Annotated in this window: 44 protein-coding genes and 1 other RNA gene; 19 read left to right on the forward strand and 26 right to left on the reverse strand. The window is 41.2% G+C overall.

The window, feature by feature from the left end:
- Window positions 1-345: FtsX-like permease family protein (locus AAEZ02_RS03705; RefSeq protein WP_351122024.1), on the forward strand; the 345-nt coding region annotated here is incomplete at its 5' end.
- 319 nt (window positions 346-664) lie between these two features.
- On the opposite strand, the gene panP is transcribed toward AAEZ02_RS03705, so the two are convergent.
- The 8 genes from panP to AAEZ02_RS03745 form a co-directional block, all read right to left on the reverse strand.
- A complete protein-coding gene (panP, locus tag AAEZ02_RS03710) occupies window positions 665-2,305 on the reverse strand; it encodes a pyridoxal-dependent aspartate 1-decarboxylase PanP (RefSeq protein WP_101030276.1) in 1,641 nt (546 codons plus the stop codon).
- Window positions 2,306-2,666: 361 nt separating this feature from the next.
- Window positions 2,667-3,836: a glycerate kinase family protein gene (locus tag AAEZ02_RS03715; protein ID WP_124013408.1), complete on the reverse strand. Its 1,170-nt coding sequence runs from the start codon at window positions 3,834-3,836 to the stop codon at window positions 2,667-2,669.
- 20 nt (window positions 3,837-3,856) lie between these two features.
- Complete coding sequence (locus tag AAEZ02_RS03720; protein WP_101030278.1) at window positions 3,857-5,215, reverse strand: GntP family permease; 1,359 nt, start codon at window positions 5,213-5,215, stop codon at window positions 3,857-3,859.
- Window positions 5,216-5,345: 130 nt separating this feature from the next.
- Window positions 5,346-6,503, reverse strand: coding sequence for a sugar diacid recognition domain-containing protein (locus tag AAEZ02_RS03725; protein WP_101030279.1), 1,158 nt, complete (start codon window positions 6,501-6,503; stop codon window positions 5,346-5,348).
- 363 nt (window positions 6,504-6,866) lie between these two features.
- Entirely contained in the window at window positions 6,867-8,954 is a 2,088-nt protein-coding gene (locus AAEZ02_RS03730) for an MtrB/PioB family decaheme-associated outer membrane protein (protein WP_351122029.1), read from the reverse strand.
- A gap of 12 nt (window positions 8,955-8,966) precedes the next feature.
- On the reverse strand, window positions 8,967-9,953 hold the full coding sequence (locus AAEZ02_RS03735) for a DmsE family decaheme c-type cytochrome (protein ID WP_124013405.1): 987 nt from the start codon (window positions 9,951-9,953) through the stop codon (window positions 8,967-8,969).
- A 96-nt stretch (window positions 9,954-10,049) separates the two neighbouring features.
- Window positions 10,050-12,014: an OmcA/MtrC family decaheme c-type cytochrome gene (locus tag AAEZ02_RS03740; RefSeq protein WP_124013404.1), complete on the reverse strand. Its 1,965-nt coding sequence runs from the start codon at window positions 12,012-12,014 to the stop codon at window positions 10,050-10,052.
- 287 nt (window positions 12,015-12,301) lie between these two features.
- Window positions 12,302-14,476 carry an OmcA/MtrC family decaheme c-type cytochrome gene (locus AAEZ02_RS03745; RefSeq protein ID WP_351088642.1) on the reverse strand — a complete coding sequence of 725 codons (2,175 nt, stop codon included), beginning with the start codon at window positions 14,474-14,476 and terminating at the stop codon, window positions 12,302-12,304.
- Window positions 14,477-15,078: 602 nt separating this feature from the next.
- Here AAEZ02_RS03745 and ffs point away from each other — a divergent pair.
- Window positions 15,079-15,176, forward strand: an RNA gene (gene ffs, locus AAEZ02_RS03750) — signal recognition particle sRNA small type.
- Window positions 15,177-15,379: 203 nt separating this feature from the next.
- Here ffs and AAEZ02_RS03755 read toward each other — a convergent pair.
- The 6 genes from AAEZ02_RS03755 to dinG all read right to left on the reverse strand — a co-directional run bounded on the left by AAEZ02_RS03755 (window position 15,380) and on the right by dinG (window position 20,930).
- Entirely contained in the window at window positions 15,380-15,685 is a 306-nt protein-coding gene (locus AAEZ02_RS03755; RefSeq protein WP_124013402.1) for a late competence development ComFB family protein, read from the reverse strand.
- Between the two features lie 109 nt (window positions 15,686-15,794).
- Entirely contained in the window at window positions 15,795-16,703 is a 909-nt protein-coding gene (locus AAEZ02_RS03760; RefSeq protein ID WP_164839465.1) for a histone deacetylase family protein, read from the reverse strand.
- A 2-nt stretch (window positions 16,704-16,705) separates the two neighbouring features.
- Window positions 16,706-17,404: a DUF2057 domain-containing protein gene (locus tag AAEZ02_RS03765; protein ID WP_124013400.1), complete on the reverse strand. Its 699-nt coding sequence runs from the start codon at window positions 17,402-17,404 to the stop codon at window positions 16,706-16,708.
- A gap of 9 nt (window positions 17,405-17,413) precedes the next feature.
- The gene (locus tag AAEZ02_RS03770) at window positions 17,414-18,076 is read right to left on the reverse strand and encodes a primosomal replication protein (RefSeq protein WP_101030287.1); all 663 of its coding nucleotides are present in this window, start codon (window positions 18,074-18,076) and stop codon (window positions 17,414-17,416) included.
- Window positions 18,073-18,846, reverse strand: coding sequence for a TSUP family transporter (locus AAEZ02_RS03775; protein ID WP_124013399.1), 774 nt, complete (start codon window positions 18,844-18,846; stop codon window positions 18,073-18,075). Before AAEZ02_RS03775 ends, AAEZ02_RS03770 begins: the two co-directional genes overlap by 4 nt.
- Window positions 18,847-18,854: 8 nt before the next feature.
- The gene (gene dinG / locus AAEZ02_RS03780; protein ID WP_351122032.1) at window positions 18,855-20,930 is read right to left on the reverse strand and encodes an ATP-dependent DNA helicase DinG; all 2,076 of its coding nucleotides are present in this window, start codon (window positions 20,928-20,930) and stop codon (window positions 18,855-18,857) included.
- 153 nt (window positions 20,931-21,083) lie between these two features.
- On the opposite strand from dinG, the gene AAEZ02_RS03785 reads away from it, so the two are divergent.
- From AAEZ02_RS03785 to glnS, 15 genes are all read left to right on the forward strand, one after another.
- A complete protein-coding gene (locus AAEZ02_RS03785) occupies window positions 21,084-23,444 on the forward strand; it encodes a DNA polymerase II (protein ID WP_124013421.1) in 2,361 nt (786 codons plus the stop codon).
- A gap of 571 nt (window positions 23,445-24,015) precedes the next feature.
- Complete coding sequence (locus AAEZ02_RS03790; protein ID WP_101030289.1) at window positions 24,016-26,628, forward strand: TonB-dependent receptor domain-containing protein; 2,613 nt, start codon at window positions 24,016-24,018, stop codon at window positions 26,626-26,628.
- Between the two features lie 299 nt (window positions 26,629-26,927).
- Window positions 26,928-27,905, forward strand: coding sequence for a class I SAM-dependent methyltransferase (locus AAEZ02_RS03795; protein ID WP_124013398.1), 978 nt, complete (start codon window positions 26,928-26,930; stop codon window positions 27,903-27,905).
- Window positions 27,906-28,271: 366 nt separating this feature from the next.
- Window positions 28,272-29,054 carry a DUF3450 domain-containing protein gene (locus AAEZ02_RS03800; RefSeq protein ID WP_101030291.1) on the forward strand — a complete coding sequence of 261 codons (783 nt, stop codon included), beginning with the start codon at window positions 28,272-28,274 and terminating at the stop codon, window positions 29,052-29,054.
- Complete coding sequence (locus AAEZ02_RS03805) at window positions 29,054-30,409, forward strand: MotA/TolQ/ExbB proton channel family protein (protein WP_101030292.1); 1,356 nt, start codon at window positions 29,054-29,056, stop codon at window positions 30,407-30,409. The genes AAEZ02_RS03800 and AAEZ02_RS03805 overlap by 1 nt, the downstream gene beginning before the upstream one ends.
- The gene (locus AAEZ02_RS03810) at window positions 30,409-30,936 is read left to right on the forward strand and encodes a MotA/TolQ/ExbB proton channel family protein (RefSeq protein ID WP_101030293.1); all 528 of its coding nucleotides are present in this window, start codon (window positions 30,409-30,411) and stop codon (window positions 30,934-30,936) included. Before AAEZ02_RS03805 ends, AAEZ02_RS03810 begins: the two co-directional genes overlap by 1 nt.
- Window positions 30,937-30,949: 13 nt before the next feature.
- A complete protein-coding gene (locus AAEZ02_RS03815; RefSeq protein ID WP_101030294.1) occupies window positions 30,950-31,354 on the forward strand; it encodes an ExbD/TolR family protein in 405 nt (134 codons plus the stop codon).
- A gap of 1 nt (window position 31,355) precedes the next feature.
- On the forward strand, window positions 31,356-31,973 hold the full coding sequence (locus AAEZ02_RS03820) for an energy transducer TonB (RefSeq protein ID WP_101030295.1): 618 nt from the start codon (window positions 31,356-31,358) through the stop codon (window positions 31,971-31,973).
- A gap of 3 nt (window positions 31,974-31,976) precedes the next feature.
- Window positions 31,977-33,224, forward strand: a complete 1,248-nt coding sequence (locus AAEZ02_RS03825) for a tetratricopeptide repeat protein (RefSeq protein WP_101030296.1) — start codon at window positions 31,977-31,979, stop codon at window positions 33,222-33,224.
- Window positions 33,225-33,574: 350 nt separating this feature from the next.
- Window positions 33,575-35,404, forward strand: a complete 1,830-nt coding sequence (locus tag AAEZ02_RS03830) for a DUF885 domain-containing protein (protein ID WP_124013397.1) — start codon at window positions 33,575-33,577, stop codon at window positions 35,402-35,404.
- Window positions 35,405-35,497: 93 nt separating this feature from the next.
- Window positions 35,498-35,776 carry a peptidylprolyl isomerase gene (locus AAEZ02_RS03835; RefSeq protein ID WP_101030298.1) on the forward strand — a complete coding sequence of 93 codons (279 nt, stop codon included), beginning with the start codon at window positions 35,498-35,500 and terminating at the stop codon, window positions 35,774-35,776.
- 71 nt (window positions 35,777-35,847) lie between these two features.
- Window positions 35,848-36,384 carry a GNAT family N-acetyltransferase gene (locus tag AAEZ02_RS03840; RefSeq protein ID WP_101030299.1) on the forward strand — a complete coding sequence of 179 codons (537 nt, stop codon included), beginning with the start codon at window positions 35,848-35,850 and terminating at the stop codon, window positions 36,382-36,384.
- 198 nt (window positions 36,385-36,582) lie between these two features.
- Window positions 36,583-36,822, forward strand: coding sequence for a FeoA family protein (locus AAEZ02_RS03845; RefSeq protein ID WP_011638067.1), 240 nt, complete (start codon window positions 36,583-36,585; stop codon window positions 36,820-36,822).
- Window positions 36,815-39,127, forward strand: a complete 2,313-nt coding sequence (gene feoB / locus AAEZ02_RS03850; RefSeq protein ID WP_124013396.1) for a Fe(2+) transporter permease subunit FeoB — start codon at window positions 36,815-36,817, stop codon at window positions 39,125-39,127. Before AAEZ02_RS03845 ends, feoB begins: the two co-directional genes overlap by 8 nt.
- A gap of 159 nt (window positions 39,128-39,286) precedes the next feature.
- The gene (gene glnS, locus AAEZ02_RS03855) at window positions 39,287-40,957 is read left to right on the forward strand and encodes a glutamine--tRNA ligase (protein WP_124013395.1); all 1,671 of its coding nucleotides are present in this window, start codon (window positions 39,287-39,289) and stop codon (window positions 40,955-40,957) included.
- Between the two features lie 96 nt (window positions 40,958-41,053).
- Here the strand turns inward: glnS and AAEZ02_RS03860 are convergent, their stop codons facing one another.
- Window positions 41,054-41,650 carry a Yip1 family protein gene (locus AAEZ02_RS03860; protein ID WP_101030302.1) on the reverse strand — a complete coding sequence of 199 codons (597 nt, stop codon included), beginning with the start codon at window positions 41,648-41,650 and terminating at the stop codon, window positions 41,054-41,056.
- A 363-nt stretch (window positions 41,651-42,013) separates the two neighbouring features.
- Between AAEZ02_RS03860 and miaE the strand changes: the two genes are divergently transcribed.
- A complete protein-coding gene (miaE, locus tag AAEZ02_RS03865; protein ID WP_124013394.1) occupies window positions 42,014-42,781 on the forward strand; it encodes a tRNA isopentenyl-2-thiomethyl-A-37 hydroxylase MiaE in 768 nt (255 codons plus the stop codon).
- A 65-nt stretch (window positions 42,782-42,846) separates the two neighbouring features.
- Here the strand turns inward: miaE and AAEZ02_RS03870 are convergent, their stop codons facing one another.
- Window positions 42,847-43,572 (reverse strand): UDP-2,3-diacylglucosamine diphosphatase, encoded by a 726-nt coding sequence (locus AAEZ02_RS03870; protein ID WP_124013393.1) that lies wholly within the window; start codon window positions 43,570-43,572, stop codon window positions 42,847-42,849.
- A gap of 2 nt (window positions 43,573-43,574) precedes the next feature.
- Complete coding sequence (locus AAEZ02_RS03875) at window positions 43,575-44,069, reverse strand: peptidylprolyl isomerase (RefSeq protein WP_124013392.1); 495 nt, start codon at window positions 44,067-44,069, stop codon at window positions 43,575-43,577.
- Window positions 44,070-44,212: 143 nt separating this feature from the next.
- On the opposite strand from AAEZ02_RS03875, the gene cysS reads away from it, so the two are divergent.
- The gene (gene cysS / locus AAEZ02_RS03880) at window positions 44,213-45,592 is read left to right on the forward strand and encodes a cysteine--tRNA ligase (protein WP_124013391.1); all 1,380 of its coding nucleotides are present in this window, start codon (window positions 44,213-44,215) and stop codon (window positions 45,590-45,592) included.
- A 32-nt stretch (window positions 45,593-45,624) separates the two neighbouring features.
- On the opposite strand, the gene AAEZ02_RS03885 is transcribed toward cysS, so the two are convergent.
- From AAEZ02_RS03885 to AAEZ02_RS03925, 9 genes are all read right to left on the reverse strand, one after another.
- Window positions 45,625-46,884 (reverse strand): CDP-glycerol glycerophosphotransferase family protein, encoded by a 1,260-nt coding sequence (locus AAEZ02_RS03885; RefSeq protein WP_351122040.1) that lies wholly within the window; start codon window positions 46,882-46,884, stop codon window positions 45,625-45,627.
- Window positions 46,885-46,893: 9 nt separating this feature from the next.
- Window positions 46,894-47,328, reverse strand: a complete 435-nt coding sequence (locus AAEZ02_RS03890; protein WP_124013389.1) for an FAD synthase family protein — start codon at window positions 47,326-47,328, stop codon at window positions 46,894-46,896.
- Window positions 47,329-47,355: 27 nt separating this feature from the next.
- Window positions 47,356-48,729 (reverse strand): nucleotidyltransferase family protein, encoded by a 1,374-nt coding sequence (locus AAEZ02_RS03895; protein WP_124013388.1) that lies wholly within the window; start codon window positions 48,727-48,729, stop codon window positions 47,356-47,358.
- Window positions 48,730-48,739: 10 nt separating this feature from the next.
- Window positions 48,740-50,713 (reverse strand): WecB/TagA/CpsF family glycosyltransferase, encoded by a 1,974-nt coding sequence (locus tag AAEZ02_RS03900; RefSeq protein ID WP_351122045.1) that lies wholly within the window; start codon window positions 50,711-50,713, stop codon window positions 48,740-48,742.
- Window positions 50,714-50,912: 199 nt separating this feature from the next.
- Entirely contained in the window at window positions 50,913-51,953 is a 1,041-nt protein-coding gene (locus tag AAEZ02_RS03905) for a glycosyltransferase family 2 protein (RefSeq protein WP_124013386.1), read from the reverse strand.
- A complete protein-coding gene (locus AAEZ02_RS03910) occupies window positions 51,950-53,281 on the reverse strand; it encodes an oligosaccharide flippase family protein (protein ID WP_124013385.1) in 1,332 nt (443 codons plus the stop codon). Before AAEZ02_RS03910 ends, AAEZ02_RS03905 begins: the two co-directional genes overlap by 4 nt.
- A gap of 315 nt (window positions 53,282-53,596) precedes the next feature.
- Window positions 53,597-54,871 carry an O-antigen ligase family protein gene (locus AAEZ02_RS03915; protein WP_124013384.1) on the reverse strand — a complete coding sequence of 425 codons (1,275 nt, stop codon included), beginning with the start codon at window positions 54,869-54,871 and terminating at the stop codon, window positions 53,597-53,599.
- Window positions 54,811-56,334: a GumC domain-containing protein gene (locus tag AAEZ02_RS03920; protein ID WP_233768499.1), complete on the reverse strand. Its 1,524-nt coding sequence runs from the start codon at window positions 56,332-56,334 to the stop codon at window positions 54,811-54,813. The genes AAEZ02_RS03915 and AAEZ02_RS03920 overlap by 61 nt, the downstream gene beginning before the upstream one ends.
- A 10-nt stretch (window positions 56,335-56,344) precedes the next feature.
- Complete coding sequence (locus AAEZ02_RS03925; RefSeq protein WP_124013383.1) at window positions 56,345-57,628, reverse strand: polysaccharide biosynthesis/export family protein; 1,284 nt, start codon at window positions 57,626-57,628, stop codon at window positions 56,345-56,347.
- Window positions 57,629-57,671 lie beyond the last annotated feature (43 nt).

The raw sequence follows: 57,671 nt of genomic DNA on the forward strand, positions 1-57,671 counted from the left end.
GTTGGCGGGATTGGGGTAATGAATATCATGCTGGTATCGGTAACAGAGCGAACGCGCGAAATAGGCATTCGTATGGCAGTAGGCGCGAGACAAACCGATATTATGCGTCAGTTTTTGATTGAAGCTGTATTGGTGTGTTTTTGTGGTGGTGCATTGGGCATCGGACTTGCTTATTTTATCGGCATGGTATTTACCTACATAGGTAGCAGCTATCAGATGATTTATTCGAATACGTCAATTATTGCCGCTTTTGCTTGCTCGACGTTAATCGGGGTTGTGTTTGGTTATCTACCCGCCCGAAACGCAGCTAAATTGAATCCGGTTGATGCACTTTCAAGAGACTAACGCCAAGTCAATATGTTCCTCTGTTACTGGCACTTTGAGGACTAGCTCGTACAGTCTAGAATATGTACAAGATCAACGATAGTTAATCACAAATAGTCAAACACGGGGTTAACCCTAACCCCGTTATTCACTTATGTTGTTTGTGAGCAATATTCTGCATAGCGTTAGCCGTGATAAAGGCATTCTCTAATCTTTTTAGACTGGATTAAGTTAATGAACTAACTCATTTCTGTCGAAATATGAGCTAGTTCATTAACCTTTATCATGTTCTTAGCAGATAAACATAAAGTTAAATAGACGCTATATAGATAAGCCCGGTCTATAAGGCGAGTAGTTGCGGTAAATATTCGCTGTCTAAAGCTGCAATTTCGACTTGTTCCGTCAATACGTCGTGTAAAATTTGATGGCTGGTTAGCGGGTTGGCCAGTACCACTCTAAATACTGTCGTTTGTTGGCGGAAGTATTTTGCCGGTTTAATCCGCGTCCGTGACACAAATGATTTGCCTTGTTCGCGTTGATACTTTTGAATAAATTGGGTTAATCCATCCAGTAGCTCGTTAATTTTTAGCACCAATTCGGTGTCATTGTTCGATATTGCCTTTGTCAGTATTGCTTGTACTGATTTTGGAACATAACGATAGGTCAGCAAACATAACTCAGGCGCCGTGACTAACTCAAAATCGACATGACGGTCGATGATTGAGGCAAAATAACGGGCTTTTTCTAGGCTATTATTAATGAGGATCTCATAACCATCTCTACCAATAATCTGTAGGCATGCATGTACTAGCATTGCCATACCAGGACGTGAGCCTTCAAGCGTATGACTGCCTAAATCTTTTGAACCTACTCGTAAGATATATTCAGCATGATGGACAATGGCGTTGGCCAGTTCAGGGTCTTTAAATAACACCATACCCGCACCCATAGGGACGTACATTTGTTTATGGGCGTCGATAGTGACGGAGTCTGCTAACTCAATGCCGTTAAGCAGGTGACGATATTTGTTGGATAATAAACTGGCGCCGCCCCATGCTGCATCAACATGGAAGTGACAATTTAATTCGCGGGACAAAGCGGCCAATTCTGTTAAGGGATCCACATTACCGGTTTCGGTCGTGCCGGCTACGCCCACAATAGCCATCACTTTAATATTCTGCTGTGCCAGTTTAGCCGCGGTCTCACGCATCGCGACAACATCGACCTTATGATGTTCATCCGTTGCGATGCTAATGATATTATCTCGGCCAATACCTAATAAGTCTGCGCTCTTACCCAAAGAATAATGCCCCCGATCGGACACTAAAATGGCAAGGTCATCATAGCCATAAAAGCGAAGTGCTTTAGTCATTCCTTCACGAGTAATGCCTTTAAATTCGCCGCTAGGTTGTAATAAGCGGTTTCGGGCAATCCACAGTGCGGTAATGTTAGCAACGGTGCCCCCTGAGCAAAATGCCCCGAGCGAATGATTAGCGCTGTGCATCCATTGATGATAAAAATCATCTGATTGTTGATACACCAAATGATGCATCATGCCTAATACTTGGCGCTCTAACGGAGTAAAAGCTTTTGATGTCTCGATTTTAACCAGATTTTGGTTCAGTCCCACCATGATCTTCGACAGCGGCAACACAAAATAAGGTAATGCTGAGGTCATATGACCAATAAAACTGGGCGCCGCGGTATGGACTGAATGCGCGACTAAATTTTGCATGATTTCGTCTGCATAATCAGAGACAAATTTAGGCTCGGAGGGGATCTGATAAGCGTTAAAATCGGTTTCAATTTCTGAAAGAGGCTTTTCCAGTGCGGCGATGCTGTTGCCTAAAAAACCAGCAAGGTCTTGTGACAATTTCTGCTCAATAATGCTCAACGTCGAGGTTGAAGCTTCAGGCGCGGTAAAAATGCGCAGTAAACTGTCTTCTGAAGCGCTTGCTTTACGGGGGATTTTCGAAGTCATTTTGCTTGCCGTAATGATGAAAACTCCATCCTGTTAGCGTTGACTGATGCTTTACGATTAACGCCGCACCTTCAGGATGAAATGAGGGTGCTAACTTTACTGTATGGCTGGTTCCGCTTCAAGTATTTATCGTGTTATTGCTGATGATTAAGTTCAATAAATTCCCGCAGCGTCTTAATTTTTGTGGTCGAATTCGGTTCGTGGTATACGTGTTTAAATCGCTAGGTAATGTGTGCCCCTTTAGTGACGCTGCGTTAATACCTTGCAAAGCCGCCGCAAAATGGTCAGTAGTCCCTAGGGTACAGCATGTTAGCATTACATATACGGCACAAACACCTGTGGGTATTTGTGCCGTATATGATTACTTTTTAGTAAATGAAAGCGATAAAATAGCAGCAATATTGCGGGCAGTATTAGTGAGATTAACTTGTGCTTCAGATAATACTTGTTCTAATGGTTGTAGCGCAGGGATGATCGGGAAAATAGCATGCATGCCTTGGGCTAAAATAGCATCTGCATTTGGGCCAAGACATCCGGAAATACCAATAACGGGAACATTTTGTTGCTTAGCGACATTCAATACTCCCATTGGGGTTTTACCAAATACTGTTTGACCGTCAATGCGGCCTTCACCCGTAATGACTAAGTCGGCATTGTGACAATATTGTGCCAGTTTAACGCTCTTAGTGACGATATCGACCCCAGGTTTTAAGGTTGCGTTTAAGATTGTCATTACGCCAAACCCCATGCCTCCAGCGGCGCCGGCACCTGGATGTAAGCGACAATGAGCATCAATGGATTGGCTCAGCTGTTGGGTTATGGTGTGTGCAAAATGGCTTAGCGCTAGGTCGAGTTGCTCAATCATCTCTGTTGTCGCCCCTTTTTGAGGACCAAAAATCGCACTAGCACCTCGAGGTCCGCATAACGGGTTATCGACATCACACGCGACTTCGATAACACAATCCTTAATAGCAGGATGGAGCAATTGAACATCTACATGATGCAATGTGGTCAGCGCAGCGCCTCCAAAAGGTAATGGCGTCATAGCTATATCGCTTAGTTTTACGCCTAAGGCTTGCATCATTCCTGCGCCAGCATCATTAGTCGCGCTGCCGCCAAGGCCAAGGATAATGTGCCTAATCCCACGGTTTAATGCATCGGCAATTAACTCACCCGTACCAAAACTGGTGGTCAACAACGGATTACGTTGGCTTAACGGCACATGGTGTAAACCAGAGGCGGCGGCCATTTCGATAATAGCGGTTTGGTTTCCAGTCTCGTTAAGTTGTCCTAACACGCCATAAAATGCGTTAACAGGTGATCCTAAAGGGCCTGTTACTGTTAGGTTAATAATTTGCCCTTGTGTGGCATCGACCATAGCTTGTACCGTGCCTTCACCGCCATCGGCCATTGGCACTTTACAATACTGTGCATCAGGGAAGATAAGCTTAAAGCCTTGTTCGATGGCATTGGCCACTTCAAGCGCGCTTAAGCTTTCTTTAAATGAATCAGGTGCAATAACGATTTTCATAGAAGGCTCTATTTAGTAAGTTACAGTAAAAATAAGCTTAGCAGGTAAACAGTGATCATCGCCGTGATCCCTTGGACCAAGGTTGCCATTGTTTGGGCTCGGTAAGCTTGCTTGACACTCATATGACTAAACTGAGTAACAACCCAGAAGAAACTGTCATTAGCATGAGATACGGTCATTGCGCCTGCACCAATGGCCATTACCGTGAGTACGCGGCCCATTTCGGAGGCTAAACCAATATCGCCTAATAATGGTGCCACTAATGCAGATGTTGCAACTAATGCGACAGTGGATGAACCTTGCGCTGATTTGAGTGCGGCAGCAACGATAAAGGGCATAAAAATACCGACGCCCAAAGCCGATAAACTGCTGCCTAAAAAAGCACCAATTTCAGTGGCTTTTAATACTGCGCCAAATGCACCGCCAGCACCGGTGATCAATAAAATAGGCGCGGATACCACTAAGCCTTGGCTAATACGTTCGCTAAATTCTTTGATTTTCTGGTTACTCTTTAGCAGAGGTAAAGATAAAAATAAGCCAATCATTAAGGCGTTAACAGGTTGTCCTAAAAAGACTAATAAATTAAATAACCCCTGTTCATCAAGCGGTTTTGAAGGGAAGTTAGCCACTGTTCCTAAACAGATAAAAATAATAGGCACAAAAATAGGCGCAAATGCTTTGAGGGGGCTGGGTAATTCGCCGTATGTCTGCTTCAGATCGTCAAAGTCTGGTAGTTGTGCATTAAGTTCTTCAGCACCTTCGCCGTCAGGTTGTTCGTTGGCAAAACGGTTAGCCCATAGCATACCTGCAAAAGCGGCTATAGCAGCAACAAACACACCGACAGCAATGACCAGTCCTAGTTGTGACTCAAGCCCTAGATTGCCCGCCGCTGCGATAGGACCCGGGGTAGGTGGCACAAAGGTGTGAGTGGCATATAATCCCGTTGCTAGCGCGACACTCATGGCTACTTGCGACACTTTCATCCGGTTAGCCATCGATTGTTTCAATGAATTTAAAATAACAAAACCAGAATCACAGAAAACCGGGATCGACACCAAATAACCAATCATTGACATGGTTAGGGTTGGAAAGCGCTGGCCAAACAGTTTAATGACAACATCTGCCATGGTAATTGCCGCGCCGCTTTTTTCGAGAATAGTACCAATAATGGTACCTAATACAATAACTAATCCGATATAGCCTAAAATGCCACCAAAACCGCCAGTGATGGTTTTCGCTATTTCATTGCTGGGTAAGCCATAGGCAAACGCCGTTAAAAACGACGCTAAAATAAGGGTTAAAAAAGGGTGTAGTTTGAATGTAGAAGTGGCGATGACGATGAACGCAATCACGCCGAGTAAGATCAATATTAGTCCCATAGAATACTCGTTATTTATTTTTATTAGAATGGTTTAGTGACCCATCATAGTAGACTATTACCGATAAATTACTTTATTCATCCGCACTGATAAATGCATTATAAGAGACATTTTTTGTGCTAATGCACAGTTAAGTGTTGGGCTGATGGATGAGCTGACCTAAATAGAGACTCAGTAATCCATTAAAACTGTGTAAATCGATATTGGTGATGGTTTGAATTTTATCTAATCGATAACGTAATGTATTTCGATGTATAAACAAACTGTTAGCACAGGTTTGTATGTCACCCATATGTTCAAGATAAGCGGTGAGTGTTTTTTGTAATTGTTGATTCTTGTCCACTTCAATGAGTTTCAGGTAGGGTCCGGCAAGCGCATTACCTCGCCAGTGTTGACGTAAGCCTGATAAAAGCACCTGTAAGCTGTAATCCTGGTATAAATATTTACTTTTTGTTGGGTGTAATTTTTTGCCAATATCCATGGTTTCTTTGGCGGTGCGGTAAGAGTAACTGATGCCTAAATCACCATTGAAATAATGGCCCAATGAAATATGTAGGCTCAATTGCATGTTTGCTGGCAAGCGTTTGAGTAATTTGTTGATGCGTTGATTTTCAAGTTCAGGGTCAAATTGTTTACCGTCTAAAAACGCGGGTTTTAAAATAACTAATTGGGTTAACGAAGTCATCGCAATTAAATTATCTCGTACAGGATGCTGTAATAAAGACAGTACTTGTTTTAACGCTTGATTATCTTGTTGGTACATGGGGTTATTACTGTCGAGTTCGATGATAGCGGCCACTCGAGGTAAGCTCAAATCGATACCTAATTGTAATGCCCATTGCTTTAATGAAGGTAAGTCTTGTTCGGTGGCATGAATAAGCTGTGAAATAAACTCTTCTTTTTGACGATTTTGCCATTGTAGTTGTTCTTGCAAATTAGCTTGCTCGACAATCATTTCAGCGGTCATTTTAAGCAGCTCGCCATAATGACTTAATGTGCCTGGTTCGCCCGTAATACCGATAACGCCGACAACTTGACCTTGATAATGCAATGGTAAATTAAGTCCAGGTTTTACCCCTTGTAGATTTGAGGCAATAGTTTGACTGATCTCAACGTTGCGATTTTGGCTGATAGCCAATAATGCGCCCTCATGTACGGTGCCAATTCGATCGACTTCGCCCGAACCCAATATAACAGCTTGAGCATTCATGACATTGATATTATGGCCAATAATTTTCATGGTCCGGTTGACAATTTTAGCCGCAACTTGGGTATCAATCTGAAACATGAAGTTCTCTAAGCAATAAATATCAGTACTGAATGATACCTGATGTTGGTCAGGTATTGGGAGGCTGTTAACCCACAAATGTGTTCAAAAAGTAAAAAGAAGGGCGCATCTTGTGAGATAAAGGCGAGGTAATAGAGATGAAGAACAAGAAAGATAAACATTAGTTTGCCCAAACTCAATCTCAAGCCATGCACCTTGTTAGTGCAATGTTAGCAAAGGCCTGGTGGCAAGTTTTTATTCAATCAAGTATTCGCGAACATTTTCCCATCCATGGATTATCTGAAGTGATATAAAAACGCCAACCTGGATAAGGTTGGCGTAATGTGCAGTGTGAGTGAACCCGTTATAGGACGGTTATTTCACTTACAGAGTATAACGGACGTTAAGCATAATCATGTGTGCAGTATAATCATGCTGTAAGTTGCCTAAACTCATCACGTTCCAAATGGTATCAGGTTCGATATCATTGGCATCGTCATTATCAAGGTACTTTTCCATTTTGTAGTCTATGCGTAAGGACATTTTGTCTGTCGCTTGATATTGTGCATAGACATTAATGTTATGTACTTTGGCAAAATAGTCACCGTAGTCACCACTAACACCTTGTCTGACTTGGGTAGTACTGTCTGAGTCAGAGTAGGTATAATCTAATCCTAGGCGTAAACGACTATCCATTAAATTATTGTAACTTAAGCCAGCACCAACGACATCGACCGTGTCTTCAATATCGGCTTGCCAAGTGGCGATACTAACATTAGCACTACCAGATTGAGCTGATTTTATGATTTGATGGTTATAAAATGTATTTATATTAATATCATTATTAATCATGTAGTTAATATTAATATCGTAGTTAGTGTCTTTTGATTCAGTTAAGCCAATTTGAGTGTCGGTATAGTCATCAAACGCGTAGCGAACACCAAAATCTATGTTCAAGTTATCCATAGGTGTGTGGTTGATGCGTGCTTCAACTTGGGTGCGGTCGCGGTCGGCAATGTAATAGCGGCGTAGCAGTGGATTTTGCTCTGCCGATGACGATTCAGATGCTAGATATTCAGAACCATCTCTTTTGCTGAAACTACCTTTAAGCCACATATCCCACATATCAAAACTATTAAGGCGTAAACGCGCCCAAACGTTATTGTCGTCAGTGGTTTCTCTGCCTTGATTACTGCGCTCGTCTCGTCTGAAGTCATAACCTGCATCAAGCTTAATATCATGACTAATACGATAGTCGGTTGATAATTTGGCTCGATGGGAAGTGTGATCATAAGGGGTGTTGTACACCACTTTGCCGGTTACATCGTTAATACTAATTTGGGTCCATTGCTCAATTTGGGTATTGTTTTCTCTGTCGTTATAATCATAACTGCCAGTCAGACGCCATGCACGACTCAGTTTGGTTACCGCTTTCAATGTCATGCCGGCGATGTCGACTTTGGCATCAATACTGTCAGCTGGTAATGAATAGCTATAACCTAAGCTGGTTAATTGCTGATCTTGGGTCATTTGGCCTAAGCGTAAGCGACCACTCAAGCTAGTGATGGAATCGTTATATTGGCCCATTAGTGAAATAGTATGGGCTTCGTTATCGGGGTCGAGTGCAATGTAACCTCGGGTTTGAGCCCCAAAAGTGGGATTAAAGGCACTGTCAAAGCCAAGCTGTTGGTGGTTATTACTAAACACAGAACCACTGTAGTTTAAGCTGGTAAACCAATTATCACCGCGCAGTTTAATCCCGGCGTTTAAGATGTCTGTGGTGTAATCAACCGGCTCTGCCAGCATCATAGATTGATTGAAGAAACTGCCTGAAGCAATTTTGGTTCCAGTTTTCTCTTCGCGCTGAAAATTGACGTAGGTCGTGAATAATGATTCGGTTTGATATTCAAAGCCTATACTAGCCAGTTCACGTTTTAGTGACAGTTCAAATGGGGTTAAACTGTTATATAACATTGGCATGTCTGAACTTGCACCCGCGGTTACCCAATCACCCGCTAGTGTCAGGTTATCGCTGCCGATATTTTGATAAGGGCTCAATGCATTGTTGCTTTGATAAGTTGCAATGGATCGATAGCCTAGATTGAGGCGATATAATCCAAGTTTACCGGCATCAATCTCCATTCGACCGTTGTCCATGCCCATGTTATTTGCGACAACTTTTGCTTGGTAGCCATTGTCACCTTGATACTTTATATCGGCATCAACTTTACCCGCGGTTTGATTGCTGCTATTAAATGCATTGGCTGATTGAATATCGTCTTCACTGTTGTAACCAATACCAACACCGACAGTTCCTGTGGTACCTGTTTCGACAGCACAAGCCTTACAATTCCAAGCATCATATTTAATATTGTCGGTTTTAGCATTTGCTAGGCCATAACCATCAGCCATAAGGCTAAAGCTGGTGCTAGTGAGTAACGCTAAGGTGATGATGTTTAATTTAGTGTTCATAATATTAGCTCCTTAGCGCTGCAGTAACTTACCAGACGGATGGTTTGAACCATGTACTTGGCTGTGACAATTCAAGCAGCTACGCCCGCCAGTAAAGGCATTACCATTTACCGTTGAGCCCATGTCGGTGTTGCCTAGATAAGCATTGCTTGTATGATTGTCACTCGCATGACATTGCTGGCACAGTTGTGGCGCGCGAGTTTTGAGCATGGCGTCGTTTACCGAACCGTGAGGATTATGGCAATTGACGCAATTTTCGGTGACGGGTGCATGCTCCCACAGCTTTGGGCCGCGTTTCTCTGCGTGACATGAATAACAGGTTTCATTCACCGTGGGTTGAACAAGGTCTGCGTCACTCATACTGCCATGGGCGTTATGACAGTCGCTACAGGTCATTTGATTCCATTTCATTGGATGACTTGAACGCTTATTCATGTCGGCTTTTTGTCTGGTGTGACAACTGGTACACACTTCCACTTCAGTTTGCTTTGACAATATAGGGTCGTGTTCAGCGTGCACGCTATGACAAGATGCACATGCCACATCAGCATTGGCGTGATGGCTACTGTCCCATGCAACACGTTCGTCGTCGAGGTGACAACTCATGCACACACTGTTTTGCTTATCTGCGGCGAGTGTAGACGTTGGGCCAAACGTAATCATAGGCTCTTTACCACCCCGATTATGTGATCCTAATGGACCGTGACAAGCTTCGCACTGTAATCCTGCCATTGGACTTTTTGAAGAGTCAATTGAGCCGTGCGCACCCTTAAAGATGGCCATGACTTTTTCTGATCTTTTATGACACATTAAGCAAGTGTCAGCGCCTTTAGTTGAGTATTTTCCTTCGGCGAATTTTTTATCTAACGTGGCTTCAACTTCGGCCGGCGTCATGTTGGCATCCCATTTTGCTGCCTGTACAGGATTCGACACCAACAGCGACGCGGTGAGGCAGAGTAGGGCTAAAAATATTGTATTAATTTGATGTGTGGTCTTCATAAGTAGACTTCCTAATTTGTCCATTTAAATGGTCATTGGTTAATAACATAAGTCATAACATGAGAGAGAAGCAGGGCTTCTCTCTCAATGAACAAATTAAAGTTTCACTTGTGTGTGGTTTTCAATGGTGGGTGCATGGCAGTAGAAACAGGTTTCTAACTGCGCAGCATCATTGGCTTCTTGATAGCTACCATTAACAATTGCGCCACCTTGGAGCTCAACGTGTTGTTTAATCTCGTCAAAGCCATGACATGAGGCACATGTCGCCGTGATAGGGGTGGTATAAAGGCCTGCAGATGTGGCTAGTGCACCTTTAACTCTGAATGCATCAAGGTTAAAGTCATTGTGACACTGGGTACAGTCTTTGATAATGCCTTGCTCGCCATGAACACTGTGCAATTTCATTTCAATCGCACCTTGATTAGCACCGGAAGCATAAGTGCCGTCAGGTGTGTGACAAACCACACAAGCATCCAAACCGACAGTGACTTCGCCATTAAGCTCGCGAGCTAATTGTTCGGTCATCACAAAGCCTGCATGGTGACCTTTATGCAACTCAAAGGTGTCGCCATGACAATTATCACACGAGCCAAAATTGACCGAGTCAATGTGACGATAGCTCGGTGCGTTGCCAGAGAAAGTACCTACTGTGAGCTCAGCTTTCATGCTGGTGGTCGCTACGCCGTCAGCGCAATCGATGGCTTGGATACCGTCGTTACACATTTCAAGACCAATAAAGCTAAAGGCGGTATCTGTGTCGCCTGCGCCAAATGGCAGTGATGCAATGTTATAGACCAAGTTACCTGATTCAATCACTACATCAGTTTGTAACAGACCCGCTGTGATAAAGTCTTTACTGATTTTGGCTAAGCCACTACCTGGGCTAGCTTTATATCCCATAATTGGGAAGTTAGGCCCAACGTTAGTGTTTGTTTCAAGACGTTGAATTTTACTGACTAAGCTTGAGGCGTCAATGGCCGTACCGTTGGCATCTAAAATGGTTACCGATAAGGTTGCTGATTTGTCATCAGGGCTGGTTTTATTAGCAGTCAATGTGGCTGTCATGCCATATAAATCGATGAATGCTTTTTTCTGAGTATAAGCCGTAGTGTGTAACTCTTCTGTCCAGTTAGCATTATGGCACGCAACACAATTTGAATTATCAACTTGTTGTGAGTGACCTTGACCGGTTTTAAAGTCAATATCGGTATGACAACTTGAACAGGTTTCCATGGTAGGAATGCGAGTCCAGTTACTTGATTCGCTAAGTTGTTCAGAGTCGACATGACAAGTGGTGCAATTATCTTGCACTATGGCATGTGCTGTTTCAGCACTCTTGTCCATGTTGCGACCATACATTTTGGCATTGTTGTGAACATTATGGATCAAATGACTAAACTCATCTTGAACCTTGTCTTTTTCAATGGCCAGTTCGTTGGTATGGCATGATGTACAGGTTTCTAAATCAGTGTAGCTATGATAAATGCTTTCACCCTTTGCATGGCAGGTATTACAAGTGGCTCCGCTAACAATGTTTTTGGTGTATTTAGCTTCGAAGCCTTCACCGTCAAAATCTTCGCTGATTTCAGTGCGCGGCACACCGGTAACGCCATCTTGCAAGGTGGATGCACTTGCAATGATGTTATAGCGCTGTGTCAGCTCTGGATTAAAGCCTTCAACATTGACATTAAAGCTATAATTTCCATTACCATGATCGGTAAAGGTTTTTTCTGAACCAATAAATTGCCATTGGGCTGAATTACCCGCGCCACTTGCGCCAACAGGAATGAGCTGAACGACTTTTTTAACTTCAAAGTCTTTAAGGCCAGCTACTGGGAGGTCTTGTTCATTTGTCGCAAAGACTTCAATCGTCGGTTTGCCGTCTTGATAAGTGACTTTGGTAATATCTAAGTTCAGCGTGTTAATCGCTGCAGCCGGCTCGCCACTAGGGTTGCCTGGATTACCTGCTTCACCATCATCGCCTCCGCCACAACCTACCATTGTCATTGATGCTGACATAGCAAGTAATAATGCCATTTTTGTGTATTTTTTATTCATCATGTTTTCCCTGCAAAGGTCATCCGTCTAACTTACTGGCAGTATGTTCTGCAATTATCTTATTCAGTTAAGTTGACGTTGGAATTAATTTTCCCAACACTAAGATTACGTTACAAACCGCTACTCGTCTTTAAAGCGAACGTAATTGTGTGATGGCGATCAGCCTATTAATAAAGAGGTATATAAAATACGGAGTTTATTGAGGATTATTGTTGGTACAAAAAAAAAGACCTTAGTCATACACTAAGGTCTTTGGAACATAAAACGATAATTCTATTTACATTTTAGGGTTAAAAACCGTGTGTTTTAGTGACGCGATCTACTGTATGACAGGTTGAGCATATTTCAGATGCACGATTATGAACATCGCCTTCACTGATCCCATCAATAATACCGCCATTTATCTCAATATGAGACTCGGCGGCGTCAGTAAGATACTTTTGGTGACAACTTAAGCACGCTCCAGTATCTGATGACACCCAAATATCGGCACCCGTTTCGAGGTCGCCATATCGCCACACTCTGTCAGTGGCTCTACCAAGTTCGATCCCATCTGCAGTATGGCAGGTTTTACAGTCGCTTTTTAACACAGTGCCAGACTTAACCCCAGCATACTTGAGGTAATGGCCTTCAGCTTCGTGCGCTTTAAAGGCAAAACTGGTTGATTTTTTGCCACCAGGGTAAGTGTCATCACTCCTAAGAATCTTATCAGCGGTATGACAGGTTTGGCAATTGACACCATTGTCATAGTGATACACTTCTTGGTTATGGCAACCTTGACAGCTTGCAGTGTTGATAATATTTCGACGCGAGGCTATGGCCTGACTATCATCTACAGCGCTTGCTGCCATGACAAAATGATATGGGCTACTTTTGATTTCCACTGTTTGGACATCATCAGTACTGCACGCGGTCAATTTCACTTCAGGTCTACCGTAACCACCATGGTTATAACAGGCTTTAACCGCAGACCATAGTTCAAAGGTTTTGCCGACGTAATCGGTTGGTAAGGAGACACTATCCCAAACCAGGGTCCAGCTATTGTCTGTGTTGGCGGTACCTTGACTCAACCTAAGACGACGATCATCGTAACTGGCATCGCTATAAGCAGGATAGTTTTTGTCACTGTCCCACGCCATCACCACTCGGCCGCTTTGGTCGATAAACTCAGCCGGGATGACCTGGCCACTTGCGTCAGTAAAGCTGACGTTAGTGCTGAACTTGTTGTCAGCAGTCACAGTAATATCGCTAAAGACCACTTTCATGGTTTGGGTTTCGTTATAAGCTTTCATGACATCGCCATGAGCTTCTTTTGCACTGCGACCATAGCCTTCTTCAACATGGCATGAAGTACAATTTGTGCCGGCACCAACATGGTGCTGAGTCGCTAACTCTGTGTGGCATGCAATACAAGCGGTATCACTTTTATTGGCATTAAACAGCGCGGCATCTTTGGGAGCGTTTGCGCCCTCTACGTGACATGCACTGCAATCCGCAGCGGGTTTTTGCGGGTACATCACGTTACCGTAATTGTGTAATCCGCCGCCATAACCAATCACTTTGTATGGTGCTGCTACATCGCCATCGGCAGTACTGGTTACGCGATCTTGGCCCTTATGAATGGCATGGATCATATAGGTGAAATCGACACTGTTACCGGTTTCAGGATCGCCCGATGTTGCCGTATGACAAGAAGCACAGTTTTCAAGATCGATTCGACGACCGCCATGTAATGCTAAGCTTTCTGGTTGATGGCATGTATAACAAGCTTCAATCGATACCACATCACGTGACGTAATACCTTCGGTTAAGCCGCTTGAAGGTTGAAAGTCGTAATGGGCATTTGCAGTGATTAATGGCTGCTTTAATTCTAAGGTAATACGTTGAGTGTCATCAGCTTGGTAAGTAATACTAATTGGCTCAGTTACTTGAGCAATATTAGTTTGAAAAGTGTATGAGTAAGAGCCATCTTGATTATCGACTAAACAGTCAGCACATTTTGATGCTGCCTCAACCTCAGCCTGATATTGATCCGATGGGGAAATATTGGTTTCACCATCAGGGATCCAACTGGCATTAGCTTGCTTTGTTGTATTGATATAAGACTGCCATTGATAGCCGCGGTCGACTTCAACCTTAGCACCATCAGCACCGACCATTTCCTGTACAGGAGTTAATTGAGCCATGCCAAAACGAAGATCGTGATCTTTTGTTAACCCTAATACCGCAACCCCATTGGCATTTCTAAGGGTAAAGGCAACATTGACTTTTCCATCGACGACAGTGGCGTCGGTAAATGTAGCGTCTAACGTTGATGTTGCATCAATATTGACACCGATAATACCATCTGGACCATCTTCGCCATTGTTACCATCACTGCCTCCACAACCCGATAGCGCTAAAGCTATAAGCCCTGCACTCAATACCGCTTTTGCAGCGGGACTAACTATTCTTGTCTTCATCATGTATTCCCTGCATTTTTTTGTTATCTCGCATGTCACTATCAGATAGATGTGTGCGGATTTTATTTCAATCTTATGTTAGCTAACCTTAACTACTTACTCATTGAATTATGTGTAGAGTTGTGACTAAGATCTGACTATTCCTTTGTGAGTAACGTGGCTTGATAAGAATTAAGTCGGTATTGAGACACAAAGTGACATCATGCCTAAAATCCTAATGTGCGCGGTTGACTCACTTGTGTATAAGTTATTGGGTGTTCGTTTTGGCTAAGTAACCGCAGATAGGAATGAAAAACCATTATCAAAAAATGATTATCAAAAAACATTGTCCTGCTAACGCCCTGACATTCAACTGTAAAATACCGGCTATTGATGTGTTAATTCGCTCTATTAGCAAACAATCAGGCAAGTTTGATATAAAATATTTTGTCCTTTACCTATTTACCTCCGCTATTATCTCTGGTTGAGGTTAAGTATTGTGCAGTTAGGTGGAGGATTGAGAACTAATTAAGATAAAGGCTTGATCAAGCCAATAGGTTAGGGGATAATCTCCCCGTTCTGAGACATAAGCTTTATATTTTATGATCCAGAAGTCAATGGTGACCCTAGGGTCCCCCCGCAACGATAACTTGTGAACTCGGCCAGACCTGGAAGGGAGCAACCGCAGCAAGTGACTCGTGTGCCGGGGTGTCGGCTCTAGGGGAGCCTCCAATACTCCCCGTGTCATTTTTCACCAAATCACCAAATCACCAAATCGTTCAAACGTTAATACTCGTAATCTGCTATTTATAAATCCTTTGATTAAACGAATGATGCCCATATTGGGTCTAACGAATAATTATAGTTATTAAGTATTGATTATTTTATGATTAATGCTCAGTTCTACATCGATTAATACATGTTAGATTATTGTGGCTGTTCGCCCGCGAGTGCTGCGGCTTCTTCTTTTAAACGTTTTTGCAAATTCATTTTGAGGAATTGCCTTGACCGTTCGAGTGCTTCACTTATTTCGGTTTTCATCTGCTGTAGTTCTTGATAATTTTCGAAGAAATACGTATCAACTAAATGGCGAATGTACCTAACGGGTAATTGATTCAATGTGACACAGCATAAGTCTGCCAAGTACTCTTCTGGCAATTCTTCCATTAAGCCTTCATCTCTGAGTATTTCCATTAATAGAACTTCATAATAGTTTCGGATCTCTAATTGCATTATTACGCTCCATTGAGACGGTTTGATGTATCGACATGAGTGTTAATGTCGAGAGTATTGAGGTTAACTCTGTGGTGCATTTTTTGATTGGCACGGCTTAATGCAGTCGTCACCATGATTCATTTGCAGCAATTAATAATTGGCTATGGCGATGAGTTAATTCTGCCTCATTACGACTATAGCCTCCCCCTATGACCGCTGCAAGAGGGATGTTATGCATTTTTGCTATTGATATTACCTGTTTATCTCGAGCGAGAATACCTTGGTTTGAAATAGCAAAATATCCGAGGTCATCATGTTGATGGATATCGACTCCCGCATCATAGATGATCAGATCTGGCTGATGGAGACGGATCAAGTAAGGTAATATTTGTTGAATGTGTTCAAGATAGCGTTTATCGGTACAGCCTTTATCGAGATCGATATCGTGGTCAGATTGCTGTTTTCGGGACGGGAAATTTTGAGCACAGTGGATCGAGCAACTAATGATGTCTGGGCAGCCTTGAGTGAGGGTCGCCGTTCCATCGCCTTGATGAACATCGCAATCAAAAATGAGTACTTTATCTATTTTTCCTGAGTCAATGGCTAATCTAGCTGCGATAACCAAGTCATTGAAAATGCAAAAGCCACTACCATAATTATAGTGAGCATGATGATAACCACCGGTTAAATGAATTGCTATTCCATGTTCAAGCGCTAAGTCGGTACACAAACGGGTACCATTTACCGCGTGTAAAGTACGGGTGACTAATGCTGTACTCCACGGGAAACCAATGCGCCTTTGGGCTTTGTGATCTAAGGTGCCATTGATAAATTGTTCTACATACTGCGGGCAATGTACGCGAAAAAGGGCCTCTTTGGTCATTGGCATCGGAGTATGACGACATTGCTCAATCAACAAGTGATGTTTGAGCGCATGCTGGTATAAATTATGATATTTGGTCGTTGGAAAACGATGGGTACTAGGCAACGCCAGCTGTGAATAGCTGGCGTGATATACAAAAGGGATAGACATCAAGATTAGAGTTGTTTGATTGCCCAGCCCATAAATTCTTTCCGCGTTTTATCATCGGCTTGTAACCACCAATACTGCAGCATTTGTTCGGCTTTTGCCGGACTCGGTTTCTGAGCCGTTGCTGCCGGTACTGGAGTGACATCGGGGGCGCTCATCGTCGCTGTTGCAACGTCTGCGATTACCGGTAATGTTTGTACCGATTGGCTAGCGTTACTCGTTGCTGAAGCCGATAAGGTTTCAATATCATGTTGTTTTTTACTTTGAAACAGACTCGTCATAAATGATTCGTCAGTAAAATCGGTCTGTTTGACACTGTAAGTAACCGACCCATTGTCTTGACGAGTAATGCTAATTTGTGGTTTTTTTGCGAACGCTTTTGGATTTTTGATCACCTTGCCTTCAGCAGCCTGCAACTGGTATTGATGATCGCCATCCACCATTAACGTTAAAATTAAAGGCGTTGATTTTACAAAGGTTTGGCTATCACTAAAGGAATCATCAACCACATCATAATAACGAATAGCAATTTTATGGGTGCCATTGGTTAACGCTAAATCTGATTGGTGGTTGAACATACTGGTTTCAACCTCTGTACCATCAAGCGCTAGATACTCAAAAGACATGGGAATAGTCAAATTAGCGGCTAGAACAGATGATGACGATAACAATGCCAAAAGCGCACTAGTGGTAAATAAAGATTTCATTGTTTCTCCTTAACGTGGGTGAATTTGTCGAGGTCGTTCAAAAAGTTGAATACGCTCTTCTATATAACTGGTTGCTTGTTTACATTTTCCTAAACGACGATGCGTTGATAGGATATCATTTTGCAATTTTATCTTGTCATCACTATGACAGAATTCAAGATTTGCTTCCAATTGTTGTATTTTTTGCTCTATTTTTTTTGCCCAATTTAAATGTTTATTGAGTTCTGCATAGAGTTGATGGCTGTTTTGCATCACATTACTGGCGATCCAACCAAAGCCACTGTCTTGTATTGTTTGTTGTTGTTTTTTAGCATATCGAGCCCGATTACTGGCTTTACGCTGTTGTTCGGATTTAAGATTGATGTCAGTGGTAAGCAAGGCTCTGCGTAACGCACTAAATCGGTCTTGAATCCGATCGCAACTGAGTTGGATAACATTGCTACCCAATTTAAGGAAAAGTTGCTTTTCGAGTTGTTTGATATCTTTACGTAATTGTGTAATGCAAGGGCTTAGTTGAGCACCTTGTTGGGCAAATAACTGACTGTTAAAACGTTCAATATCTTTTAATGATTGACGTTGAGAAGGTGCCAAATTTTGGTCATGAATTAAGGCATCTTGTTCAAGCTGCACGAGCTGCTGTTTTAACATTGAGACTAATTGTTGGGTGTTCATACCCATGCACTCCACGTAAGATGGACTGCTATCGACAATACCATAATAATAAATATTGGTTTAATAAAAGGTATTCCGAATCGAATCGCGCTTCTTGCGCCGATAAATGACCCCGCCATCATGCATACACCCATCCACAAGCCAAGCATCCATTGCACTTGCCCCACCGAGGCAAAGATAATTAATGCTGTAATGTTACTCACTGCTGTCATCACTCGCGCTAAGCCACAACTGTGAAGTAGAGGGAGCTTATGCAGTGAGATAGACGTTACCGTCCAAAAGGCACCAATACCAGGTCCTGCAAAACCATCGTATCCACCCAAAATAAAACCTTGGCTAATCTGTTTGTACTTTGGCGAGCGAGATTTGGGGACAGTTATATTTTTTTCGCCCATGGCTTTGGGGTTCAATAAGGTGTAAATCGCGATACTAATAATCAGCAATGGCAATATTTTCTCTAACCATTTAGCATCAATAAGAAACACTAAACCACAACCTGCAATAGATCCTATCAGTGTGGCAAAAAAGCACGCTTTCCATAATGCAGGAGTAAATAAATGTTGTTTATAAAAGGTGTAACTTGAGGTAAGAGAGCCAAAACAAGCAGCAAGTTTATTGGTCCCTAAGGCTAAATGTGGTGGAATACCGACGGTCAGCAATGCCGGAATAGAAAGAAGCCCACCACCGCCAACTATGGCGTCAATAAAACCAGCAATAATACCGATGACCGCTAATACAGCCCAATGGCTAGGGTCTAATAATAAATCCAACTCAATACCTATTCGATAACACGTCTAAAAGGAGGAAGGGCATCAATTAATGATTTGCCATAACGTTTAGTGACCAAACGACGGTCTAAAATGGTCACTCGGCCATAATCTTGCTCATTTCGTAACAGTCGGCCACAACTTTGGACTAATTTACGTGACGCATCGGGAATTGTCAGCTGTAAAAATGGGTTACCGCCTTTTACTTTTACATATTCGGCGTGAGCTTGTTCTACCGGTGATGTAGGAACCGCAAACGGGAGCTTGGTGATGATCAAGTTTGTTAAATAGTCTCCCGGTAAATCAAGGCCCTCAGAAAAACTGCCGGTGCCGAAAATAACACTGGGTAGCCCCTCATCACAACGTTTTTTGTGTTGCGTTAATATTTGCTGGCGCGGGATTGCACCTTGAACAAAAAGCTGGTCCTTAGGGATTTTACCTTCGACGAATTCAACCACTTTGTCCATTTGCCAGTATGATGCAAACAGCACTAAAGTGGCCATTTCACCATCGATTAATGTCACAATATGTTGTGCCAGTTCGGCGGTGTAATTATCGTTGGTAGGTTCATTAACCATTTGAGGAATGAATAAGGTTGCATTATTCTCATAGTCAAAAGGCGATAGTAAGGCTAAAAAGCGACTGCCATCGTTGATTGATAATCCGACTTGGTGGGCAAAATGGTTGAAGCTATTTAACGCCCGCAGCGTGGCACTGCACAATACCACTCCAGCGGCCTTTTGCCACAACATGGATTCCAGCATAAAGCCGACTTCTATGGGTGATGAACAAAATAAATAATCTTGTTGTTTGCCGGTAATTAACTCCGCCCAACGTGCCATAGGCGCGCCTTTTTTGCTGTCTTCTTTGGCCATCATCTTCCATAGCTTATGTAAGTTATCTAGCCTTTGTAAGATGACGCCGGTTTCAGACAATAATCCTTCCGACTGATGTTTAGGCACTTCACCATCTTTGATGGCTTCATTTAAGACTGAGACCACTTTATTAAATTGCTTTACCGCGGCGCCGGATGCCGTGGCAAGATTTTCTGCCTGTATTAATAATGATTGCGGTAACTTACCGTGTTCAAAACGAAGCCTAGATTCCGGATTGGCAAATAGCTGGGGTTGAGTATCACAATAATGAGCCACTTGGGTCAGTAAATTGGTTAATTCTGTGGCGTGATCGAGCATCGCTTGAACTGGAGCGATAATATGGGTGGTTTTAAGTTGATTTTGTAATTTTGAACAGGTTTTTGATGCCTTATCTAACCAATCACATGCTCCCCGCAGTGTCGCTTGCGCACTGGAGAAATCTCTGGCAACAAGGGGCAGGTGATGAGCTTCGTCGATGACATAAAACATGTCTTCTGGTTCAGGTAAAATGACGCCACCGCCGAGCTCTAAATCGGCAAATAGCAGGCTGTGGTTAACAATTAATACATCCCAAGTGTCGACATCTTCACGGGCTTTATGAAACGGACAATTATGGTGAGCCGACACTTGACGATGGCAACTGTGCTTATCACAACAAATTTGTTGCCATAAAAAATCAGGAATAGGATGCTCTAAGGTATCTATTTCGCCATTCCAGCGTTTTTGATGAAAATCTTGATGTAATTTTTGTAATTCATTAATTTGACTCTGATCGGGTTTAGTTTGCCACATGGCTATTTGTGAGCTGTCTTGTGCACCAATCATGGCTTCAAGTTTGGCTAAACACACATAGCGTTGACGACCTTTGACTAAACCAAACTTAAACTCAATACCTGATTGTTGTAAAAAATAAGGCAGATCCTTATGAAGTAATTGTTCTTGAAGTGCTACGGTTGCACTGGCAATGCAGACTTTCTTTTTACTGGCGATAGCTAAAGGTATCGTGCCTAATATATAGGACAAGGATTTACCAATACCCGTACCCGCCTCAACCACAATAATACGACGGTCTTTGTCATACTCACCTGCTAAAGTTTTAGATATTTCCGCTACCATATAGTTTTGTTCGCGACGAGAACGAAATTGCGGCATAGATGCGGCAATTTCTTTATAAATGGTGCGAATTTGACTTTTTATATTATCCGCTAGCATAGGAAGTATGATTTCTACATAGACTGAATTATGCTGTACATAATAACAGTGAATTAGCATGCCACGAAGTAATAAATCAAATTGAGTAAACTTGTGCAGGAATTCAAACCCGTAGTGAAGCCGACAAATCATCAACCTACTTATACCAATGTGATGGGACAAGTATTAACTCGCCATGCCATTTATCGTCATGGGCAATTAGTCCTCCAGTATTATATCAAAACCGCTCAGGGTCCTGTCTTAGCTGAACTTTATCACAGTGAGGTGATATGTTTTTGCCGTCAACAAGATGTCAATCAATTAATTAACACCGTCGGTTTTGCGCTTAAAGCGCAATCGATATCACTGATGAGCTTTGCCCATGAGCCCATTAGTGCCTTGTATCTTAAGTCAAATACGCAATTAAAATTACTCAGTCGCATTGCTAATGATGTCGGTATTAGTTTATTTGAAGCCGATATAAGGCCTGAGCAACGCTACCTTATTGAGCGTTTTATCGCCTTAGATATTGAATGCATAGGGCATTATCAAGAGGTTAATCCCGCTTCAACCATTCCAGTGTTATCGATTAATCGTGCCAGAAAAATGCCCACAAACCCACTTGCCTCGATACCGTTGAAGATGATTTCGTTGGATTTTGAGTGCAGTTTTGCCGGCGAACTCTATTCGGTTGGTTTGTATGGTGCCGATTATCAATGCGTGTTTATGGTGGGCGAACCACAACCAGAGTGTCATGACTTTATCATTTGGGTTAAGGATGAAGTTGAACTTATCCATCGATTAATTGCGTGGTTTAGCGACTATGATCCCGATATTATTATCGGCTGGGCTGTGGTGACCTTTGATTTAGCCTTGTTGTTCAAACGCTGTGTTTTACATCAAATTCCATTAATCATAGGCCGAGGTAATAGCGAACTGAGTTGGAAAGTGGCCGACAAATATCGACCTGAGACATTATCTCTACCTGGGCGTGTAGTCTTAGATGGTATTGATTGGCTTAAAGCCGCGTTTTATCAATTTGATAGCTTTTCGTTAGAGACGGTTTCGCGGCAATTATTGGCTGAAGGTAAAGCCATTGACCATGTTGAAAATCGTGGTCAACAAATTACTCATTTGTTTGAGCAAGATAAAAATGCACTGGCTTTTTATAACATGACTGATTGTCGCTTAGTGTGGGATATTTTTGAAAAAACCCAACTATTAGATTTTGCACTTGAACGCGCTAAGTTAACCGGCTTGGAGTTTGGCCGCGTTGGCGCATCGATTGCGGCATTTTATCATTTGTATCTACCACACTTACATCGAAGTGGCTTTGTGGCACCAGCATTCCCCGCAAGTGAAGGGTTAGAAAGCCCTGGCGGCTATGTGATGTCCTCTATCCCGGGTTATTATAAAGATGTCTTAGTATTAGACTTTAAAAGCCTGTATCCGTCGATTATCAGAACATTCCTTATCGATCCTAAAGGCTTAGTCGAAGGGTTACATGCGACAAATTTACATAATGATACCACCGCCGTGGATGGCTATTTAGGCGCTAAATTTAGCCGGGACAAGCCCATTTTACCGGCATTAGTCGCCAGCCTTGCAGAACAAAGAGAGCGGGCTAAACGTGATAAAAATGCCCCTTTATCGCAAGCGATAAAAATTATTATGAATTCATTATATGGCGTGCTTGGCTCTCGAGGCTGCGTATTTCATGATGCAAAATTAGCCAGTTCTATTACCATGCGCGGTCATCAAATAATGAAACTGACCAAACAATGGATAGAAGAATGCGGCTATCAGGTGATTTATGGTGATACTGATTCCACATTTGTGTGGTTAGGGAATAATCATGGCATCAAAGATATTCAAGCCGTCGGTAAACACCTGTCGGTATCAATTACTCAACGTTGGCTTGATTGGTGCGCACAAGAATACCAATTAAGCAGTTATCTAGAACTCGAATTTGAAACACATTTTGAACAGTTTATTATGCCCACGCTTAGGGGCTCAGATGAAGGCAGCAAAAAGCGTTATGTCGGTGCGGTGTTCAATGATGAGCAACAATTGAAGCTGACTTTTAAAGGCATGGAGCAGGTGAGAAGTGATTGGAGCCCGATAGCGCGTAGGATGCAATATCATTTGTATGAACTGTTTTTCAAAGGTGAGGATATCATTGATTACCTGAGCAATGAGATCGCGGCCATTAACAATGGTGCCAGAGACGATGAACTCATTTTTAAAAAGCGCTTAAGACGCAACGTTGAAGATTATACCGCTAAATCATCACCCCATGTAAAAGCGGCTAAACAGCTTGGTGAAATTTTAGGCGACGTCAACGTTACTCGAAAAGGTCAACAAATCCGCTACATCATGACTCTTACTGGTGCCCAAGCCATTGAAGCAAAACCACAAAATATTGATTATGAATATTACATTAGTAAACAAATTAAACCCATCGCAGAGCCTATTTTGCAACTGTGTGGACATAGCTTTGACTCACTGGTAAATAATCAACTCATATTGCTTTAAGTTTACTAACCTAAGCCTCTACTTTATGTCTTTTAGCGCGAGATAAAATGAGCTGTCTTTTTCTTTGTATTAATTAACAATTTATTAAGTACAGGGGGATTAAGCATCGTTTGATAGCTGAAATCTGACTATCTAAAGTTATGGTAGATCCCGCCGGATACAAAATGTTAAACAACTGCTACTTATCCCTATTATGAACAGTTAACATTTTTTATGTTCGCCATAATAATAAAAAAAATATCAACTTCGAAGAAATCGTAAAGCAAAACATGATGTTAGGTTTTTTATTTGGATTTGGATATTTATTTTATTTGAACATGATTTATTTCAAGCTGTTGTTTAAATTGATAAAAAAAACTCTCTGTTCATATTTATTAACAGCTTTAGTTGTTACATTTGATTAACTTTTGCGCTTATGGTGTTTCAAATGTTGATTAGTTGTATTAAATGTGATTTTATTGCACCTGCAATTGAGTGTTTGTAGTCAATTCGTTGCAAGCCCTCATTCGATAGACACCTAAAATGGTCGTCAATATTATAAGAAAGACATAAAAGTCCAGGGAGATAGACAATGCATAAGAACGTATTAGCTAAATCAGTGCGCTTAGCACTGATCGGTGGTGTAGCTGCAACTGCAACTGCATTCGCTGCACCAGTAGCTTTTGCTGCTGAAGATGGCGCAAAAGTAGAACGTATCGAGGTAACTGGTTCACGTATTAAGCGTTCTGACCTTGAAGGCGCTTCGCCAGTTACCGTAATTACAACGGAAGATATGAAGATGGAAGGTAACTTTACAGTTGCTGACGCACTTCGTAACAGTAACTTAAACTCTTTCGGTTCATTCTCTGAGCGTTCAGGTAGTTCTGCACAATCGCAAGCAACGATTAACTTACGTGGTGCTGGTTCAAGCCGTACCCTAGTACTTATCGATGGTAAGCGTTTCCCAGGTTCACCAACGCTAGGTGGTGCATCTGCTAACTTGAACGCTATCCCAATGGCCGCAGTAGAACGTATTGAAATTTTAACTGACGGTGCATCTTCTACTTATGGTTCTGACGCGATTGCTGGTGTTGTTAACATCATCATGAAAAAGAACTATCAAGGTATTGAATTCAACGTTGGTGGTGGCTCACGTGACCAAGACGGTGGTTTGACAAGTAAAGAATTCTCGGTTGTCGCTGGTTATCAAATGGACAAAGGTAACATTACTTTCTCATTTGACCACCAAGACCGTAAAGGGATCTCTGACGCAGACCGTCCATATACGGCAGCAAGCATGACAGACTTCAATGGTGATGGTGAAATCCAAGCCTATGAAGAAACTGCTGGTTGGAGTATCTATGGCGCAACAGTTGCGGCACCTGATTTCTCTACTACTCAAGCATCACTATTATGTGATGACTTAGAATCAGAATACGGTTCAAATGTATTCCAAACTGTTAAAGCAGACAACGATTGGGGTGGAGCTGGTTCTACTTACTGTATGTATGCGTTTGCTAACGTTTCTTATAACAAAGCCTCTACAGAGCGTAATACAGTCTATGTTGATGCTAACTATGAAATTGCTGAAGACGTAGAATGGTTTGGCCGTGTTATGGTAACTCAAGGTAACTCGTTTGGTCGTTATGCGCCTCCAGCTGCAGCTTGGAATAGCATGGCTGCAGACAACCCGCATAACCCATATGGTGAGGAAACTACTGGTTACTTCCGTTGGGTTGGTATTGGTACTCGTGATGGTAACGTAGACGATTATAACCAAGATTACCTTACCGGTTTACGCGGTACTATCAGTGCACTAAACGATGCTGAGTGGGAAGTTTACTACCATCACAATATCGCCGATAACAAGTCTATCGGTGAGTACTACTTAAGCTATGCCGGTCTTGCTTATAACCAAGCAAATGATATTGATTTAGGTTCTGAAGCTGGCATCAATAATATGAAAGCTACAACCTTAACTCAAGGTCGTGCCACATTTGATCAGTACAGTGCAGGTCTTGGTTTTGATGCGTTTGAATTACCTGCTGGTGCCGTTGCACATTATGTCGGTATGGAATATTTTGACCAACAGTATAGTGAAGTGTATGACGCTCAGTCAGAAGCTGGCTTGATTGGTGGTAGCGCGGGTAACTCTGCAGGCGGCGATCGTCAAGTATGGGCAATGTTCTATGAAGCGGTTCTACCGATAACAGATGACGTTGAATTAAACCTTGCGGCTCGCTACGATGATTACAGTGATTTTGGTAATAACTTTGCGCCTAAGGCCTCTGTTCGCTGGCAAGCACTGGAAAACGTTGTCGTACGTGCGTCGTACTCTGAAGCGTTCCGTGCTCCAGCATTAGATCAGTTATATGCGGCAACCACATTCAGCGCTGAAAGTGGTAAAGATTATCCATTCTGTCAACAATCAGGTACTTCTGATGCCGATTGTAGCGAAAAACAGTACGATACTTACATTCGTGCTAACGATACCCTAGGTCCAGAAACGTCAGAATACATCAACTTTGGTGTAGCATGGGATATCATTGATGACATCGGTATTAAGGTTGATTACTTTAACCTCAATATTGATGATGTAATCAGTCAACGTACTAACACCAACGTAATGCGTGGTATTGCTGCGGGTACGCTGGAAGAAAATGAAACTTTCTATGTTAACCGTGCTCCAACTACGGATGGTTCATTAGGTCGTGCTTTAGAAATTGGTACTGGTTACGGTAACACTGACAAGTTAGAGATTACTGGTATAGATGTCGCGTTAAACGCGAAGTTTGAAACAGCAATTGGTGATATTGGCTTTAACTGGAACAACAGCTTCGTGCTAGAATACATCGAAGAAGTTGAAGCTGGCGGTGAAGCGATTGATACGGCTGGTTGGAATGGTTCACCAGACTATAAGTCTAACTTTACCACTAACTACAGCATGGGTGACCATCGTGTATCTTGGAACATGAGCTACACAGCTTCTACTTATGAAGATGATGACACAGGTAACTTAGATTCTTGGTTAATCCACAATCTAAGTTATGTGTATGATGCGGGTAACTATGGTTCACTACTGTTAGGCATCAATAACCTAACAGATGAAGATCCAGTGTTGAGCTCTTTTGGTACATACGATAACGCTGATCTGTATAACAACTACGGTCGTGAATATCGTGCAAGTTATACTCTTAAGTTCTAAATTCTAATAGCTCATTAATTAGATACAAGAAAGGCTCCTTCGGGAGCCTTTTTATTTAGTCTATTATGAACCCTCAGCTAGGATAATAAACGATTATTAAACCGCTCTTTGTCCTGCGGTCTGCGTTGCTTTGACTTGTCATCGACACGCGATTAACACATAAATGTGGCTTATTAGCAAAACTAATGGCAAGTTTGATATTGTGGACTTGAAATAAACCCGTTGTTATCGATTTACCTCATCTCCCATCTCGAGTTGAGGTTATTTAGCAATATGTTGTGATTAATTGAGGAGATCAAATGAATAATCACTGGAGTGAATATTGGCAACAAGGACACACAACTTCATTCGGTGAGGCAATATCAGGTAATTATGAAGGGATATTGAAAAGTGTTTGGCAACCGATATTTAATGGTCTAAATGAAGATTTTTTGGTAGTCGATGTTGGCACGGGTAATGGCTCTTTACCTCTTTTATTGCGTGACGGATTATTAACCAGTGAGTTAACCGGTAAAGTGATTGGTGTAGATTTAGCTGAAGTCAGTTTAGTTAACTCGGAAAATCAAAACGGCCATAAAATCGACATAGCCTTAATGTCTAATACTCGCTGTGAACAACTCCCTCTTGAATCAAATTCTGTTGACCTTTATATATCTCAATTTGGTTTTGAGTATTCAAACGTTGAAAAGTCACTTGAAGAAGCGACTAGAGTGTTAAAAGATGGCGGTCAGTTTGGCATTGTTTTTCATCATAGCCGTTCAATGATCCTTAACCGAAATAGAAAGATTTTAACCTTAATAGAAAAAGAAGAAGTTAATTTACTGATTAATTGTTTAACTAAAATGGCCAATGCCATGGGCAATATCACTAGTCAAAAAGATGTTGAGCGAATTAAGAAAGACCCTAAATGTGAAGATATTAGAGCAGAAATTAATCATTTGATTAAATTGTTAGTCGTTTTCGATGAAGCCGCTGCCCAGGATTCTGATTTAATGCGTTTTGTGGCTGAATTTTTTAAGGCCGGCTTATTTTGGCCTGTTACAAAAAAATTGCAATTTATTGAATTTATTACAATACAAATGGAAACGTTAAGACTACGATTAACTGAATTGATCAATGCTTCTTTTGATGAATCTAAATTGGCAATCTTTGTCGATAAACTCTACCAAAACAATATGATGTTAAATGAACTTAAAGTACTTAAAAGTGAACAAAATGAAGTTTTAAGTTGGTATTTACATGCTACAAAATTTATTTATCAATTAGAAAGTAGATAAATAGAAGGTAAAGTTGTGTTGCCGTATTTTTGTAACTAACTGAATGAAAACAAATAATTTTTTTATATTAGCATTAAATTATCACGCATTTATGTTAAAGACGTTTGATTATTAACCTTTCGTCAACATTGACCGCTTTAACTGTTCTTTCCAGTAGTTTTTAAACTTTGTAAATGTTGACATAGGTCGACATTTTGTGAAATGATGCCAGCGGGTCTACACTTTAACCGGTGTAGAAAAGGGAAGAAAAACTAACAATCACAAGAAAAAGACGTACTTAGTTGAAGTAACATTGATTAACAATTTTAGATCAAGGTTATTTTGCAGAGTTGAACTTTTTAATTCACTTCAAATTGGTTGGGAACTATGTCCAAGGTAAGCAATAGAACAAAAATCGCTACTGCACTTGTTGGCGCTCTGGCTTTAGCTGGTAGCAACTTCGTTGTTGCAGGCCCTCTCGCTGAGGTTCAAAAAGCCGATAGCAGTCTTAATGCTGCATCAGCTGCGTCACAAAAGAAAGTCGACAAATATTTCGACCAAGCACAAGACATGCTTTTTGAGTATAGCAACGTTGCTGATGAGCGTGAATCACTGACATCATACAATGATTACGTTGCGGGCTTAGTAGCTGATCAACAAAATTCACTAGATTTAATTCAGACTGATATCAACGGCGTAGATAAACTTCGCCAGGGTGTTGTGCCATTAATGTTTAAAATGGTCGATGCTTTAGAGCAGTTTGTTAATTTAGATTTACCTTTTAATTCGGAAGTTCGTCATAACCGAGTTGAAAATCTAAAAGATATCCTTAATACCGCAGAAGTTACATTGGCAGAGAAATATCGTCTAATACTTGATGCTTATAGCATTGAGCGTGAGTATGGTAATTTTGTTGCAGTTCATACAGGTAAGCTAGACCTAGACGGCAAAGAAGTCTTAGTTGATTTCTTTAATTTAGGCCGTGTTGCTCTCTATGCCCAGAGTTTAGATCAGAAAATAGCATGGATGTATGATGCTGATGCGAAAACCTGGAATAAGTTAGAAGACAGCTATCTACGCGACATCACGAAAGGTATTCGTATTGCTCGTAAGCAAGGCGCATTAGACCTATTCGCATTACCAATTCCTGCTGCGGAGACTGCACAATAATGAAGAAGTTAATTACATCAGTGCTACTGGCTGCAACTTTCTCTTTAACAGCTGGTATGGTTTATGCTGCAGATGCACCAAAAACTATCGACCAATTGTTACAACAAGTTAAAGCAGACCGAGCTAGCGAAGGTAAGTCAAACGTTAAGCGTGAAAAAGAGTTTCAGGCTGAGCGTGGTGATAAAGCCGCATTGCTTAAACGTGAAAAAGATGCTTTATCTGCTGAAAAGCAACGCGGTAAAGATTTAAACCAAGCCTTCTTAGATAACGAGCGTAAAATTGCTCAGTTAGAAGAAGACTTAAAAACTGCTCAAGGTGACTTGGGTGAGATGTTTGGTGTTGTTAAAGGCGAAGCCGGTGATTTTTCTGGTAAGCTAGCCGCGTCTAACATCAGTGCTCAGTACCCTGGTCGCGATACTTTTATTGCTGAACTAGGTGCACGTAAATCACTGCCTAAAATTGAAGAGTTAGAGCAATTTTGGGAAGCACAATTATTTGAAATGGTTGAGTCAGGTAAAGTTGTTAAATTCGATGGTGATGTTACGGCCATTGACGGTAGCGTAGTGAATACTGCTATTCACCGCGTCGGTCCTTTTAACTTAACGGCCGAAGGTAAATATGTTGTTTACAAACCTGATCTTGGTTTAATTCAGCAATTATCACAGCAGCCTGAAGGCTACCAAGTGAGCGCTGTTGATTCGTGGGAGAACACCACTTCAGGTGTCGCTCCTTTTTATATCGATCCGGCCCGCGGCGTGTTATTAAACATCTTTACTAATAAAGCTAGTATAGAAGATCGTTTAGAAGCCGGTGGTACTATTGGTTATATCATTCTTACCTTGTTAGCAATCGGTGCGTTAATTGCTGTTGAGCGTTTAGTGACTCTGACTCTTGTTGGCGGTAAAGTTAATCGTCAGCGTAAGAGCATCGAAAACCCTGGCAACAATCCTCTAGGCCGTATCTTAAAAGTATATCAATCGAATAAAGACGTTGATGTTGAAACGCTTGAACTCAAACTTGATGAAGCTATCTTAAAAGAAACACCCGCTTTAGAAGCGCGTATTTCAATTATCAAAGTGATTGCGGCTATTGCTCCTATGATGGGTCTATTGGGTACGGTTACCGGTATGATCGCAACCTTCCAATCTATTCAATTATTCGGTACTGGTGACCCTAAATTGATGGCTGGTGGTATTTCTATGGCGCTTATTACTACTGTTCAAGGTCTTATTGCTGCATTGCCTCTAATGCTGTTACACGCAATCGTAGTTGCTCGTAGTAAGTCTATCGTTCAAATTCTTGAAGAGCAAAGTGCTGGTATTATTGCAGAACATGCTGAGAAGAGGGCTGACTAATGATGCTAATCCTGATGGACGTATGGGATTCCGTCAGGGGCTTCATGGCCTCGGGAGGCGATGTCCTCTGGTTGGTTGCAGCAGTGCTATTCCTGATGTGGGTGTTAATGCTTGAGCGTTATTGGTATCTAAATTGGATATCACCAAAACAACATCAAGCCGTGATAGCCTCTTGGGAAGCAAGAGAAGAGACAACTTCTTGGCATGCTCACCGTATCCGTGAAGCTTGGATATCCCAAGCGAGACAAGATTTGAATGCACGTATGCTGTTAATCAAAACCTTAGTAGCCATTTGTCCAATGATTGGTTTATTAGGTACTGTAACCGGTATGATTTCAGTATTCGATGTGATGGCAATTCAGGGGACGAGTAATGCTCGTTTAATGGCTGCTGGTATCTCTATGGCTACAATGCCGACAATGGCAGGAATGGTTGCGGCGCTATCGGGTGTGTTCTTTAGCACGCGTTTAGACTCAAAAATGAGAATCAGTTTAGAAAAGCTAAAAGACAGCATGCCTCACCATTAGAGAGAGATTGAACATGGCACGTAAGAAGCATTCCACTATGGAAGAGGAAGCGCAAATTGATATGACTCCGATGCTAGACATCGTGTTTATCATGCTGATTTTCTTCATTGTAACAACATCGTTTGTTAAGCCATCAGGCTTAGACTACAACAAGCCGAAAGCGTCACAGGCTACGTCTAAACCATCGGCAAACATCTTTATTGGCATCAGCAAAAATGGTGTCATTATGATGGAAAACCGTCAGGTTGATATCGAACGTGTAACGGCTAACGTAGAGCGTATGTTAGCTGAAGCACCTGAAGCAGCTGTATTGATTCAAGCAGACAAAGACTCTTTACATGGTTTAGTCGTTAAAGTACTTGATAACGTTAAAGCGGCCGGTATTGACAAAATTTCAGTATCAGCGGGGAATGACTAATATGCTAAGAGCACTCGTATCAATAATCATTGGTGCTGCAGTGACTTTTGGGCTGTTTGCTTTCATGGCTTTTCTGGTCGGTGGTGGTGCACAACGCAACGCTGACTCAGAGGAAACCCCTGTTATTGAAATTACGATGGATAAACAGGATTCGAAGGCACAGAAAAAACCAAGGGTTACACCTAAGCCACCTCCACCACCGGAGCAGCCGCCTAAGCCGGATACTACTCCGCCTGATACATCATCTAATATTGATACCAATATGGCGTTCAATATGGGTGGTATAGAATCTGGTGGGCCCAGTACTGGTTTTAAACTCGGTAACATGATGACCCGCGATGGTGATGCTACCCCTATTGTTCGTATTGAGCCTCAGTATCCGATTGCTGCTGCTCGTGATGGTAAAGAGGGTTGGGTTCAACTTAGCTTTACAATCAACGAACTCGGTGGTGTCGATGATGTTTCTATTATCAAGGCTGAACCTAGACGTTTATTCGATCGTGAAGCAATTCGTGCATTGAAAAAATGGAAATACAAGCCAAAGATTGTTGATGGTAAGCCATTAAAACAAACAGGTATGAAAGTACAGCTTGACTTCACACTAGAGAAAGGGAGGTAGATAATGCGTAAAGTTACTAGTATCGCTACAGTGTTATTACTTTCAGTCTGTGGAAGTGCATTGCTGTCTAACTCTGTAGTTGCTGCTGAAAAGTGTGAAATTGACACCCGTCAATCTCGTGCTGTGGGCGATAGCGCTGCAAAAAAAGTTCAAAAATCTTTTAAAGCGTATACAGAAGGTAATTTAGACGAAGCAATTGCAATTTTGCTTGAAGCTAATGCTAGAAACGATTTCGACAAAGCGTATGTCGATCGTATGTTAGGTAACTTCTATGCTGAAAAAGGTCAGATGAAAACAGCTATCAAGTTTTTAAAGACTGCTGTAGATGCTGACATTCTTGGTGGTACCGATCATGCTGCAACAATGCGTTTGTATGCTGATTTGTTACTACAAGAAAAAAAGTTTAAAGAAGCAATTCCATATTATTATAAGTGGATGGACTTTACCTGTAACTCTGATGCGCAAATGTATCGCAGAATTGGTATTGCCCACACTGAGTTAAAAGAATGGAATAAAGTGCTTCAAGTTGCTGATAAGGGATTATCTTTATCTGAAACACCTGATAAAGGTCTGTATCAGATGAAGTTAACTGCTTACTTTAACCAGAAAAAGTACAATGAAGCCGTAAAAGTATTAGAAACTATGGTGCCGTTGTTCCAAGACGATAAACGTCTCTGGGTTCAGTTGGCTCAATTTTACTTGATGACTGAAAACTATGATAAATCACTCGCAACATACGATTTGGCATACAAGAATGGCTTTTTAGAGACAGACAGTAACATTACTCGTTTGACTCAATTGTTAGCTCAAAAAGGCGCGCCTTATAAAGCTGCTACGATTTTTGAAAAGCACATGAAGTCAGGCCTTATTGCTGAAAACGAGAAGAGTTTTTCAACACTTGCTGGTTTTTATCATAATGCTAAAGAGTTAAAAGAAGCCGCTTACTATTATGGTAAAGCAGCTGCTGTTAACAACGAGGGTGATTTGTTTTTAAAACAAGGTCGCATCCTTTCTTTAGACCAAAAGTATCTAGATGCCATTCCTGTGCTTAAAAAAGCACTTGATGCAGGCATTGATAATCCTGGCGAAGCTCAATTTGAGTTAGCTTTATCATACTTAAGCCTTAAAAAGTACAAGTCTGCTTATCAGCGTGCACTACTTGCCGCAAAAGATGAAAAGACTGAACGTAGTGCTAAGAGCTATATTTCTTACATCAAAGAAAAAGCCCGTATTCACAACGTAACACTTTAATCTAAGCTTGATTTAAAAAGCCCCTTTTAGGGGCTTTTTTATTAGCTAGTAAAAATAATAGAGTCATTTTTTTGGCCCGCTTATTTTATTGTGTGAATAGGTTGAATATTACAGCGTGAAATCTACCGAGCGACGTTAGGGTACTATTAATTGTTAGTTTGTGTGTTTTTTGTTGAAGTTTTGTTTCTTGTAAAGCTAGCCAAAGATACAATGGTTGTAACTTGTCGATTTTAAGACTTTTTCATTTAGATTGAATCGCTGCAATGGGATAAATCAGACCACTAATATTAAGCCTTTGACTCTATTAGGGTAACAAGGCGTGAGTTAATTTGTGTTAAGGAATAATAATAATGAATAAAACATTGTTGGCGTTAACGGTGTCCTTACTATTGGCCACTCAAGGTTGTTCAGAAGGCTCGACGGTTTCTTCTACGTCTGAAAAGACCTCAAAGTCTAGCGCCGCCGTTATGCCTCAATCTGCTTCAGAGCAGTATTTAGCGATGGTTGATGATTTTTTTAATGCTCAGTTAAAGCTTGAACCCATTTATGCCACCTTTGTTGGGGTTAACGATTATAATGACCAATTTGGTGGTGCATTAACTGAAGAGTACTTAGCGGCCCGTCATGACTTGAATAGTCATTACTTTAGCCAAGCTAAAACCATTGATGTTGAGAAGCTTCCTGCTTCACTTAAATTGAGTTACGACATGTTCATTTATGATCGTAACATGGCGCTTATAGGCGAAACCTATCCAGAGTATTTCTTACCTATTAATCAGTTTTCTAGCACAGTATTTACCATGGTGCAGCTGGGAAGCGGTGAGAGTGCTCAACCATTTAAGACTGTTAAAGATTACCAGAATTGGTTATTACGATTACGGGGTTTTATTAACTGGACTAAGCTTGCACAGCAGCGGATGGATGAAGGTATTGCCAGTAAAGTGGTATTACCTCGAGTGCTTGTCGAACGCATTATTCCTCAGTTAGATGCCCAACTTGTTGCAGATGCAGAAAGTAGCTTTTTTTATTCGCCAATAACCTTGCTACCTGACGATTTTACAAACGCACAAAAATCAGCATTAACTATCGAATATACACAACTTATCAATACTGAGTTATTACCTGCATTGACTCAGTTACGTGACTATGTGAAGAATGTCTATTTGCCGAACTCTCGTGCTTCAGATGGTTGGTGGGGATTGCCAAATGGTAAAGACTGGTATCAACATTTAGCCAATAGCCACACCACAACAACCCTATCCGTGGATGAGATCCACCAAATTGGTTTGTCTGAAGTGGCTCGTATTTTAACTGAAATGGACACGGTAAGAGAGCAAGTTGGTTTTAAAGGCGATTTAAGCGCTTTTTTTGCTTCTTTATCGTCAGAATCAAAGTATTTTTTTAGTGACAAACAAGATCTTATTGATGGTTATATGACGATTAAAGATCATATTAATCAGGTTTTACCAGAGTATTTCAATGTGATGCCCAAAGCGGATTATATTGTAAAACCTGTGGAAAGTTTCCGCGAAAAATCTGCCGCTGGTGCATCGTATGAATCACCTGCAGTGGATGGTTCTCGCCCGGGTACTTTTTATATCAATACCTACAACTTAAAAGCACAACCTAAATGGGGTATGACAACCCTTTCTTTGCATGAAGCAGCACCTGGTCATCATTTTCAGATTTCGATTAAGCAAGAGTTAACTGACGTTCCACAATTTCAACGTTTCCAGGGTTATACCGCATTTGAAGAAGGCTGGGCACTGTATGCAGAATACTTAGGTGTTGAGATGGGCGTATTTAGCGATCCATATCAGTACTTTGGTAAGTTATCAGATGAAATGTTGCGGGCAATGCGATTAGTGGTTGATACGGGGCTTCATGCAAAAGGTTGGAGTCGTGAGCAAGCAATTCAATATATGAAGGACAATTCGCCTATGGCGGAGTCGGATATCATTGCTGAAGTGGAGCGTTACATGGCTATTCCTGGTCAAGCTTTGTCATATAAAGTGGGCCAACTGACTATTTTAAGATTACGTGCCGATGCAGAAAAAGCCCTTGGTGACAAATTTGATCTTAAAGGTTTTCATGACCAATTGTTAACATCAGGATCATTACCGATGGCCGTGATGGAAAACAAAATTGCCGATTGGATTAAAGCTGAATCAGCAAAATAAATGACGAACAGGTGTGGTGACTTAATTATGTCATCACCTTGTCGTTATGTTAGTGTTATTTTTATTTAATATTACATTTTTAGGAGCGATATTATGGTACAAGCAACGGCTAGACACCTACTCGTAAGCACCCAAGATCAATGCGAATCACTCAAGCAACAGATCGAAGCTGGTGCAGACTTTGCCGAGATTGCTAAGGCAAACTCTTCTTGTCCATCTGGGGCGCAAGGTGGTGATTTAGGTTCTTTTGGTCCTGGAATGATGGTTAAAGAATTTGATGAAGTGGTGTTTAGCGCGCCATTAAATACGGTTCAAGGTCCGGTAAAAACTCAATTTGGTTTTCATTTACTTGAAGTCACTAGCCGCAGCTAGCGCGTAGTGATTATGTGATATCGAATGGCAGCCTAGGCTGCCATTTTTATTAATGAACTAAGAGAGGATGTATGCAAATAAATCTTTATAGTGAGCGCTTGAAATTACGACATTTACAAAGTAAAGATTGGGAGCATTTTCTACGCTTACATCGTGATAAGGGTATCAATCAACATATCCGAAGTATTGAATCTGAATCGGAAATTGTTGCTAAATTTGAGCAGCGCAAAGCGATATGGCAATTTGGATCTGGAGACTGGTTATCTCTCGTTATTGAACGGATCGACACCAATGAATTTGTGGGGCTTATTGGTTTTAGATGCGACGATGCAGAATTAAGACGCGCCGAAGTAGGCTACCTTGTAGCACCAGAACAGCAAGGTTTAGGGTTTGCAAGTGAAAGCCTGCAAGCCTTAACGGATTGGGGGGCGTTACAATTTAGTATGCATAAATACATTGGTATTTGTGCTCAAGAAAATACCGCATCACGTAAGGTACTAGAGAAGGTTGGTTTTATTCTTGAGGGAACATTAAGACAGAATAGCTGCATTGATGGAATATGGTCAGATGACTGCTGCATGGGATTACTAACAGCACAAAGAGAGTAGCCCTTTTTTCTCATTCTGGCTTGCAAGTTAAAATAAAATCTTCGTTGTACTATATTCTAACGGGCATTTGTCACATAATGCGTAATACAACTGAAAACAATTCTCGTTAACAAGTGAAACTTTGATCTAGATTTGAGTTTAACTGTTTCAGTTCATATAAAATTTTAACGTTATTAATGTAGTTGAAGGTAGTGTTACATGAAGCTGAGTGAACTTAAGCCTGGTGATCAGGCGATTATCTCTGAAATCGGTCAATTAACGTTACCGCAAACTGTCAAACGTAAATTGTTATCTATGGGCATTACACCCAACACTCGTTTTCATTTTATACGTCGAGCCCCTATGGGCTCGGGTGTTGAGTTAGATTTACGTGGCAGTAAATTATGTATGCGTTGTGATTTAGCCGATATTATCGAGGTAGTTCTAAAAAATGACTAAACAATTTCACTGTGTCACCGTGGGTAACCCCAATGCAGGTAAATCGACTCTTTTTAATGCACTTACAGGTGCAAGCCAGCAGGTTGGCAATTGGTCGGGTGTAACCGTAGAAAAGAAAACCGGTAAGCTTAGTTACTCTGGTACTGATGTTTTTCTTACCGATTTACCGGGCATATATGATTTATTACCCGCAGGTAATAGCTGCGATTGTTCATTAGATGAACAAATCGCCCAGGCCTATCTTTCAAATCAACAAGTGGACGCCATTATCAACTTAGTTGATGCCACAAACGTTGAGCGTCATCTGTATTTAACCACCCAATTACGTGAGTTAGGTATTCCGGTTATTGTTGTCATTAACAAAATTGACGCAGCTAAAAAGCTGGGGATCAATATTAATGCAGATGACATGTCGGCACGACTTGGTTGTCCAGTCGTCGCAATTTGCTCACGTAAGCAAGCCGATGTTGAACATCTACAGACTGAATTATTGGCATTATTGAAAAAAGGCGACACAACATCATCGTTATTACTGCAGTATCATGCTGATATCGAGGCAAGTGTCACAGCTTTACAGAAGCAAAATGACAGCCAAGGTCTTGTTGAGTTAAGCCGCGGACAAGCCCTTGCTATTTTAGCCAACAGTCATGGAAATGGCTGTGGTACCAGTGAAACGCAATTACACGACACGGTACAACAATGTACCCAGCGGGTAGAGCAAGCTGGTGAAGATATTGATATTATGATCGCGACGACACGTTACGATTTTGTGCAACAGGTGTTTGAAGCTTCAGTCAGTCAAGGTACACATGTTAGTGCCACTGATAGACTCGACAAGGTGGTGTTGCACCCCGTTTTGGGCATCCCAATCTTCTTGTTTGTTATGTATCTGATGTTTTTATTCAGTATTAACGTGGGTAATGCATTTATTGACTTGTTTGATATTACCGCGGGTGCCATTTTTGTTGATCATTTTGGGGCTTTGCTGTCGTCAATGGGCTCACCTGATTGGCTAGTGACGATTTTAGCTGGCGGTGTTGGCCAAGGTATTCAAACGGTCGCGACGTTTATACCGGTTATTGCAGCGTTATTTTTAGCCCTCTCGGTACTTGAAGGGTCTGGTTACATGGCTCGTGCAGCCTTTGTCGTTGATGGTTTAATGCGCCGTATTGGTTTGCCGGGCAAAGCCTTTGTGCCGATGATTGTTGGTTTTGGCTGTTCCGTTCCTGCCATTATGGCAACGAGAACCTTAGGCAGTGAGCGTGAGCGGATCGTGACAGGTATGATGGCACCGTTTATGTCTTGTAGTGCTCGCTTGCCTGTTTATGCGTTATTCGCAGCCGCATTCTTTCCACAGTCGGGTCAAAACTTGGTGTTTTTACTTTACATCATTGGTATTTTTGCTGCGATTGGTACTGGTTTATTACTGCGTAAAACGGTATTGCCAGGTACAAGCAGTGCCGTTGTTATGGAGCTACCAAGTTACGAAATGCCTAAATCTAAAGCGGTGTTCTCTCGCACAACTAAGCGAACTAAAAGCTTTATTATGGGCGCGGGTAAAACCATCATTATTGTGGTGACGCTGCTTAACTTTGTTAATGCTATTGGTACTGATGGCTCTTTTGGGCATGAAGATAGTAAAGAATCATTACTCAGCGCTGCGAGTCAACAAATCACACCCTTTTTTAGTCCAATGGGGATTGAGCAAGATAACTGGGCGGCAACAGTGGGTATTATTACCGGCATTTTTGCTAAAGAAGCTGTCGTTGGGACGTTAAATAGTTTATACAGCACCGTCGATGGTGATGACGTAGAACTTGTGTCTATTTGGGATAGCGTCAAAATAGGCTTAGCCACAGTTCCGGCAAATTTATTAGGCATAGAGCCAGGTGACCCATTATCAATTGCAATAGCGGGTATTACTGATTTAGATGAAGCTGCGATGGCATTGTCTGTTGATTCCTCCACATTCAGTGCGCTTCAAACAGGCTTTAAAAGTCAGATAGCGGCATTTTCATACTTGTTATTCATCTTGCTTTATACGCCTTGTGTGGCCGCTATGGGGGCCTTGGTTCATGAGTTTGGTGCTAAATGGGCTCGTTTTGCTGCAATTTGGACGTTTTCACTCGCCTATGGTTCGGCGACCGTGGTTTACCAAGGCGCGACCTTTACTCAACATCCGTTGCAGTCTGCCAGTTGGATCGGTTTCTTTGTTGTGGCATTGATTGGGTTTTATCTCTGGTTAAATAAAAAAGGCAGAAAAGCCCAACAAATTATTCCTGGAATACGCATTATCACGGAATAGTTAACCTTAATCCTGTTTGATTTAAACCATAAACCCAGCTTTGCTGGGTTTATTTGCTTTATAAGGTTAACTTTTTCGATCCTAGTAGTTGTAACTACTTAAGTTCTGTAGGATCATCTATTTTTATTCATATTGCCATTGTGCGCCAAGAGGAATTCCATGAGTCATGTGGACACCGAAGTACGTCCAAGTAACTTCATTCGTAATATCATAGACGAAGACCTAAAAAGCGGTAAGCATAGCCAAGTACATACTCGTTTCCCACCAGAGCCTAACGGGTATTTACATATTGGCCATGCTAAATCTATTTGCTTAAATTTTGGTATTGCCAAAGATTATCAAGGTCAGTGTAACTTACGTTTTGATGATACAAATCCTGAAAAAGAAGACATCAATTATGTTAATTCTATTCAGGAAGACGTGCGCTGGTTGGGCTTTGAATGGTCTGGCGATATCCGTTATTCATCGAATTATTTTGAGCAGTTACACCAGTATGCTGTTGAGTTAATTACTAAAGGGCTTGCTTACGTTTGTTTTTTAAATGGTGAGCAAACAAGAGAATACCGGGGTTCATTAAAAGAACCGGGTAAAAACAGTCCTTATCGTGATACCAGTATTGAAGAAAACCTCACGCTGTTTGAAAAAATGCGTAAAGGTGAATTCAAAGAAGGCGAATGTGCACTGCGCGCCAAAATCGATATGGCATCGCCTTTTATGTGTATGCGTGATCCTATTATTTACCGTATACGTTTTGCCCATCATCATCAAACGGGGGATAAATGGTGCATTTATCCTATGTACGATTTTACCCATTGTGTTTCAGATGCGATTGAAAATATTACTCATTCAATTTGTACGTTAGAGTTTCAAGATAATCGTCGTTTATACGATTGGGTATTGGATCATTTAGACGATTTTAAAATCCCGGATCGTACGCGTCAGTATGAGTTTTCGCGTTTGAATCTTGAATATACTCTGATGTCTAAGCGTAAGTTGAATGATCTAGTCGTACGTAAACTCGTCACCGGTTGGGATGACCCAAGAATGCCAACGATTGCGGGCTTGCGTCGTCGTGGTTATACGGCTGCATCTATTCGTGAGTTTTGCTCACGTATTGGCGTCACCAAGCAAGATAATTTGGTTGAAGTAGGCATGTTAGATGCTTGTATCCGTGAAGAGCTTAATGAGCATGCTCCTCGAGCAATGGCAGTGTTAAGACCGATAAAAGTCGTCATTGAAAACTATTCGAATACTGAAACCGAAACCATTATTGCTGCTGCTCATCCAAACAATGAAACCATGGGAACTCGTGAGCTGACATTTGGGCGTGAGCTATTTATTGACGTCGCAGATTTTAAAGAAGAGGCAAATAAGCATTTTAAACGACTGGTTTTAGGTAAAGAAGTCCGTTTACGTAATGCTTATATTATCAAAGCAGATCGGTGTGATAAAGACGCTGATGGTAATATCACAACGGTTTATTGTACCTATGATGCAGATACTTTAGGCAAAAATCCTGCTGACGGTCGTAAAGTAAAAGGGGTTATTCATTGGGTTGAGGCATCAACAGCGAAACCTGCTGAGTTTCGTTTGTATGAACGTCTATTTACCAATGTAAATCCTGCGGCTTTTGAAACGGTCGATGAAGTCCTTAACCCCAATTCACTTACTGTGGTCAAGGGACTGGTTGAACCTAGTTTGGGCAATGCTTCGGCTGAAAAAACCTACCAGTTTGAGCGTGAAGGTTATTTCTGTGCTGACAGTAAAGATTCTAGCGCTGAACATTTAGTGTTTAACTTAACCGTACCGTTACGAGATACTTTCGCGTAATCAAGGTAATTAGTAAAAAAAGGCGCTGAATGCGCCTTTTTTATATCATTTTTTCAATAATCAATAATCAATAACTCATAATAAGTTACCAATAAATTATTGCATCATTGGGCCTAAGCCAATACTCCATAAAATCACACTACTTGCCATCAGTGCGACTAATAACACCAGACCAGCGGTCACTACTGAGCTTGCGTAAATAAAGCCTTTTTCTTCAGGGATATTCATAATAATAGGAACACCTGCATACAGAAGATAAACCGAATAGGATAAGCCAATTAGTCCGATCACCATAATGAACCATAGTACAGGGTAGAGTGCGGCTAGACCGACCATAAACAGGGGCGTCGCAGTATAGGATGCTAATTCAAGAGCTTGTGTATAGGTTGGATCTGCATCAAACGTCCTACCCATCCAAAAGGCTAAATAAGCAAGCGCCAAAACGCCAATAATTAAACCAAAATACATCGCAATTGACATCAGTAGTGCGCTTTGTGATGTAAGAAATAACGGTTCTCCAACGCCAGGATTCCAACCAATATGTGCCGTTGCAAAATAAGCACAAATTGCCGGGATAAGTGCGATAAGCAGTATATGGCTCAAACTGCTTTTTAGCGCTTCATGATTTTTTTCAATTTTTTGCCACTCTTGTTTCGGATGAGTGTACAGTCCCATTAAGTGATTCAATACCATTATAGTTATCCTTGTTTAGCATTTTCTGACCTAGTTCGCCAAACAACGACGAACTGACTACAGCTCTTTACCCACCGCCTTAATCAGTCCACATCTACTTATCAACAGGCGTTATTGTGTTGGCATCACACTGAGATGGTTTCATTGCCAACATCTATGTTGTTAAGTTATGACTCTATCCCAATGTAGAGTCATCATTTAAGGTGATCGATTGCATCTGTTACAAAATCGTTAAAATAAGATGCTTAGCTTATTTATTGAACATAAATAGACATTCGTCAAGTGGTATTACGTTTTTGACTTCAGAAAAGATCGTTATATAGGTAAAATAACCTTAGTTTTTTTGAAAGGATTATCCATCTTATGCAGCAATTACTGGTCCCTATTTATGACTTTCTAGGTTGTGAGACCCCAAACAGTTGGCTTGAACAAGCAAAACAACCTGAACAATTAACGCCACTGTTGATCGACCATTGCAACTGCGAGCTTAAGGCTGCTCAAACGGCTATTTTAATGATCCGCAAATATGCGATTGATAAAAGTAGTTCACATTTATTAAAGGCTTGGGCAAAACCCTATGAGGATTTTATCTATCAACCAGACCGTAATGTGCAAGCATTTCTGGCTCGTGATAGTAAAAAAAATGATATCACCAGTGAATTAGTCGCCAACAACGAATTAACCAATAGTGCTGACTTAATGAGTAAAATGGTGCGCCTTACCAAAGAAGAGTTTCATCATTTTGAACAAGTCCTGCAAATTATGTCTGCACGCGGTATTGACTACCGTAATATTCGCGCAGGCCGTTATGCCAAACAATTAATTTCTCATGTCCGAACTCATGAGCCTGAGACCATGATTGATAAGTTGATTATTGGTGCGTTTATTGAGGCGCGTTCGTGTGAGCGATTTGCCAAGCTTGCGCCGCACTTAGATGATGACCTAGCTAAGTTTTACACTTCATTACTTCGTTCAGAAGCTCGGCATTATCAGGATTATTTAGCTCTTGCTGAGGTTGTAGCAGGTAAAGATATTAGTGAACGAATTAATTATTTTCGAGAAAAAGAAATGCAGTTAATTTTGTCAGTAGATACAGAGTTTCGTTTTCACAGTGGAATACCGCCTCAATAATCAATAATGGCGCTATATAAACCAAGACTCACAGTTGATATCAATTCTGATACCTTCAAGTGAGCCTAGTTTGTTGCGGAAAAGGGTAATGTTACTAACTCACAACCTTTATCACTGACATTTAGCACGCTGCCTTGAGTATACCAATCACCGACCACCACACGTTGTTCTTGAGCTGTGAGCTGATGAATCGCGGGCCGATGTGTATGACCATGGATCATTCGTTGGCAGCCAGTACTTGCTAGTAGTGCTGTGACCGCGCTTGGCTCAACATCCATAATTTTGTGGTGTTTGTGCTGATTGTCTTGCACACTTGTTTGACGAATTTTAGCGGCAATGTTTAAGCGGGTCTTTTTAGGTAAGTGGGCGTAAACCCAGCGAACAAGTCCAAAACTTCGAAAGCGTCTGAATCGCTGATAAGCAATATCAAGTGTACAAAGGCTATCACCATGCAAAATCACGGTGTTAACACCGTACAAGTTGATACAATACACCTCAGGCAATATTTTCATACCTGCGCGTTGGCAAAATTGTTTGCCAACCATAAAATCACGGTTACCATGAATAAAGTACACTGGTAGGGTGTCTGATACCGTTTTGATTGCCTCCGCTATGGCAACACTAAAGGGTTCTGCAATATCATCACCCATCCACACTTCGAATAGATCGCCGATGATATAAAGCGCTTCGGTATTGTCTAAACCATGGTTTAGAAAATACACAAAGGCTTGAGTAATATCGGGGCGATCAACACTCAAGTGCAAATCGCCCACAAAGATTGTTTTTTTCACAATTACGCTTTAACGCTAACGCTTTTGATCACAATGGCTTCTAATGGCACATCTTGATGCATGCCATTGTTACCGGTTGCAACATTCTTGATTTTTTCAATAATATCTAAGCCTTCAACGACTTCACCAAAGACACAGTAACCCCAGCCTTGAGAGGTTTCTGATTTAAAATCAAGGAAGGTATTATCATTTACGTTAAAGAAAAATTGTGCCGTTGCTGAATGCGGATCAGACGTTCTCGCCATTGCAACTGTGCCTTTACGATTAGATAAGCCATTGTTAGCTTCGTTTTTGATTGATGCTTTAACACTTTTTTGGCTCATCTCTTCAGTGAAACCACCACCTTGGACCATAAAACCGTCAATAACACGGTGGAAAATCGTACCATCAAAAGAGCCATCTTCAACATACTGCATAAAGTTAGCGGCAGTGATAGGCGCTTTTTCTGCATTTAGTTGCAAAGTAATATCGCCGAAATTGGTATGTAAAGTAATCATGTTATCTCACTTGAAAAAATTGATTTGCGCGATTCTAACTTATCTTAAGTGCCGCTTAAAGTGCATTGTTCAAAACAGGTGACATCATGGTAGAATCTGAATTAATATTTCCCGTTATAAATTAGTGTAAAAGAGACCATTCGATGTTAAAGATTTACAATAGTATTAGCCGTGATAAACAAGAATTTATACCAATAAATCCAGGTAAAATCGGAATGTACGTCTGTGGCGTGACCATTTACGATTTATGTCATATTGGTCATGGGCGTACCTTTGTTTCGTTTGACATGATAGTACGTTATTTACGTTACCTAGGTTATGAGGTGAATTTTCAGCGTAATATTACCGATGTTGATGATAAAATCATCAAACGGGCAGCTGAAAACAATGAATCTTGTGAGTCACTTACTGAGCGCTTGATTGCCGAAATGCATAAAGATTTTGACGCATTAAATATGATGCGACCTGATTTTGAGCCTCGGGCAACGTTACATATTGAAGAAATTATCGATATGGTTGAGCGTTTACTGGACCGAAAACATGCCTATGTCGCCAGTAATGGCGATGTCTTATTTAGTGTTGCCTCGTTTCCTGAGTATGGCCAGTTGTCAGGTCAAAACCTTGATCAACTTCAAGCGGGTGCTCGAGTTGAAATTGATAATGCCAAACATAATCCGATGGATTTTGTGTTATGGAAAATGTCAAAACCCGGTGAGCCGACATGGGAATCACCTTGGGGACCTGGTCGTCCTGGTTGGCATATTGAATGTTCAGCCATGAACAGTAAACATTTGGGCTCACATTTTGATATTCATGGTGGCGGCTCTGATTTACAGTTTCCTCATCATGAAAATGAAATTGCTCAGTCTTGCTGTGCCCACGATACGCCTTATGTAAATTATTGGATCCACACCGGAATGGTGATGGTTGACCGTGAAAAAATGTCTAAATCATTAGACAACTTTTTTACCATTCGTGATGTGCTTAAGCATTATGATCCTGAAACGGTACGTTACTTTTTATTATCCGGTCATTATCGCAGCCAGTTAAATTATTCTGAAGATAATTTAAAGCAAGCTCGTTCAGCATTAGAGCGTTTATACACGGCGATTAAAGACTTAGACTTAACCGTCGACGCAGCTCCTGCTGAAGCGTTTGTGGCCAAGTTCAAGTTGGCAATGGATGATGACTTTAATACGCCTGAAGCGTATTCGGTTTTATTTGAGATGGTACGTGAAATTAACCGTCTTAAAATAACCGATATGACTGCCGCCTCTGCATTAGGTGTGCGTTTGAAGCAATTAGCGGGTGTGCTGGGAATTATCAGCCAAACACCAGATGCTTTCTTTAAAGGTGAGGGCAGTGATGATGAAGTGGCAGAAATTGAAGCGCTTATTGTCGAGCGTAACCGCGCCCGCACCGAAAAAGATTGGCCCGCAGCTGATGTCGCCCGCGATCGCCTCAATCAACTAGGTGTGATCTTAGAAGACGGACCAAGCGGCACCACATGGCGTAAAAAGTAAGTCTGACATTGAAATGATCCTTTAGCCTGCATTTATGCGGGCTTTTTTATTGCTTCGTGTTGGCCTTGTTTTACCAGTTCATCTAAGCAATCTAATGCATTGGTTGAATGTTGCCAAAATGTATTAGTTAATACTTGTCTTGTTTGTGGACTACAAAACGCTTGTCTTGATGAGTCGGCTACATTTAATGAGGGTTCAGCATTGACGGCCATGTGTTTGAGCATATTTTGCAACTCGGCAAAGTTATAAACACTGGGCCCAGCAGCAGGAAGTTTCGCTACATAAGAATATTCACTTCTGCATTCGCTGTGATAGTGCGCCTTATCAAATGGAAAAAAAGCGATATCGCATTTGTATTGTAATGCATCAATGTAAATCGATGAGTAGTCAGTGATCAGTAAATCTATTTTGTTGATAATACCGTATATGTCGTCCCATTCGGTAATATTGATGATATTAGGGTATTGATCCAGTTCAGCCGCAAAATGCGCTTCATTTGGATGTAATCGCAGTAATAGTATTTGGTTTTGATCGATCAATTGTGTTGACAAGGCTTTAAAATTAATGGCCTCAGCATAAATGTTATTATTGTCATTGGTTAAGCTTGAATCACGCCATGACGGCGCGTAAAGAATAACGTTTTTAACCTCTTGATTAGTAAATGGTGTTTGATGATTATTGATTTGATAATAACGATGATAATCGGTACGAGGATTACCACAACAGAGAAACTGCTCGTCTGTCATTTTAAAGCCAGTGCGAAAAAGCCCTTTCACCGTATCACTGGCAGCAAGCATGAAATCGGGTTTGACGTACTGTTGATGATACAAGGCTTTAGCATTTAATTTTTGCGCCCATGTCGATGGATGATAAACCGAGTGTAACGGTCCATTACTGATATCAAATTCGATTTGTTTTAATGGTGAACCATGCCATAAATTAATTTTAATAGCACCCTTAGCAAAGTACTGATTAATATCACCAATATAACTATTATAAATATAGTATTTAGCCGTTAATGCATGAAAAACGCCCATTAAAGACCAACGATAATAAGCTAAATAGCCTTGTTGTGTTAACTGCTTAATGAGTGCTTTATCACCCGATATCCAAATCGCGGTAATGGTTTGTTGTCTTTGCCAATGGAGAAACAAGTATTTGCTATTATCTGCAAACTTGTTTTTATAGCAGCCCATGACCGCTTTATGTTGCTTCGGTATCAAACCTGACAAACAATAAAGCGTTTGAGTGATGAGTAATCTAATACATTGATCAACATAGCTAAATAACATGTTAATTCCTTATGCAATATTAGCGCTAACGGGATGACTTATTGGATCTGGAATCACTCTGTTGGCAAGATTATTCTTAATTTCTGTCGTTGAAATTTGTTGCGTGCGTTCAAGATAAAATACGTTACAGATATCAGATAAATCATCAAATTTACCTTTCCAGTCATCACCAATAGCAAAGATGTCAGCATTTAGCCGAATAATATCATTCCTTTTCTGGCGCCAATCGTTTTCAGCTATCACCTCATCAACATATTTACAGGCTGCGACAATTTCTTGTCGTTGTTGAAAATTGAAAAACGCGGCCTTACCTTTAAGCGCATTAAATTCGTCGGTGGATACACCCACAATTAGCTTATCACCAAGCTTTTTTAAGCGTTTAAACAACCTCACGTGTCCAAAATGAAATAAATCAAACGTGCCGTAAGTAATGATAGTTTTCATGGAATACCTCAAGTCTTGATATATGAATTAACGAGCATTGATTGAGTGGGTTATTTGCCATAATCGACGCAGGTAACCTAGTTGACTTAATGGTTGAAACTCCATTTCAACCAATTCTATTTCTTCCTGTGGGGTCGTATCATTCAGTAGGATTTGTACCGGACCAAATACACCATAACGTGCATGTTGGTGACCCAGAGAACTTGCGCCAAAGAGCAATAGCTCACCTTTAACGACGAGCCACAATTGTGGCAACTTTGCCAGCACCGGAGCGTTGATGGCGATTTCAATCAAAGAGATAAGCTGTTGCTGATTATTACTGACGCAAATCCGTTTAATGGGATGTTTAGGCCGTTGAATACAAGCTACCAGTAAACTGATTAACATAATCGGTAGGGTTAATAGAATTAACAATGCCGCCACTAATCGGGTGATAAATGACACCTTGGTTAATTTCTTTACCTTGAGATGACATGTAGAAACAAGACTAGGATCGTTGACTTTAACCCAAGTGTTTTTGGCAATATCGATAATGTAATCTTGAGATACAATTTGATTGCTAACATTAAGGTTATTACCAATGTATGTATTGGGTAATACGATACTATTGCTTAATTCGCTATTATCGATATAACAATGCTGGCCGATCACGATCGCACCGTGACATTTTACCTGATTATTTAAATAGGTATTGGCTCCAATGTTGCCGTAAGTTTTTTGGTTTGCAAAACTAGGGTGCTGTGTTTGATGTTCAATTCTAAGTTGGTTATTTTTTTGCGCGGAATCAACTCTACGGCCTTTTAAGCCAAAGGTGTCGACATGTTTAATAATATAATGGTTTGCGGCAACAAAATTGTCGATGCTGTCTAGATGGAAAGCCATACCGTGTAAGACTTGATTAATGGTTTTATCGTTATCTTTTTGGGGAGCGGCTAATGGCCAATTTAAATTGTGCCCATGTAAGCGGCCCTCGGGTAGCATTAATAGTCCAGGGTTTAGATCGCTCATTGAGGCTAGCACAAATGCTTGTTTAACCTGCTTGGCAAATTCAACAAAACGTCTAATACAAGGTGTGCGAACAATATCACCCCTCACGACTAATAGAGACTGATTAGGGTCTAATTTCATCCGTTTTAATACTGATTCAATATCTTCTTCTGGTTTGCTTAAAAAATATTCGATAGTTAAATTCCATCTAGCACCGTTAGCAACATGGGATTCAATTTCTGCAGCATTATTGGCGATGACTAATTTTGCACGGGTAATACCCGCTTGAGCAAGATCTTCAAGGGTATAGTCAATTATTGCTTTGTTGGCCACGGGTAATAACGCAGCACAGTATTGACGATTCAATGGTGCCAGTTCGGTCGCTGAACGGTTGGCAAAAATAATGGCTTGCATATCCTTACTCCTAGTATGCACCCCGGGCGAAAATAACTGCCGGAATGGTCTTAAATAATAACTTAATGTCTTTTATCAGTGATTGTTGGTAGATATAATCAACATCAAGTTCAACCTGTTTGTCGAATGGAATGTGAGATCGGCCAGATACTTGCCAAATACAGGTAATACCGGGTTTAACCATTAATCTTCGTCTATCTGATAACTGATATTGGTTCACTTCACTGGGTAATGCAGGACGCGGGCCAACTAATGACATATCGCCTTTAAAGACGTTCCAAAGTTGTGGTAATTCGTCAATTGATAGCTTACGGATCCAAGCGCCGATGTGAGTGATCCTAGGATCAGATTTCATCTTAAACAGCACCCCACCTTGCATATCATTCTGTGCAGTTAATTTACCCAATCTAGCTTCTGCATCGGTAAACATTGAACGAAACTTAAACATGGTAAACGGTTGATTGTCTTGTCCTGCACGGGTTTGGCTAAAAAATACATTGCCTTTTGATTCAAGTCGTATCGCACAAGCCGTGAGTAATAAAAGCGGAGACAGCATCAGCAATAAGCTAGCCGACGCACTAATATCCAATAGCCTTTTGCTGATTTGGTTTAACTTTATTTTGCTGAAAAACCATCGTTGTTTACCCCATGATTTTCGCTGTGTGGTAGCGTCTAAAAGGTTGACGTTTATCGATGTCGCAACCAACGGATTTGCATTTTGAGACGGCGTTGATGCAAATTGCAATGTGGCTTTGTTTGCACTCTTATGCGCTAGTAATCGCTGCGCGATCAAATCAATTAATACCCGCAGAACAAACAATGGGTTGCCAATAATATATCGACGCCACATTCTCTTAGGCTCTTGCATTAACCGCCAAGTCCATTCCATTCCCATTTGACGAAGTGCCAAAGGTGCACGAGTGACCGCATCAGCATAAAAGTCGAATAATCCTCCGACACCAACGGCTGCTCCCACATTCAACTGATGCTGATGATTAGCTATCCACATCTCTTGAGTAGGAGCCCCCATAGCGACCAATAAAATTCCGCTATCAGACTGATTAATATGCTTAATGATGTCCTCAGTTTGATGAGCTTTAAAATAGCCATCTTGTATGCCAGCAATGCGTAATTGGGGATAACGTTTTGTCATGTTCGCTGCGGCTTTTTCTGCTACGCCAGGTTTAGCACCTAAAAAATAAATAGATGTGCCATTTTTGGCTGCTTGTTCACATAAGCGTGGAAACATATCGGTGCCATTAACATTATCTTTAAGCACAATGTGGTTGTATTTACAGGCTAAGCGCAAACCACTGCCGTCAGCAAAAACCTGCTTGGTTTGATTTAATACTTGGCGATACTCAATATTGGTATGGGCAATATTCATGCAGTCTGTATTGACGAATGCGAAAGCGTCACAGTTACGGCTTCGGCCACTGGTTAATAAGCTATCAATGGCTTGTTTCATGGTGACGTTACTAATCGCCACTTTGAGTAAGGTAAAATGGGTCTGGCTAGTGCAAACCATCTTTGATGACAAGGTATAACCTATTAAGCAACGAAGGGTTGTTAATATATAGCGGCTCACTGAGGCATTTAATTTCGGGTCAATGGTAAACTTGTCATAGGCAATACCCATTCTTGAGTGCATTTGGCTAAAGGACATTAAACCTGGACGGACTATATAGTCTTGATATTCCAATACCTCATATTGATATTGACAACCCACAAAGCCAAGCTCACCTTTAATCACATTAATGAGGCCTAACCAATAGGACCATTGCGGCTGAATAAATTGTAATAACGCGATAGGTTTTTCATTGCCGCTGTGTAAATAGACCACTTCAATCGCTTGAGCGTGCTGATATTTCAAGTAACAAGCTTTTAATAATAACAACGGACTGACCAAGAGTAGTAATATCAAGCTGATAATTGATTCAACTATTCTGACTGACCATGAAATGTTTTTGATGTGAGTGCGCATAAGCCACCTCGATAACCATTGTGGTACGGATAGGAAACTCGGTGAGATTCCTAATGAGTTATCTAGATAATGCTTAAATCGTGCCACTATTTATAATGTTGATTTGTATGGGTTTATTTTGATTTGTTTGGGTTTGTTTCACCTGATTGCAGTTTGCAAAGCAGCTTGCAATCAGATGATATTGCTTGAATGAACCTTGTTATAAGAACGCGGATGACACGCCGTCACGGATAATCTTGTATTTTTGGATTAAACCAATGATTTTATGTCCTACACTTTCACACCAATGGTAGCAAATTGCCGGCAGTATCCATTGTAAATAAGCGGCACTCACAGTGCTAATTGTCCTGCCCATTTCATCGATTAGAATTTTAGGTGACGTTTGCAATGCTTGGGTGGCTAATTTGGCTGCCATTTTGCCATCTTTCATTCTTATTGCTTGACGAGCTAAATAACGTAACTGATAAGCTCGTGCAACATTTTCATGACGTTTTAATAGTTTAGGAGCAAAATATCTTGCCTTGTTGATCATTTGCTCCCAAGAGGCAAGCTGCTTTAGTAAGTTAGCGGATAATCCGCCATGGTTAAGTCGATAATAAGTTAACGGTTGCGGCAATCCTTCCATTTTCCACTTAGTGGTTGCCACAATACGCAGCCAACATTCGATATCTTCAGATTGACGAAATTTTTCATCAAAATAACATGAGTACAACTCATATTTGTATACCGCTTGAAAACGAATATCATCCAACGTTTCGCGACGGATAACGGGTGCTGAGCCATTACCAACCGGATTACGGCAAAGTAAATGTGCAGCATCAATATTAGTTAACTGTGGCATTTGGTAAAAATTAATCGTTTTGCCCTCATAGTTCATAAAGCTTGAACGTGAAAAGCTGATCCCCACCTTAGGGTTTTCGTCTAAATGGGTGCAGTGACGCTGCAGTTTTTCTGTATGCCACATGTCATCGGAGTCAATAAAGGCGACGTATTTACCTAAAGCATGACGAATTCCGGTATTACGAGCAGCTGCCAGTCCTTTGTTTTCAATATGATTAATGATACGGATACGAGGATCGATTATTTTCTGACAAATTCTCAGACTATTGTCCGTCGCACAGTCATTAATTATGATAAGTTCAAAATCAGTAAACGTTTGACTTAAAACAGATTCAATGGCTTGTTTTACAAATTTCTGCACATTATAAACGGGCATGATTACAGAGATTTTAGGGCTCATGATGATTCTCCTACAGGGCTTAATTGGAGAGTGCTTTTAAACACTCTTTGATAGCTATAAATACTCACTAGCGGTAACGTGATGAGATAGGTGACCATTACTGTTTGAGCTACGGCAACGAGGCTATATTGACAAGCAATACTGATGACCACGGCATATAGAGCGGTTAGTAATAGGTTGATTTTCAAATTGACTTGGCTTAAGCCATTAACGAGCAATAATTGACTAGCGGCTTCGCCTAATGGCCTTGCTAAACCACTCAGACACAAAAACAGGAATACACTCACAGCATCCGTTGCGAGCCATTTATCGCCATAGACCATGGGCACATACCAATGTGATAACAGGCTTTGTAATAAAATTATCGGGATGGTTATCGCCATAATGGCTGCAATGCTGCTGAGATATTTAGCACAAAGATCGCGCTGTAAAGAACTGCGTTGACAAAGGTGACTGTAAAATGCGGTGCCAAAACTTTGTATTAAGCCAAGGCTGATCCCTAAACTGATGTTATAAGCAAAAAAGTACACTCCGAGTGTCTCTACTCCCATAAAGAAACCAATTAGCAAGTAATCGATATTTTGTCTAAGGGTGGTGGTGAGATCGCTTAAGCTCACCGGAATACCAAAAGCTAACAACGAGGTTATTTTAACCAAGTTGATGTCCCTAAAGGTGTTCGAAGTAGACAGCGTTTGAGGAAGAGGATTTTGATAACGATGGATCGCAATCCAAATAAAAATAACCAGAACTTTGGGTAAAATAATGGCCCAAATTCCAAAGCCTAATAATGCCAATGTGGCCGTTAAGAACGCATCTATTAGGGTCTGCCATAAATTAGCTCTGCCCACAATACGCATATTATTTCTACGCAAATTTAATGTTGCATACTGCATACCCATTGGTAGAAATAAAAAGCTCGTCGCCATTAGCACGATAGGCATAACCAATTGAGGAGATTGGTAGTAGTTCGCTAATGGAAAACTAATCGCCACCATAAGCAAAAAGGCAATGATGCAGACGATGATATTGACCCAGTTTGCACTGTTAAAGTGGTCGGAAAAGGTTTGATCATCCATGCGAATTAATGCCGCTGATGTAATACGGCGAGTGGCGGTGCAAATGAGTTCAAATAGGGTGAGTACGATTGCTGCTTGGCCAAAAATTTCGGGCATTAATAAACGCGCTAAAATAACACTGGAAACTAAGCGGATCATTCGGCCACTAAATTGCGCAGAACCAAGCCACATCATACTTTTTCCCAACCCCGCAAAGCCTTGATTTATGAGTTGGCTTGATTGATATAACTTATTAACGTGCCAGTTTTTCATATTAATCCCAGGGTAATTTACTGCATAGATGCTATGCCTCGTAGGGATTAATACATAAATTGTGCCATGTTTTAATGCATTGTTTTATATGGTTTATTTGTTTTTTTTAATTGAGAAAGGCGATTTGTAAAAGGTCGTGTTGCAGATTGCAAAAGCAAAATGCAACGTTCGATAGTCTGGAGGGAGTGAGCTTTATTTATTGAATCTGTCGAGAAAACCCTGTGATCCGGGCGGAGCGAAAGTCGCAGAGTAGTTCACTTAACGAATATCGCTAAGTGATAGACTTGATGAGTAAATGACCTTGATGAAATTGATTTACTGCTTGGTGTCAACAAGGTGCGATGGCGCGGTCGGTGGATCAATAAGCGCTTTGCCCAAAATGATCAACCCAGGCCAAAATAGATAAGCGAGAATTTCTAAGTTTTCACCAAAAGTGTATAGCATTAACAGCATCAGTATCGCCATGCCTACTTTTGCCAATGGGTGGGTAAAAATCCTCAGCAATAACACCACAAATGTCACTAGCATGGGAATAGCCAGTGCTATAGCCCCCACCAAACCTTTGACAAATAATAGCCCATACCAAGTATGGTGAGAACCAATTGGCATAAACTCCACCATATGCGGTCCTCGCTCAACAATACCATGACCAAACATAACCGCTTCGTTCCACCATCGTTCAACAGCAATATCAGCTAAGGACTGTCGAACCCGAGTGGAGTCTGCTCTGGCTCCTTTCACCGCAGCAATAGTCATGGTTATTTTATTCAGAATGGATTCACCAACAAATCCAGTCGCTAAAATGATAGGGCATAATATAAAGTACAGGAGTGGGGTACGGACAAATTTTAGCATCGAGAAGTAGCCAAATAAGGCCATATAGCAAATTAAGGCCAGCCGAGATTGAGACATTAGCACCATAAGTAAACTGCCAATAACCCCCCAACGTTTCCAACGACGAGAAGACTCTTGCAGTGCAAAAATAAAATATAAATTGCCCAACATCCCTAATGCGGGAGCCCAAGGTGTAAATAAACGCCAGCGCGGGATCCCACTGCCAGGATCTATCTCATATAAGCTTAATGAGAAAAACTCAGGCCCTGGGCCACCAATAATACTTAATGGGGAAACATATAAGGTACTGGGTAATTTAAGTAGCCATGCCAGTACAAATATCGGCAGCAATATAACGGTATGTTTGCAGACTTGACAACACGCTCGGTAAATAACTTGCGGCCTAATGTCTAAACAACCAATCACAGGAAAAATAGCCAATAAAGCCCATCCCTTAGCCCAGCCTATACTCGACTTTATTAATTTGGCTATGCCCAAGCTCTGTTCAAGATGGCCAACAATAAGGGCGATTAACATCACCCACATACCTAATAACCAAATATACAGGGTTAATCTGATGGTACTTGCGGGTTGATAAGACAGCTTTTTGACCAGTAAGCGACAAAATAAAATCCAAGCAATAACCGGAGCGATAATATAAAGGGCTCCCACTAGCCAAAACAAATAGCTATAGACTATGGCTTTGTAGACGATTCTTTCGTCAGCATTTTGCGGAGTAACGGTTTGCGGATCCATAAAATACTCAGTCCTATTATTGCCATAAACGATGCGCAAAAGGCCGCAACAAGTAATAACATGGTCGCCAAATTATCTGCTTTAGAAGCAAATGAAGGTGGCGACAATAATTGCAATAACGGATAGGCAGTAAAAATATCCGCTTTTCCTACATCCATTTTGGCTACAGCAGAGGTCATTACCGCGGTGGCCAGTTGATGAGCACGATGTAAATCTTCTAGTTTTGCGGCATCATCATTAGACAAGTCTAAACGGATTTCCCAGTGTACAATTTGTTCATCCAATGTGCTAAGTTGTTGCTTTAAACCAAGATGTTTAGCCCTTAGTTGTATCAGTTGCCCCATTAACTCTGCGCGGCCATCAATGTCTTTTAACATCAGTATATTCAGTAGCTTAGTTTGTTGTATACGCTGTTTTTGTCTTAATAATAACGTTATACGCGCTTCTAAGGCTGTTTGTAATTTAGTTTCTTCGGCACGTAAACTGGTTATTTGTGGATGATTAGTTCCATAATGAGCGGATAGGGCATGTTGTTGGCCCATGGTGTCATTGTAAGCCATTAATAGCTGCTGAAAGAGCTTATCATTATGCAGCTTTAACAGAGCTGCGGCCTCATCAGATGATGTTCCTAAATGTTGATGTAGACTTTGTTCTTCCGCTTCAATCCCGGTTAATGTAGACAGCATATTGACCCGGCCATGGCGTAATCGCTCAATAGTTAATGCGAGTTCTTTAAACTGATCAAGTGATACTAAACCACGTTCTGACTGAAAGGCTAAAATAGCATCTTGAGTCTTTTTTACTTTGCTATTGTAGCCCGCTAAACCTTGACTAATGCCACTATCTCGAAGATTCACTTCATCGGTACGAAGGTCACTGAGCAGCTGTTGTAATGAACGATATAATGCCCAACCTTTATCTTGCGCTTCTTGAGCTGTACCGCCTTTAACGCTAAATTCCATTAGACCCGTTTGGCTGGGTAACGTAAGCTTTGGCTTACCGAGTTGTGCAACGGACATTTTTAATTGTTTTGCCGCCTGAGTCATTAACATATCACTGCTAGATATGGCTTTATAATTTTCTCGAGGATCAATTGCCGAACTCAAATAAGGTGAGCTAGATGAGCTGGTTGCTTGGCCTACGCTATCTAGGTTAACTAATGCTCCAGCACCATTACCGGGTAAGATTAATATCCACTTTGACACGTAAGAGGTGGGTTTAATCACCAGTAATATCGACGTCATTACCCAGATAATTAATAAGCTCATCATTGCCGTTTTAAGATATAAACGCTTACGTGCTTTGGGGGTGAGTTTACTGCCTTCCAATGCTGCCCGTTTTATCCAAAATAAGTAAGCCAATTCGCTTAAGCTATTATCTTTGGCATCATTGATTTGATAATCAGCTTCATTGTTATTGTGTGCCCTTTTTTGCTGGTTTTTGTCTTTAATAACATTATCCATGACATGCTCCTTATAACCAGCCAATTAAGCTGCTTGGAATAATGACGTCGGTTAGGCTACGTGCAAGTTCACGGAAGTTGGTCATTCTTGAGTCATAACAGGCAATGCCATCACCCGGTAATAACACTGGGTTCATATTATTTTTCCAAGATTGCTGTATTAACCCATCAATCGAACGTTCGACTACATCCATCTGATTCGATAATGGATTTTTAGTCACTAATAATATGTAACGGCTGGCATTGGTTGATTGCGCGCCGCCGACACAGTTGGCTGCAATGGCGCCATGGAGTAAGCGTGTACCGTAAGGGAATCGGGTGGCTTCTCTGTCTACTGCTGATTGGCTGTTTGAACTTGCTGGTTGGGTTAAGTTAGACATAAATACTCGAATACCCGGTGTTGTAATCGGCGATGGTCTAGCCAATTCGTCATTGAATTGGTTTGTTGAGGGGACATACACTTTGTCCCCTGCCATTAAGGTAAACTCTTGAATCGATTCGCCGGTTAAAACACCTGTTAAGTCGATGCGGTATATCCGATTATCACGAATAACATTCACCGCCGTTAAATCGGCATCTGGACGAATACCTCCAGAAGAACGAAGCGCTGCATCAATGCTTCGCTCAGTGGCTTGATCACCAGAAAAATCACTTCCGTCATCTTTAGTTTCAATGGGTTGTTTTTTATTAATCATGTGCTGACCAGGTTCATATACCGCGCCAGAAGTGGTGATATTAATCGGGGCCCAACTGATGGGCACAATGCTGATACGGATAGCAGCAGGTTGCATCAGTTTTTCAACGATCAATTGATGCCTGATGGCATCGTTCAATTGTATTAAGGTGAGGTTTTTTGCTGATACACTTTGAATGAATGGCAGGTAGATATTGCCATCGGCATCAATTTCAACGGCTTTACTGAAATCTTCACCGTTTAAAATATTAATATCTAATTTGTCACCCACCGACAATTTCAGTTGGGCTTTTTGCCATTGCGAGTCAATTAAGCCCAGGGCAAGGTGTTGCGCCTTAACACCTTCTTTAGTGAGCAAATGGCTGTTTGCATTAATGTAGGAATTATTGATTGGCACGTTTTCAATTAAGCCCAATTTAAGATTATTTGGACGTTGGGCACTGATCTGTCGATCATAAGGCGTGTGCTGACCAAAATAGTGGCATTCACTAGAGGTAGTTAACTGGCAAATATCTTGGCTTGCTGGTCTATTGGGGGTGACGCAAGCTGAAACACTTACGCAAAATAATCCAATGAGCGTAACGTGGGATAAGTTTGTCATGATAAATTCCTTAATAAGTAAAGCCCAACAATCTGCCCGTATT

Source organism: Shewanella sp. T24-MNA-CIBAN-0130 (assembly GCF_040310185.1).
Lineage (GTDB): Bacteria > Pseudomonadota > Gammaproteobacteria > Enterobacterales > Shewanellaceae > Shewanella > Shewanella psychromarinicola.

Bases quoted from the DNA above. Each gene is read 5' to 3' on its own strand.
- panP (WP_101030276.1), bottom strand. From the start codon at position 2,305: ATGACTTCGAAAATCCCCCGTAAAGCAAGCGCTTCAGAAGACAGTTTA.
- AAEZ02_RS03715 (WP_124013408.1), bottom strand. From the start codon at position 3,836: ATGAAAATCGTTATTGCACCTGATTCATTTAAAGAAAGCTTAAGCGCG.
- AAEZ02_RS03720 (WP_101030278.1), bottom strand. From the start codon at position 5,215: ATGGGACTAATATTGATCTTACTCGGCGTGATTGCGTTCATCGTCATC.
- AAEZ02_RS03725 (WP_101030279.1), bottom strand. From the start codon at position 6,503: ATGTTTCAGATTGATACCCAAGTTGCGGCTAAAATTGTCAACCGGACC.
- AAEZ02_RS03730 (WP_351122029.1), bottom strand. From the start codon at position 8,954: ATGAACACTAAATTAAACATCATCACCTTAGCGTTACTCACTAGCACC.
- AAEZ02_RS03735 (WP_124013405.1), bottom strand. From the start codon at position 9,953: ATGAAGACCACACATCAAATTAATACAATATTTTTAGCCCTACTCTGC.
- AAEZ02_RS03740 (WP_124013404.1), bottom strand. From the start codon at position 12,014: ATGATGAATAAAAAATACACAAAAATGGCATTATTACTTGCTATGTCA.
- AAEZ02_RS03745 (WP_351088642.1), bottom strand. From the start codon at position 14,476: ATGATGAAGACAAGAATAGTTAGTCCCGCTGCAAAAGCGGTATTGAGT.
- AAEZ02_RS03755 (WP_124013402.1), bottom strand. From the start codon at position 15,685: ATGCAATTAGAGATCCGAAACTATTATGAAGTTCTATTAATGGAAATA.
- AAEZ02_RS03765 (WP_124013400.1), bottom strand. From the start codon at position 17,404: ATGAAATCTTTATTTACCACTAGTGCGCTTTTGGCATTGTTATCGTCA.
- AAEZ02_RS03770 (WP_101030287.1), bottom strand. From the start codon at position 18,076: ATGAACACCCAACAATTAGTCTCAATGTTAAAACAGCAGCTCGTGCAG.
- dinG (WP_351122032.1), bottom strand. From the start codon at position 20,930: ATGCTAGCGGATAATATAAAAAGTCAAATTCGCACCATTTATAAAGAA.
- AAEZ02_RS03785 (WP_124013421.1), top strand. From the start codon at position 21,084: ATGGGACAAGTATTAACTCGCCATGCCATTTATCGTCATGGGCAATTA.
- AAEZ02_RS03790 (WP_101030289.1), top strand. From the start codon at position 24,016: ATGCATAAGAACGTATTAGCTAAATCAGTGCGCTTAGCACTGATCGGT.
- AAEZ02_RS03795 (WP_124013398.1), top strand. From the start codon at position 26,928: ATGAATAATCACTGGAGTGAATATTGGCAACAAGGACACACAACTTCA.
- AAEZ02_RS03800 (WP_101030291.1), top strand. From the start codon at position 28,272: ATGTCCAAGGTAAGCAATAGAACAAAAATCGCTACTGCACTTGTTGGC.
- AAEZ02_RS03805 (WP_101030292.1), top strand. From the start codon at position 29,054: ATGAAGAAGTTAATTACATCAGTGCTACTGGCTGCAACTTTCTCTTTA.
- AAEZ02_RS03810 (WP_101030293.1), top strand. From the start codon at position 30,409: ATGATGCTAATCCTGATGGACGTATGGGATTCCGTCAGGGGCTTCATG.
- AAEZ02_RS03815 (WP_101030294.1), top strand. From the start codon at position 30,950: ATGGCACGTAAGAAGCATTCCACTATGGAAGAGGAAGCGCAAATTGAT.
- AAEZ02_RS03820 (WP_101030295.1), top strand. From the start codon at position 31,356: ATGCTAAGAGCACTCGTATCAATAATCATTGGTGCTGCAGTGACTTTT.
- AAEZ02_RS03825 (WP_101030296.1), top strand. From the start codon at position 31,977: ATGCGTAAAGTTACTAGTATCGCTACAGTGTTATTACTTTCAGTCTGT.
- AAEZ02_RS03830 (WP_124013397.1), top strand. From the start codon at position 33,575: ATGAATAAAACATTGTTGGCGTTAACGGTGTCCTTACTATTGGCCACT.
- AAEZ02_RS03835 (WP_101030298.1), top strand. From the start codon at position 35,498: ATGGTACAAGCAACGGCTAGACACCTACTCGTAAGCACCCAAGATCAA.
- AAEZ02_RS03840 (WP_101030299.1), top strand. From the start codon at position 35,848: ATGCAAATAAATCTTTATAGTGAGCGCTTGAAATTACGACATTTACAA.
- AAEZ02_RS03845 (WP_011638067.1), top strand. From the start codon at position 36,583: ATGAAGCTGAGTGAACTTAAGCCTGGTGATCAGGCGATTATCTCTGAA.
- feoB (WP_124013396.1), top strand. From the start codon at position 36,815: ATGACTAAACAATTTCACTGTGTCACCGTGGGTAACCCCAATGCAGGT.
- glnS (WP_124013395.1), top strand. From the start codon at position 39,287: ATGAGTCATGTGGACACCGAAGTACGTCCAAGTAACTTCATTCGTAAT.
- AAEZ02_RS03860 (WP_101030302.1), bottom strand. From the start codon at position 41,650: ATGGTATTGAATCACTTAATGGGACTGTACACTCATCCGAAACAAGAG.
- miaE (WP_124013394.1), top strand. From the start codon at position 42,014: ATGCAGCAATTACTGGTCCCTATTTATGACTTTCTAGGTTGTGAGACC.
- AAEZ02_RS03875 (WP_124013392.1), bottom strand. From the start codon at position 44,069: ATGATTACTTTACATACCAATTTCGGCGATATTACTTTGCAACTAAAT.
- cysS (WP_124013391.1), top strand. From the start codon at position 44,213: ATGTTAAAGATTTACAATAGTATTAGCCGTGATAAACAAGAATTTATA.
- AAEZ02_RS03885 (WP_351122040.1), bottom strand. From the start codon at position 46,884: ATGTTATTTAGCTATGTTGATCAATGTATTAGATTACTCATCACTCAA.
- AAEZ02_RS03890 (WP_124013389.1), bottom strand. From the start codon at position 47,328: ATGAAAACTATCATTACTTACGGCACGTTTGATTTATTTCATTTTGGA.
- AAEZ02_RS03895 (WP_124013388.1), bottom strand. From the start codon at position 48,729: ATGCAAGCCATTATTTTTGCCAACCGTTCAGCGACCGAACTGGCACCA.
- AAEZ02_RS03900 (WP_351122045.1), bottom strand. From the start codon at position 50,713: ATGCGCACTCACATCAAAAACATTTCATGGTCAGTCAGAATAGTTGAA.
- AAEZ02_RS03905 (WP_124013386.1), bottom strand. From the start codon at position 51,953: ATGAGCCCTAAAATCTCTGTAATCATGCCCGTTTATAATGTGCAGAAA.
- AAEZ02_RS03910 (WP_124013385.1), bottom strand. From the start codon at position 53,281: ATGAAAAACTGGCACGTTAATAAGTTATATCAATCAAGCCAACTCATA.
- AAEZ02_RS03915 (WP_124013384.1), bottom strand. From the start codon at position 54,871: ATGGATCCGCAAACCGTTACTCCGCAAAATGCTGACGAAAGAATCGTC.
- AAEZ02_RS03920 (WP_233768499.1), bottom strand. From the start codon at position 56,334: ATGGATAATGTTATTAAAGACAAAAACCAGCAAAAAAGGGCACACAAT.
- AAEZ02_RS03925 (WP_124013383.1), bottom strand. From the start codon at position 57,628: ATGACAAACTTATCCCACGTTACGCTCATTGGATTATTTTGCGTAAGT.